Source organism: Streptomyces sp. NPDC002232, assembly GCF_042890295.1.
Classification (GTDB): domain Bacteria; phylum Actinomycetota; class Actinomycetes; order Streptomycetales; family Streptomycetaceae; genus Streptomyces.
This window is the reverse complement of the sequence record NZ_JBIARV010000001.1, coordinates 168,528-226,007: the sequence shown is the minus strand read 5'-3', so window position 1 is coordinate 226,007 and position 57,480 is coordinate 168,528. Positions and strand designations below refer to the sequence as shown.

The 57,480-nt window shown below is 71.9% G+C and carries 46 protein-coding genes and 4 tRNA genes (2 of these 50 running past the window's edge); 32 read left to right on the top strand and 18 right to left on the bottom strand.

The annotated features are described in order from the left end of the window. The 3 genes from ACFYXU_RS01010 to ACFYXU_RS01000 form a co-directional block, all read right to left on the bottom strand. Window positions 1–219 carry the 5' portion of a DUF6191 domain-containing protein gene (locus tag ACFYXU_RS01010; RefSeq protein ID WP_389456119.1) on the bottom strand. 126 nt of this gene lie to the left of the window's left edge, so 219 of the gene's 345 nt are visible here — the first part of the coding sequence; its start codon is at window positions 217–219; the stop codon falls past the left edge of the window. 8 nt (window positions 220–227) lie between these two features. Continuing rightward, a complete protein-coding gene (locus ACFYXU_RS01005; RefSeq protein WP_389456117.1) occupies window positions 228–1,361 on the bottom strand; it encodes a PQQ-dependent sugar dehydrogenase in 1,134 nt (377 codons plus the stop codon). 124 nt (window positions 1,362–1,485) lie between these two features. After that, the gene (locus ACFYXU_RS01000) at window positions 1,486–2,508 is read right to left on the bottom strand and encodes an aldo/keto reductase (protein ID WP_361396542.1); all 1,023 of its coding nucleotides are present in this window, start codon (window positions 2,506–2,508) and stop codon (window positions 1,486–1,488) included. Between the two features lie 75 nt (window positions 2,509–2,583). On the opposite strand from ACFYXU_RS01000, the gene ACFYXU_RS00995 reads away from it, so the two are divergent. The 7 genes from ACFYXU_RS00995 (at window position 2,584) to ACFYXU_RS00965 (ending at window position 13,095) form a co-directional block, all read left to right on the top strand. Further along, entirely contained in the window at window positions 2,584–3,549 is a 966-nt protein-coding gene (locus ACFYXU_RS00995; RefSeq protein WP_376513589.1) for a 2-hydroxyacid dehydrogenase, read from the top strand. 480 nt (window positions 3,550–4,029) lie between these two features. Further along, on the top strand, window positions 4,030–6,861 hold the full coding sequence (locus tag ACFYXU_RS00990; protein ID WP_376513591.1) for a putative bifunctional diguanylate cyclase/phosphodiesterase: 2,832 nt from the start codon (window positions 4,030–4,032) through the stop codon (window positions 6,859–6,861). Between the two features lie 228 nt (window positions 6,862–7,089). Beyond that, window positions 7,090–8,940 carry an acetolactate synthase large subunit gene (locus ACFYXU_RS00985; protein WP_376513593.1) on the top strand — a complete coding sequence of 617 codons (1,851 nt, stop codon included), beginning with the start codon at window positions 7,090–7,092 and terminating at the stop codon, window positions 8,938–8,940. 30 nt (window positions 8,941–8,970) lie between these two features. Continuing rightward, complete coding sequence (ilvN, locus tag ACFYXU_RS00980) at window positions 8,971–9,498, top strand: acetolactate synthase small subunit (protein WP_024756291.1); 528 nt, start codon at window positions 8,971–8,973, stop codon at window positions 9,496–9,498. A 117-nt stretch (window positions 9,499–9,615) separates the two neighbouring features. Continuing rightward, window positions 9,616–10,617: a ketol-acid reductoisomerase gene (gene ilvC / locus ACFYXU_RS00975; protein WP_329850352.1), complete on the top strand. Its 1,002-nt coding sequence runs from the start codon at window positions 9,616–9,618 to the stop codon at window positions 10,615–10,617. A gap of 236 nt (window positions 10,618–10,853) precedes the next feature. Further along, on the top strand, window positions 10,854–12,443 hold the full coding sequence (serA, locus tag ACFYXU_RS00970) for a phosphoglycerate dehydrogenase (protein ID WP_376513595.1): 1,590 nt from the start codon (window positions 10,854–10,856) through the stop codon (window positions 12,441–12,443). Window positions 12,444–12,519: 76 nt separating this feature from the next. After that, window positions 12,520–13,095 (top strand): TetR/AcrR family transcriptional regulator, encoded by a 576-nt coding sequence (locus ACFYXU_RS00965; RefSeq protein WP_389408105.1) that lies wholly within the window; start codon window positions 12,520–12,522, stop codon window positions 13,093–13,095. A 22-nt stretch (window positions 13,096–13,117) separates the two neighbouring features. Here the strand turns inward: ACFYXU_RS00965 and ACFYXU_RS00960 are convergent, their stop codons facing one another. Then, window positions 13,118–14,230, bottom strand: a complete 1,113-nt coding sequence (locus ACFYXU_RS00960) for a PucR family transcriptional regulator (protein WP_389456115.1) — start codon at window positions 14,228–14,230, stop codon at window positions 13,118–13,120. Window positions 14,231–14,412: 182 nt separating this feature from the next. Here ACFYXU_RS00960 and ACFYXU_RS00955 point away from each other — a divergent pair, with 182 nt between their 5' ends. The 3 genes from ACFYXU_RS00955 (at window position 14,413) to ACFYXU_RS00945 (ending at window position 17,362) form a co-directional block, all read left to right on the top strand. Continuing rightward, complete coding sequence (locus tag ACFYXU_RS00955; protein WP_329850344.1) at window positions 14,413–15,339, top strand: proline dehydrogenase family protein; 927 nt, start codon at window positions 14,413–14,415, stop codon at window positions 15,337–15,339. Window positions 15,340–15,369: 30 nt separating this feature from the next. Next, window positions 15,370–17,001 (top strand): L-glutamate gamma-semialdehyde dehydrogenase, encoded by a 1,632-nt coding sequence (gene pruA / locus ACFYXU_RS00950; protein WP_389456113.1) that lies wholly within the window; start codon window positions 15,370–15,372, stop codon window positions 16,999–17,001. A 124-nt stretch (window positions 17,002–17,125) separates the two neighbouring features. Continuing rightward, window positions 17,126–17,362, top strand: a complete 237-nt coding sequence (locus ACFYXU_RS00945) for a hypothetical protein (RefSeq protein ID WP_376515014.1) — start codon at window positions 17,126–17,128, stop codon at window positions 17,360–17,362. Here the strand turns inward: ACFYXU_RS00945 and ACFYXU_RS00940 are convergent. Beyond that, the gene (locus tag ACFYXU_RS00940) at window positions 17,352–18,233 is read right to left on the bottom strand and encodes an alpha/beta fold hydrolase (RefSeq protein WP_389456111.1); all 882 of its coding nucleotides are present in this window, start codon (window positions 18,231–18,233) and stop codon (window positions 17,352–17,354) included. The two genes, ACFYXU_RS00945 and ACFYXU_RS00940, sit on opposite strands and share 11 nt — an antisense overlap. Window positions 18,234–18,330: 97 nt before the next feature. Here ACFYXU_RS00940 and ACFYXU_RS00935 point away from each other — a divergent pair, with 97 nt between their 5' ends. Next, a complete protein-coding gene (locus ACFYXU_RS00935; protein ID WP_389456109.1) occupies window positions 18,331–18,867 on the top strand; it encodes a GNAT family N-acetyltransferase in 537 nt (178 codons plus the stop codon). Here ACFYXU_RS00935 and ACFYXU_RS00930 read toward each other — a convergent pair. Next, window positions 18,860–19,672, bottom strand: coding sequence for a hypothetical protein (locus ACFYXU_RS00930; protein WP_389456107.1), 813 nt, complete (start codon window positions 19,670–19,672; stop codon window positions 18,860–18,862). The genes ACFYXU_RS00935 and ACFYXU_RS00930 overlap by 8 nt on opposite strands. Next, on the bottom strand, window positions 19,669–20,010 hold the full coding sequence (locus ACFYXU_RS00925; RefSeq protein WP_329850333.1) for a helix-turn-helix transcriptional regulator: 342 nt from the start codon (window positions 20,008–20,010) through the stop codon (window positions 19,669–19,671). Before ACFYXU_RS00925 ends, ACFYXU_RS00930 begins: the two co-directional genes overlap by 4 nt. 368 nt (window positions 20,011–20,378) lie before the next feature. Here ACFYXU_RS00925 and ACFYXU_RS00920 point away from each other — a divergent pair, with 368 nt between their 5' ends. The 3 genes from ACFYXU_RS00920 to ACFYXU_RS00910 all read left to right on the top strand — a co-directional run bounded on the left by ACFYXU_RS00920 (window position 20,379) and on the right by ACFYXU_RS00910 (window position 22,986). Continuing rightward, entirely contained in the window at window positions 20,379–20,510 is a 132-nt protein-coding gene (locus ACFYXU_RS00920; protein WP_329850331.1) for a hypothetical protein, read from the top strand. Between the two features lie 89 nt (window positions 20,511–20,599). Continuing rightward, complete coding sequence (locus tag ACFYXU_RS00915; RefSeq protein ID WP_376515022.1) at window positions 20,600–21,640, top strand: 3-isopropylmalate dehydrogenase; 1,041 nt, start codon at window positions 20,600–20,602, stop codon at window positions 21,638–21,640. Window positions 21,641–21,894: 254 nt separating this feature from the next. Beyond that, window positions 21,895–22,986 (top strand): branched-chain amino acid aminotransferase, encoded by a 1,092-nt coding sequence (locus ACFYXU_RS00910; RefSeq protein ID WP_329850327.1) that lies wholly within the window; start codon window positions 21,895–21,897, stop codon window positions 22,984–22,986. Here the strand turns inward: ACFYXU_RS00910 and ACFYXU_RS00905 are convergent, their stop codons facing one another. Continuing rightward, on the bottom strand, window positions 22,987–24,411 hold the full coding sequence (locus ACFYXU_RS00905) for a cytosine permease (protein WP_329850326.1): 1,425 nt from the start codon (window positions 24,409–24,411) through the stop codon (window positions 22,987–22,989). Window positions 24,412–24,802: 391 nt separating this feature from the next. Between ACFYXU_RS00905 and ACFYXU_RS00900 the strand changes: the two genes are divergently transcribed. From ACFYXU_RS00900 to ACFYXU_RS00880, 5 genes are all read left to right on the top strand, one after another. Then, the gene (locus ACFYXU_RS00900; protein WP_376515027.1) at window positions 24,803–25,819 is read left to right on the top strand and encodes an agmatine/peptidylarginine deiminase; all 1,017 of its coding nucleotides are present in this window, start codon (window positions 24,803–24,805) and stop codon (window positions 25,817–25,819) included. A 173-nt stretch (window positions 25,820–25,992) separates the two neighbouring features. Continuing rightward, window positions 25,993–26,538 carry a TetR/AcrR family transcriptional regulator gene (locus ACFYXU_RS00895; RefSeq protein WP_329850436.1) on the top strand — a complete coding sequence of 182 codons (546 nt, stop codon included), beginning with the start codon at window positions 25,993–25,995 and terminating at the stop codon, window positions 26,536–26,538. Window positions 26,539–26,612: 74 nt separating this feature from the next. Continuing rightward, window positions 26,613–27,932, top strand: a complete 1,320-nt coding sequence (locus ACFYXU_RS00890) for an MFS transporter (protein ID WP_376515029.1) — start codon at window positions 26,613–26,615, stop codon at window positions 27,930–27,932. Between the two features lie 282 nt (window positions 27,933–28,214). Then, complete coding sequence (cimA, locus tag ACFYXU_RS00885) at window positions 28,215–29,831, top strand: citramalate synthase (RefSeq protein ID WP_389456104.1); 1,617 nt, start codon at window positions 28,215–28,217, stop codon at window positions 29,829–29,831. Between the two features lie 43 nt (window positions 29,832–29,874). Continuing rightward, window positions 29,875–31,212 carry a hypothetical protein gene (locus ACFYXU_RS00880; RefSeq protein ID WP_389456102.1) on the top strand — a complete coding sequence of 446 codons (1,338 nt, stop codon included), beginning with the start codon at window positions 29,875–29,877 and terminating at the stop codon, window positions 31,210–31,212. Window positions 31,213–31,232: 20 nt separating this feature from the next. On the opposite strand, the gene dnaN is transcribed toward ACFYXU_RS00880, so the two are convergent. Together dnaN and ACFYXU_RS00870 are read right to left on the bottom strand one after the other, a co-directional pair. Next, window positions 31,233–32,336 carry a DNA polymerase III subunit beta gene (gene dnaN / locus ACFYXU_RS00875; protein ID WP_389456100.1) on the bottom strand — a complete coding sequence of 368 codons (1,104 nt, stop codon included), beginning with the start codon at window positions 32,334–32,336 and terminating at the stop codon, window positions 31,233–31,235. A 267-nt stretch (window positions 32,337–32,603) separates the two neighbouring features. Then, window positions 32,604–33,215: a YceI family protein gene (locus tag ACFYXU_RS00870; protein WP_389456098.1), complete on the bottom strand. Its 612-nt coding sequence runs from the start codon at window positions 33,213–33,215 to the stop codon at window positions 32,604–32,606. Between the two features lie 224 nt (window positions 33,216–33,439). On the opposite strand from ACFYXU_RS00870, the gene ACFYXU_RS00865 reads away from it, so the two are divergent. The 5 genes from ACFYXU_RS00865 (at window position 33,440) to ACFYXU_RS00845 (ending at window position 42,335) form a co-directional block, all read left to right on the top strand. Beyond that, entirely contained in the window at window positions 33,440–33,949 is a 510-nt protein-coding gene (locus tag ACFYXU_RS00865) for a hypothetical protein (RefSeq protein ID WP_389408113.1), read from the top strand. Window positions 33,950–34,079: 130 nt separating this feature from the next. Beyond that, a complete protein-coding gene (locus tag ACFYXU_RS00860; RefSeq protein ID WP_389456096.1) occupies window positions 34,080–37,949 on the top strand; it encodes an endo-alpha-N-acetylgalactosaminidase family protein in 3,870 nt (1,289 codons plus the stop codon). Between the two features lie 112 nt (window positions 37,950–38,061). Next, window positions 38,062–40,383 (top strand): polysaccharide lyase 8 family protein, encoded by a 2,322-nt coding sequence (locus tag ACFYXU_RS00855; protein WP_389456722.1) that lies wholly within the window; start codon window positions 38,062–38,064, stop codon window positions 40,381–40,383. Between the two features lie 153 nt (window positions 40,384–40,536). Beyond that, a complete protein-coding gene (locus tag ACFYXU_RS00850) occupies window positions 40,537–42,120 on the top strand; it encodes an acyl-CoA carboxylase subunit beta (protein WP_389456094.1) in 1,584 nt (527 codons plus the stop codon). A 14-nt stretch (window positions 42,121–42,134) separates the two neighbouring features. After that, the gene (locus tag ACFYXU_RS00845; protein WP_329850308.1) at window positions 42,135–42,335 is read left to right on the top strand and encodes an acyl-CoA carboxylase subunit epsilon; all 201 of its coding nucleotides are present in this window, start codon (window positions 42,135–42,137) and stop codon (window positions 42,333–42,335) included. 137 nt (window positions 42,336–42,472) lie between these two features. Here the strand turns inward: ACFYXU_RS00845 and ACFYXU_RS00840 are convergent, their stop codons facing one another. The 8 genes from ACFYXU_RS00840 to ACFYXU_RS00805 form a co-directional block, all read right to left on the bottom strand. Further along, window positions 42,473–43,054 (bottom strand): ATP/GTP-binding protein, encoded by a 582-nt coding sequence (locus ACFYXU_RS00840; RefSeq protein ID WP_015036414.1) that lies wholly within the window; start codon window positions 43,052–43,054, stop codon window positions 42,473–42,475. Next, complete coding sequence (locus tag ACFYXU_RS00835) at window positions 43,035–43,583, bottom strand: DUF742 domain-containing protein (protein WP_329849266.1); 549 nt, start codon at window positions 43,581–43,583, stop codon at window positions 43,035–43,037. The genes ACFYXU_RS00840 and ACFYXU_RS00835 overlap by 20 nt, the downstream gene beginning before the upstream one ends. 91 nt (window positions 43,584–43,674) lie before the next feature. Beyond that, window positions 43,675–44,088 carry a roadblock/LC7 domain-containing protein gene (locus ACFYXU_RS00830; RefSeq protein WP_317877038.1) on the bottom strand — a complete coding sequence of 138 codons (414 nt, stop codon included), beginning with the start codon at window positions 44,086–44,088 and terminating at the stop codon, window positions 43,675–43,677. Window positions 44,089–44,095: 7 nt separating this feature from the next. Further along, window positions 44,096–47,332, bottom strand: a complete 3,237-nt coding sequence (locus ACFYXU_RS00825; RefSeq protein ID WP_389456092.1) for a nitrate- and nitrite sensing domain-containing protein — start codon at window positions 47,330–47,332, stop codon at window positions 44,096–44,098. A gap of 341 nt (window positions 47,333–47,673) precedes the next feature. Then, window positions 47,674–48,255 (bottom strand): ATP/GTP-binding protein, encoded by a 582-nt coding sequence (locus ACFYXU_RS00820; RefSeq protein ID WP_116158662.1) that lies wholly within the window; start codon window positions 48,253–48,255, stop codon window positions 47,674–47,676. Beyond that, on the bottom strand, window positions 48,236–48,640 hold the full coding sequence (locus ACFYXU_RS00815; RefSeq protein WP_017235980.1) for a DUF742 domain-containing protein: 405 nt from the start codon (window positions 48,638–48,640) through the stop codon (window positions 48,236–48,238). Before ACFYXU_RS00815 ends, ACFYXU_RS00820 begins: the two co-directional genes overlap by 20 nt. A gap of 160 nt (window positions 48,641–48,800) precedes the next feature. Next, window positions 48,801–49,214, bottom strand: coding sequence for a roadblock/LC7 domain-containing protein (locus ACFYXU_RS00810; RefSeq protein ID WP_030496942.1), 414 nt, complete (start codon window positions 49,212–49,214; stop codon window positions 48,801–48,803). A gap of 9 nt (window positions 49,215–49,223) precedes the next feature. Continuing rightward, window positions 49,224–53,033 (bottom strand): nitrate- and nitrite sensing domain-containing protein, encoded by a 3,810-nt coding sequence (locus ACFYXU_RS00805; protein ID WP_389456090.1) that lies wholly within the window; start codon window positions 53,031–53,033, stop codon window positions 49,224–49,226. Window positions 53,034–53,603: 570 nt separating this feature from the next. On the opposite strand from ACFYXU_RS00805, the gene ACFYXU_RS00800 reads away from it, so the two are divergent. The 8 genes from ACFYXU_RS00800 to ACFYXU_RS00765 form a co-directional block, all read left to right on the top strand. Then, on the top strand, window positions 53,604–53,807 hold the full coding sequence (locus tag ACFYXU_RS00800) for a hypothetical protein (protein ID WP_329850491.1): 204 nt from the start codon (window positions 53,604–53,606) through the stop codon (window positions 53,805–53,807). A 131-nt stretch (window positions 53,808–53,938) separates the two neighbouring features. Further along, on the top strand, window positions 53,939–54,733 hold the full coding sequence (locus ACFYXU_RS00795; RefSeq protein ID WP_389408117.1) for a fumarylacetoacetate hydrolase family protein: 795 nt from the start codon (window positions 53,939–53,941) through the stop codon (window positions 54,731–54,733). Further along, on the top strand, window positions 54,726–56,198 hold the full coding sequence (gltX, locus tag ACFYXU_RS00790; RefSeq protein ID WP_361396619.1) for a glutamate--tRNA ligase: 1,473 nt from the start codon (window positions 54,726–54,728) through the stop codon (window positions 56,196–56,198). The genes ACFYXU_RS00795 and gltX overlap by 8 nt, the downstream gene beginning before the upstream one ends. A gap of 61 nt (window positions 56,199–56,259) precedes the next feature. Next, the gene (locus ACFYXU_RS00785; RefSeq protein WP_376510615.1) at window positions 56,260–56,982 is read left to right on the top strand and encodes an HAD family hydrolase; all 723 of its coding nucleotides are present in this window, start codon (window positions 56,260–56,262) and stop codon (window positions 56,980–56,982) included. 95 nt (window positions 56,983–57,077) lie between these two features. Then, window positions 57,078–57,149: transfer RNA gene (locus ACFYXU_RS00780), tRNA-Gln, on the top strand. 42 nt (window positions 57,150–57,191) lie between these two features. Continuing rightward, a tRNA-Glu gene (locus ACFYXU_RS00775) sits at window positions 57,192–57,264 on the top strand. Between the two features lie 61 nt (window positions 57,265–57,325). Further along, window positions 57,326–57,398 (top strand) — tRNA-Glu (locus ACFYXU_RS00770). Between the two features lie 14 nt (window positions 57,399–57,412). After that, window positions 57,413–57,480, top strand: a tRNA-Gln gene (locus ACFYXU_RS00765) (it continues 4 nt past the right edge of the window).

The following is a 57,480-nucleotide window of genomic DNA, read 5'->3' as shown; positions in this document are numbered from 1 at the left end:
CTCGGCCGCCGGGTCGGGAGCCGTGTCCCCCGTCCGGCCGGAGCCGTCCGCCGGGCGGGGGAGCCGTATCGTCACCCGGCCCGAGGAGAGGTCCACCGGGCCGCGCGCCGGATCCGCGTCCCCGGGATCCACCCGGGTCAGGGCCTCCCGGCGGCGCTCCTCCTCGATGTGCCTGCGCCCCGGCGCGAAGAACTCGTCCAGTCCGCCGAACACGGTCACCGCCTCCCTCACCTCACCTCCAGCCGGAGGATCCGGTCGTCCCCGGGACCGGGCGTGCCCCGGGTGTCGGTCTCGCTGGTCACGAGCCGGAGCCCGTCGCCGCCCACCGCGAGAACCGTGCGCAGCCGTCCGTACTCACCTGTCAGGAACGCCTCGGGCTCCCCGGATCGTTCCGCGCCGGAGAGCGGTACGCGCCACAGCCGCTCGCCCCTGAGCCCGGCCATCCAGATCGCGCCCCGGGCGTACGCGATGCCGCTCGGCGACGCCTCCGAGGTCGGCCACTGGGCCACCGGGTCGACGAACCCGGGCTTTCCGGCCCGCCCCTCGACCCGCGGCCAGCCGTAGTTCCGCCCGGGCTCCACCCGGTTCAGCTCGTCCCAGGTGTTCTGCCCGAACTCGGCGGCCCAGAGGCGGCCCTCCGGGTCCCAGGCGAGCCCCTGCACGTTCCGATGGCCGTACGAGTAGACCACCGAGCCCGGGAAGGGATTGCCCGGCGCCGGCCGGCCCTCCGGCGTCATCCGCAGGATCTTCCCGCCCAGGGACTTCCGGTCCTGGGCCAGCCCGGTCCGGCCCGTCTCGCCGGTCCCCGCGTACAGCATGCCGTCCGGCCCGAAGGCGATCCGCCCGCCGTTGTGCACGAAGCCCTTCGGGATGCCGGTGAGCACCGGCTCCGGCGGGCCGAGCCGGTCGCCCTCCCCGCCGCCGTACCGCATGCGCACGATCCGGTTGTCCGAGGCGGCCGTGAGGTACGCGTACACCCGGCCGTCGCGCACGGCGATCCCCAGGAGCCCGCCCTCCCCGCCCGGCACCACCCCGGGCACCTCGCCGAGCACGGTCTTCGCGCCGGTCCGCCCGTCGATCCGGGTGATCGTCCGCTCGTCCCGGGAGGAGACGAGCAGATCCCCGCCCGGCAGCTCCGCGAGTCCCCAGGGCGACTTCAGCCCCTCGGTGAGCGTGCCCGCCACCGAGACCCGGCTGCCGGCGGAGGCCGACGACGAGGCGGACGGGGAGGACGGCGTGGCAGACACCGACGCGGACGGGGCGGCGCCGGGTCCCTCCCCGGTGGCGGTCCCCGAGGAACAGCCGGCGACGAGCACCAGCGCGGCGGCGCCCCACAGGGCCTTCACGACAGGACGGCTCATGATCAGGTCCCCTTCGACGAGTCGAGCGGCATCCCCACACCCTTGATACACCGCTCGCCCCGAAAGAGTTCCCGTCCACCCCGCCCGGGAGCGCCCGGACCGAGCTCCCGGGTGTCCGCGCCGCTCAGTCCCAGGAGCCGCGGGGTGCCGGCAGCGCCGCGATCTCCGCCAGGTCCGCCGCCGTGAGCCGCAGCGAGGCGGCCCCGGCGTTCTCGACCGCCCACCGCTCCCGCTTCGCCCCCGGCACCGGCACGACGTGCCGTCCGAGGCGGAGCACCCAGGCGAGCGCCACCTGCGCGGGCGTGACCTCGGCGCCGTGCCGCGCGGCGACCCGCCGCAGCCCCGCGACGATCGGCTGGTTCGCCGCCATCATCTCGGCCGTGAAGCGGGGGTGCCGGGCCCGCGGGTCGTCCGGCTCGAAGCCGCCGCCCGGGGTCAGCGTCCCGGTCAGGAAACCGCTGCCCAGCGGCATCGCCGCGAGGAAGCCGACCCCGCGCGCCGCGCACCAGGGCAGGAGCCGCGTCAGGGCCTCCCGCGACCAGACCGACAGCTCCGCCTCCACCGCCGCCACCGGGAAGACCTGCTGGATCCGGTCCAGCTGGCGGATCGTTCCCTCGTACCCGTCGCGTCCGGCGCCGACCGCGCCCCGGCGGGCCGTGCGGGCGCCGACGGCGCAGAGGCCGAGCGCCCGGACCTTGCCCGCGGAGACAAGCTCGGCCATCGCGCCCCAGGTCTCCTCGACCGGCACCTCGGGGTCCGCCCGGTGCAGCTGGTAGAGGTCGATCACATCGGTCTGGAGCCGCCGCAGCGAGGCGTCGCAGGCCCGGCGCACGTACCCGGGTCTGCCGTCGGCGACCACGTGCCGCCGCTCCCCGCCGTCGCCGACGAGCAGACCGCACTTCGTCGAGACGAAGGCCTCCGACCGCCGCTCCCTCAACACCCGTCCCAGCAGCAGCTCGTTGGTGAACGGTCCGTACATGTCGGCGGTGTCGAGCAGGCTCACCCCGGCGTCGAGCGCCGCGTGCACGGTCCGCAACGAGCGGTCCCCCCGCTGTTCCGAACGGGTGTACGCCCAGCTCATCGGCATGCACCCCAGGCCGATCGCCCCCACGTCGAGCGCCGTCGCCCCGATACTCCTGCGCTCCACCTGCCGGTACCCCTCCCTGTGCCGTCCCCCAAAGTAACCAATGGCGGCCGGGATTCTTCGCATAGCCTCCCGGTCATGAGATTCGAAGACACGACCGCTGACGTGTGGCTTCCCCTTCCCGCGGACGAGATCGAGGGGCTGCCCGCACCGGGCGGGTCGGGCCTGAACTACCGCTTCTGGGACGGCGGTCCCGAGTTCCCCGCCGACCCGGCCCGCTGCGCCTTCTACGTCGTCCCGTACATGAAGGGCTCGGAGATCGCCGTCCGGCCGCTGGCCGCCATGACCTCCGTCCGGGTCGTGCAGACGCTCTCCGCGGGCATCGACCACGTCACTCCGGGTATCGGCTCGCTGCCCCCGGGGGTCGCCCTGTGCAACGCCAAGGGCGTCCACGAGGCCAGCACCGCCGAGCTCACGCTCGCCCTGATCCTCGCCTCGCTGCGCGGCATCCCCGGATTCGTGCGGGGCCAGGACGCCGAGGAGTGGCGGGCGGGCTTCTACCCGGCCCTCGCCGACAAGTCGGTCCTGATCGTGGGGTACGGATCGATCGGCGCCGCCATCGAGGACCGGCTCGCGCCCTTCGAGTGCGCGCGGGTGGCGCGCGTCGCGCGCTCCGCGCGCGCCACAGAGCGCGGTCCGGTGCACGCCCTGACAGACCTCCCCGCGCTGCTTCCCGAGGCGGACGTGGTCGTGCTCTCCACCCCGCTCACGCCCGCGACCACCGGTCTCGCCGACGCCGGGTTCCTCGCGCGGATGAAGGACGGGGCGCTGCTGGTGAACGTCGCCCGGGGTCCGGTCGTCGACACGTCCGCGCTGCTCAAGGAGGTCGGCAGCGGAAGGATCACGGCGGCGCTCGACGTCACCGACCCGGAACCGCTGCCGGCCGGGCACCCGTTGTGGCACGCTCCCGGTGTCCTGATCAGTCCCCATGTGGGCGGTTCCACCTCGGCCTTCATGCCGAGGGCGAAGCGGCTGATCGCGGCACAGGTGCGGCGCTTCGCCGCGGGTGAGGAGCCGGCCAACGTCCTCCTCACCACCGGGTGACCGGAGGGTTACGTTCCGCCGGTCGTCCGGCGCGCTTCCGGCGCGCGCCGGGCACAAGCTCCCTGGTCGTCACGGAGAGTACTGCGACCCTGTCCCTGAGTGACGGTCCTGGTGTATCGTCCGGAGGCGGGGGACTGCGTCGAGAACGGGCTGACGCTGGGGAGCGAAGTGACGGGACATCAGATTCCGAGGGGGGCGACGGGTGAGGCACGGCCGGAGGACCGACGATCCGACGCGGCGACGCCGCCGGCGAACCTGCCACGCCTCGCCGCCGGCCTCGGGCGCTCGGTGCCGGACCAGTCGGCGCCGCACCGCGCACCACACACCGCCGCGCCACCACGTGCCGCCGCGCCGCCGGACACCGGCCGCGACGTCCGCGGCCACGAGGCCCACGACGGGCACACCGCCGGGCGCCCCGACGAACCGGCGGCGCGGCCGCACGACGCGGCCGGGTGCGGCGGCGCGGCACCGGAGGATCCGGTGAGCGCGCCCGGGGCGGTCCTCACGCGCCGTCCCGTCGGCGGCGGCTCCGGACACCCGGACCCCGACCGCCCCCGCCTCGGCGGGACCTTCGCGCAGGTCGCGCTCGCCCTCGTCTGCGCGGGCTACACCACCGGCGCCTCGCTCGGCTGGGGCTCCCCCCGACTCGCCCTCTTCATGGGCGACTTCGGACTCAGCGCCGCAGCCTTCACCGCCGCGGTCTCCTGCTTCCTCTACGGCCGGACCCACCGCGGCGACACCCGGCCGGCCTGGCTGCTCTTCGCCTTCTCCTCCTTCATGGCGGCCTCGGGGAACGCGGTGTGGGGCTGGTACGAGGTGGTGCTCCGCACCGAGGTGCCGGACTCCTCCGCCGCCGACCTCTTCTTCTTACTCTTCGCACCGCCCGCCATCGTGGGCCTCCTCGTCCTGGCCAAGAAGCCCGTCACCCGGGCCGGCTGGGTGTGCCTGGGGCTGGACGCCTGGCTCATCGGCGGCTCGCTGCTCACGCTCTCCTGGAGCCTCGCCCTCGCCCGCACCGCGCACTTCGAGGGCGAGCCCGTCGCCCAGGCCGCCCTGGCGCTCGCCTATCCGCTGCTCGACATCGTGCTCGTCAGCATGGTCCTCGTCCTGCACTTCCGCCGCTCGCAGGCCAACCGCTCGGCGACGAACACCGCGATCGCCGCGCTCGCCCTGACCGTGCTCTGCGACGCCCTGTTCACCTCGCCGCTGCTCCGCGAGAACTACGCCTCCGGACAGCTCCTCGACGCCGGCTGGTTCGCCGGCTCGCTGCTGCTCGCCTACGCCCCCTGGGGCGTCCGCAGGCCGCCCGACACCGCCGCCGCCCCGCGCGGCCCGTGGCTCCACAGCCGCCCCGTCGCCGGCTCGCTCGCCGCCCTCACCCCGTACCTCGCCGCCGCGGTCTGCACCCTCGGCATCCTGTACAACGTCGTCGAGGGCCGCAGGGTCGACCGCGTCGTCGTCCTCACCGGCTGCACCGTCGTGCTCGCCCTCGTCGTCCGCCAGGGCATCATGCTCCTCGACAACATCGCCCTCACCCACGAACTGGCCCAGAAGGAGAACCACTTCCGGTCGCTCGTGCAGGGCTCCAGCGACGTCATCATGATCGCCGCGCCCACCGGGACGCTCCGCTACGTCAGCCCGGCCGCCTCCGGTGTGTACGGACGGGACGCCGACGACCTCATCGGCTCCGAGCTCGCCTCCCTCATCCACCCCGACGACCTCGGCGCCGTCGTCCACGAGGTGCGCCGCTTCCTGGCCGTCTCGCCCGCCGACGAGCCCACCACCCGGATCGAGTGCCGGTTCCGCTCGGGGCGCGGGGACTGGCTCAACGTCGAGTCGACCGTCAACCGGCACCAGGGCGGCCTGATCTTCAACAGCCGCGACGTCACCGAGCGCGTCCGGCTCCAGGCCCAGCTCCAGCACAACGCCGAGCACGACCCGCTCACCGACCTGCCCAACCGCGCCCTCTTCACCCGGCGCGTCCGGCAGGCCCTCGCCGGCCGCCGCTCCTCGGACCAGGGCACCGCCGTGCTCTTCATCGACCTCGACGGCTTCAAGGGCGTCAACGACCGCCTGGGCCACCAGGCGGGGGACGACCTCCTCGTCCAGGCCGCCCGCCGCCTCCACGACTCCGTACGGGCCGGGGACACCGCCGCCCGGCTCGGCGGCGACGAGTTCGCCGCCCTCATCCTCGGCGACGGCGGCCGCGACCGGGCGGCACGCCGGAACCAGGTCCAGGAGATCGCCGACCGCCTCCGGCTCACCCTCTCCCAGCCCTACCGCGTCGACGGCGGCAACGAGGTCCGGGTCGCGGCCTCCATCGGCGTCGCCTTCGCCGAGCCCGGCATCGAGGCCGGCGCCCTGCTGCGCAACGCCGACCTGGCCATGTACCGGGCCAAGGCCGCCGGCAAGGACCGCGTCGAGCTCTACGCGCCGCAGATGCAGGCCGAGGTGGTCCGGCGGACCGAGCTCGCCGCCCGGCTGCGCACCGCCCTCCACGAGGGCGAGTTCGCCCTGCTCCACCAGCCGGTCGTCGACCTCGCCACCGGCCGGATCTCCGCCGTCAGCGCCCAGGCGCGCTGGCGCTCCTCCCAGGGCATCCTCTTCACCCCCGCCGAGTACCTCCGGGTCACCGACGACGGCGAGCGCACCGCCGAGCTCGGCCGCTGGCTCTTCGAGGAGGCCGTCGAGCAGGCCGCCGAGCGGGCGGGAATCGGCCACCGTACGCCGGTCTCCGTCCGGCTCTCCGCCCGGCGCCTCCTCGACCGCTCGCTGCCGCTGGGCTCGGTCGAGTCCCTGCTCACCCGGCACGGGCTGCCCTCCGGCTCGCTGATCGTCGAGCTCGCCGACAGCGACCCCCGCACCTCGCTCGACGAGCTGGAGCAGCGGCTGGTCGCCCTGCGCCGTCTCGGGGTGCGGATCGCGCTCGACGGCTTCGGCAGCGGACATGTGGCGATCAACGCCCTGCGCAGGCTCCCCGTCGACATACTGAAGCTGGACCGAGGGCTGGTCGAGGGCGTCGTCGAGTCGGCCCGGCTCCGCAAGATCACGCGCGGAGTGCTGCGCATCGCCGGAGAGCTCGGCATGCGGACCGTCGCCGAGGGCGTCGACGTCCCGGAGCAGGTCGTGGCCCTGCGCGCGATGGGATGCAGCCACGCCCAGGGCATGGCCTTCTCGGGCCCGCTCGACGAGTACCGCCTGCGCAGGGCCCTGGTCAGGGACGAGTACCCGCTCCCCGGAGCGGTCCCCGTGCGTGCCGGAAACCGTCCCTCGATCCGCTCAAATAATGAGACGCCTGTCCCACCCACTTGACAGTGGTGAGGGCGGAGAGGGAGGGTCAGTGCCATGCGCACCCGAATTCTCGTACTTGGAAAGCGCGTCGGCTGAGGCAGGGCCCCCGTAGGCCCCGCTGAGAACGCACCCGACGCGCTCCCCTCGCTTGCCTCACGGCACGAGGGGTTTTTTGTTGCACTGGCTCACCCCAAAAACGACGCAAACCCCTGCAAAACACCTCGCAAAAACCCTCTGCTTCGAGAAGAGATGCTGATGACCGAGCAGGCCAACGGGCACCATCCGCAGCCGCGGCCCCGTAACGGCGCGCAGACCGCCACCACCGTCGAGCACGTCACGGGTGCGCAGTCCCTCATCCGTTCTCTCGAGGAAGTGGGCGCCGACACCGTCTTCGGCATCCCCGGCGGCGCGATCCTCCCCGCCTACGACCCGATGATGGACTCGACGCGGGTGCGTCACATCCTCGTGCGCCACGAGCAGGGGGCGGGCCACGCCGCCACCGGTTACGCCCAGGCCACCGGCAAGGTCGGCGTCTGCATGGCGACCTCGGGCCCCGGTGCCACGAACCTGGTCACCCCGATCGCCGACGCGCACATGGACTCGGTCCCGCTCGTCGCGATCACCGGCCAGGTCGCCTCGAAGGCGATCGGCACGGACGCCTTCCAGGAGGCGGACATCTGCGGCATCACGATGCCGATCACCAAGCACAACTTCCTGGTGACCAAGGCCGAGGACATCCCGCGGACCATCGCCGAGGCCTTCCACATCGCCGCCACCGGCCGCCCGGGCCCGGTCCTGGTCGACATCGCCAAGGACGCCCTCCAGGCGAAGACCACCTTCAGCTGGCCGCCGCAGACCGACCTGCCCGGCTACCGCCCGGTGACCAAGCCGCACGCCAAGCAGATCCGCGAGGCCGCCAAGCTGATCAGCGCCGCCAAGCGGCCCGTCCTGTACGTCGGCGGCGGCGTCATCAAGTCCGGTGCCACCGCCGAGCTGAAGATCCTCGCCGAGCTCACCGGCGCCCCGGTCACCACCACGCTGATGGCGCTCGGCGCGTTCCCCGACAGCCACCCGCTGCACGTGGGCATGCCCGGCATGCACGGTGCCGTCACCGCCGTCACCGCGCTCCAGAAGGCCGACCTGATCGTCGCCCTCGGCGCCCGCTTCGACGACCGCGTCACCGGCAAGCTCGACAGCTTCGCCCCGTTCGCCAAGATCGTCCACGCGGACATCGACCCGGCCGAGATCGGCAAGAACCGCGTCGCCGACGTCCCGATCGTCGGTGACGCCCGCGAGGTCATCGCCGACCTGGTCCAGGCCGTCCAGGCCGAGCACAGCGAGGGCAACAAGGGCGACTACACCGCCTGGTGGAGCGACCTGAGCCGCTGGCGCGAGACCTACCCGCTCGGCTACGACCTGCCGGAGGACGGCAGCCTCTCGCCGCAGCAGGTCATCCAGCGCATCGGCAAGCTCGCCCCCGAGGGCACGATCTTCGCCGCGGGCGTCGGCCAGCACCAGATGTGGGCCGCCCACTTCATCGACTACGAGCAGCCCGCCACCTGGCTGAACTCCGGCGGCGCCGGGACGATGGGCTACGCGGTCCCCGCCGCGATGGGCGCCAAGGCCGGCATGCCGGACCGCACGGTCTGGGCGGTCGACGGCGACGGCTGCTTCCAGATGACCAACCAGGAGCTCACCACCTGCGCCCTGAACAACATCCCGATCAAGGTCGCCATCATCAACAACGGCGCCCTCGGCATGGTCCGGCAGTGGCAGACGCTCTTCTACAACCAGCGCTACTCGAACACCGTCCTGCACTCCGGCCCGGACGACGTCCAGGCGAACAAGGGCACCCGCGTCCCCGACTTCGTCAAGCTCTCCGAGGCCATGGGCTGTGTCGCCCTGCGCTGTGAGGACCCGGCCGACCTGGACAAGGTCATCGCCGAGGCCAACGCCATCAACGACCGCCCGGTCGTGATCGACTTCATCGTCCACGAGGACGCCCAGGTCTGGCCGATGGTCGCCGCCGGCACCTCCAACGACGAGGTCATGGCCGCGCGGGGCGTCCGTCCCGACTTCGGCGACGGCGAAGACGACTGAGGCGAAGAGCGAAAAGGAAGAGACCCAGACATGTCCACCAAGCACACGCTCTCCGTTCTCGTCGAGAACACGCCCGGCATCCTCGCCCGGATCGCCGCCCTGTTCTCCCGCCGCGGCTTCAACATCGACTCGCTCGCCGTGGGCGTCACCGAACACCCCGACATCTCCCGCATCACCATCGTGGTCAATGTCGAGGACCTGCCCCTGGAGCAGGTGACCAAGCAGCTCAACAAGCTGGTCAACGTCCTGAAGATCGTCGAACTCGAGCCCAGCGCCGCGATCCAGCGCGAGCTCGTCCTGGTGAAGGTCCGCGCCGACAACGAGACCCGCTCCCAGATCGTCGAGATCGTGCAGCTGTTCCGGGCCAAGACCGTGGACGTCTCGCCCGAGGCGGTCACCATCGAGGCCACCGGTTCGAGTGACAAGCTCGACGCCATGCTCAAGATGCTGGAGCAGTTCGGCGTCAAGGAGCTGGTCCAGTCCGGCACGATCGCCATAGGGCGTGGTTCCCGGTCCATCACGGACCGGTCCCTGCGGGCCCTCGACCGCAGCGCCTGAGTTCCCGGAGGCCGGCCGGCGGTCCACCCGCCGGTCCGACTGACGAGACCCGAAAACTTTCCTCCCGCTCCCCGCCGTACGGTGGGACGCAACACCAGCACCTCAAGGAGATACCCAGTGGCCGAGCTGTTCTACGACGACGATGCCGACCTGTCCATCATCCAGGGCCGCAAGGTCGCGGTGATCGGCTACGGCAGCCAGGGCCACGCCCACGCGCTGTCGCTCCGTGACTCCGGCGTCGACGTCCGCGTCGGTCTCCAGGAGGGCTCGAAGTCCAAGGCCAAGGCCGAGGAGCAGGGCCTGCGCGTCGTCTCCGTCGCCCAGGCGGCGGAAGAGGCCGACCTCATCATGATCCTGACGCCGGACCCGATCCAGGCCCAGGTCTACGAGGAGTCCATCAAGGACCACCTGAAGGAGGGCGACGCGCTCTTCTTCGGCCACGGTCTGAACGTCCGCTACGGCTTCATCAAGGTGCCCGAGGGCATCGACGTCGCCCTGGTCGCCCCGAAGGGCCCGGGTCACCTGGTCCGCCGTCAGTACGAGGAGGGCCGCGGCGTTCCGTGCATCGCGGCCGTCGAGCAGGACGCGACGGGCAAGGCCTTCGATCTGGCGCTCTCGTACGCCAAGGGCATCGGCGGCACCCGCGCCGGCGTCATCAAGACCACCTTCACCGAGGAGACCGAGACCGACCTGTTCGGTGAGCAGGCCGTCCTCTGCGGTGGCACCGCGGCTCTGGTCAAGGCGGGCTTCGAGACCCTGACCGAGGCCGGCTACCAGCCGGAGATCGCCTACTTCGAGTGCCTCCACGAGCTGAAGCTCATCGTCGACCTCATGTACGAGGGCGGCCTGGAGAAGATGCGCTGGTCGGTCTCCGAGACCGCCGAGTGGGGCGACTACGTCACCGGCCCGCGGATCATCACCGACGCCACCAAGGCCGAGATGAAGAAGGTCCTCGCGGAGATCCAGGACGGCACCTTCGCCAAGGAGTGGATGGCCGAGTACCACGGCGGCCTGAAGAAGTACAACGAGTACAAGAACCAGGACGCCAACCACCTCCTGGAGACCACCGGCAAGGAGCTCCGCAAGCTCATGAGCTGGGTGAATGACGAGGAGGCGTAAGCCTTCCGGGAAGGGGCCGGACAGCGTGTCCGGCCCCTTCCCGCATCGTTGGACACCCCGTCCAACCACGGACGGGTGATCCTTCCACCGAGGCGCATGAACTGTGCCGGTGCACCACTACACTTCTCAACAACATCGCGTCAGGCCCACAGCGTCGTGCGCTTTCACGCGGCAAGCCCCCTCCACCGCCTGCGGCCGTCGGGACGGCCGTCCGCACTGGACCTGTGAGGACTCACGTGAGCTCGAAACCTGTCGTACTCATCGCTGAAGAGCTGTCGCCCGCCACCGTCGACGCCCTGGGCCCGGACTTCGAGATCCGGCACTGCAACGGCGCCGACCGGGCCGAACTGCTCCCCGCCATCGCCGATGTGGACGCGATCCTGGTCCGCTCCGCGACCAAGGTCGACGCCGAGGCCCTCGCCGCGGCGAACAAGCTCCGGGTCGTCGCCCGTGCCGGCGTCGGTCTGGACAACGTCGACGTCTCCGCCGCCACCAAGGCCGGCGTCATGGTCGTGAACGCCCCGACCTCCAACATCGTCACCGCCGCCGAGCTCGCCTGCGGCCTGCTCGTCGCCACCGCGCGCAACATCCCGCAGGCCAACACCGCCCTGAAGAACGGCGAGTGGAAGCGCAGCAAGTACACCGGCGTCGAGCTGAGCGAGAAGGTCCTCGGCGTCGTCGGCCTCGGCCGCATCGGCGTCCTGGTCGCCCAGCGCATGTCCGCCTTCGGCATGAAGGTCGTCGCCTACGACCCCTACGTGCAGCCGGCCCGCGCCGCCCAGATGGGCGTGAAGCTCCTCGCCCTGGACGAGCTCCTCGAGGTCGCCGACTTCATCACCGTCCACCTGCCGAAGACCCCGGAGACCCTCGGTCTCATCGGCGACGAGGCGCTGCACAAGGTCAAGCCCTCGGTCCGCATCGTGAACGCCGCGCGCGGCGGGATCGTGGACGAGGCGGCGCTGTACTCGGCGCTGAAGGAGGGCCGGGTCGCCGGCGCGGGCCTCGACGTGTACGCGAAGGAGCCCTGCACGGACTCCCCGCTCTTCGAGCTCGACCAGGTCGTCTGCACCCCGCACCTCGGCGCCTCCACGGACGAGGCCCAGGAGAAGGCCGGCATCGCCGTCGCCAAGTCGGTGCGCCTGGCGCTCGCGGGCGAGCTGGTCCCGGACGCGGTCAACGTCCAGGGCGGCGTCATCGCCGAGGACGTGAAGCCGGGTCTGCCGCTCGCCGAGAAGCTCGGCCGGATCTTCACCGCGCTCGCGGGCGAGGTCGCGGCCCGTCTCGACGTCGAGGTCTACGGCGAGATCACCCAGCACGACGTGAAGGTGCTCGAACTCTCCGCGCTCAAGGGCGTGTTCGAGGACGTGGTCGACGAGACCGTGTCGTACGTCAACGCCCCGCTGTTCGCGCAGGAGCGCGGTGTCGAGGTCCGTCTGACGACGAGCTCCGAGTCGCCCGACCACCGCAACGTGGTGACCGTGCGCGGCACGCTGTCGAGCGGCGAGGAGGTCGCGGTCTCCGGCACGCTGGCCGGCCCCAAGCACCTCCAGAAGATCGTCGCCGTCGGCGACTACGACGTGGACGTGGCGCTCGCCGACCACATGGTCGTGCTGCGCTACGAGGACCGTCCGGGCGTCGTCGGCACGGTCGGCCGGATCCTCGGCGAGGCCGGTCTGAACATCGCCGGCATGCAGGTGGCGCGCGCGGAGGAGGGCGGCGAGGCGCTCGTCGTCCTCACCGTGGACGACACCGTCCCGGCGCCGGTGCTCGCGGAGATCGGCGAGGAGATCGGCGCGGCCTCGGCCCGCTCGGTCAACCTGATCTGACGCACCCCGCACGTCCGTACCCGGCAGCTAGACGCTCGTCTTACACGAGCGTCTAGGGGCCGGGTACAGTGCTGTCATGGGACACAAGGAAGACCTGCTCGAAGGCGCCAAGCGCTGCCTCCTGGAGAAGGGGTACGGGCGCACCACCGCGCGCGACATCGTCGCCGCCTCGGGTACGAACCTCGCCTCCATCGGCTACCACTACGGCTCCAAGGACGCCCTGCTCCAGCAGGCGTTCCTGGCGCTCACGGAGGAGTGGGGGAGCCGCGCCGGGGCGGCCGGCGCCGAGGGCGGCACGCCGCTGCCGGCCGACCCGTACGCGCGCTTCCACGCCGTCTGGGAGCAGGTCGTCGCGGCCGCCGGGGCCAGCCGGCAGGTCTGGAAGCTACAGACCGAGGTCGTCACCCGCATCGACGACGACGAGAAGCTCCGCGAGGCCATCAAGGAGCCGCAGCGCGAGGGTCGCCTGGGGATGGCGCAGGGCTTCCTCGGCATCGACCCGGAGCGGGACCCCGAGAAGGCCCGCGTCGCCGGCCTGCTCTGCCAGGCCCTCGCGACCGGCGTCATGATCCAGTGGTTGGTCGACCCGGAGACCGCCCCGACCGCCGACGACCTCACCGCGGGGCTCAGGGTGCTGATGGGGGAGAGCTGACACCGCCGGAGCCGAGCGCCTCCTACAGCCGCGCCGACTTCAGCGACATGTGCAGCAGCAGGCGGTCCTCGCCGTCGTCCAGGTCGAGGCCCGTGAGCTGTTCGACGCGGGACAGCCGGTAGTAGAGGGTCTGGCGGTGGATGCCCAGGGCCGCCGCCGTGCGGCCCGCCTGGCCCGCGTTGTCCAGGAACACCTCGGCGGTGCGGGCCAGCTCCGCGTGGGCGGGGGCGATCAGCGGGGCGACGGCGGGGTCGACCTCGGGGTGGTAGAGCGCCGCGAGCAGCCGGTACGGGCCGATCCCGGACCACTCCGCAACCGGGCCCAGCGTCGGTTGCGCCGTGGCGGCCCGGGAGGCCGTGTTGGCCTCGCGCCAGGCCGCCGGAAGTTCCGTGAGGCCCCGGCGGGGGTTCGCGATGCCGGCCGGGGCGGCGGCGCGCAGCCGGTCGGCGGCCGTGTGCGCGGGGGAGAGGTCCTCGGCCGTGCGCAGCCGGACGAGGACGGCGAGGGACTCGCCCTCGGGGAGCACGGTGACCGCGGCCGCCCCGGGGACCGCCCGGATCGACGGGGCCTCGCCCCGCCAGGGGGTCACGCAGACCAGGGTGTGCAGGCCGTCCGCGCTGGGCCCCAGCGCCACCCGGAGCGCCGCCACGGCCATGTCGCTCTGCCAGCCGCGCCCGGCGGTCAGGACCGCGGCGAACTCGCGCGAGAGGTCGGCGTCCGCGCGCTCCTCGTCGGCCAGGAGGCTCCCGATCCGGGTCGCGACCTCCATCGCCGCGGCGAGCTGGCCGGGCGTGGGTCCCGGCTCGGCGTCCAGCAGCCAGACGTACCCGAGGACCACCCCCCGATGGCGTACCGGCAGACAGAGCCGGTCGCGGAACACCCCGGCGTCCGGGGCGGCCGGGATGCGGACCGGTTCCGTCGCCCGGGTGATGCCGAAGCCCTCGAACCAGGCGCGGACCGCCGGGGTCGACTTCCGGGTCAGGATCGACCGCGTCCGGACGGGGTCCATGGCGGTGTCGTCGTCACTGTCGTGGGCACCGAAGGCGATCAGCCCGAAGTCGCGGTTCTCCAGCGTCGCCGGCGCCCCGAGCAGCGCGGAGATCTCGTCCACCAGTTCTTGGTAATCGCCCTTCACGGCGCCATTCTCGCACCCTCTCAGACATATGTATGAGAGGGCGTGCACGGATGCGTGACAGGTGTAGATGGCGGACGATCGGAGCGGTCCTTAGGTTTCACGGTGGTTCTTCGTGCTGTTCCCGCTTTCTTCGCGCAGAGCGGGTAGGGCACCTTTCGTCACCTGTCCTTCTGGAGGTCCCCGTGCTGGGTCCCGTGATCCTCGCCGCGTCGCGCAGCGACAAGATGCGCCGTCTCGTCTCGGCCGCGCCCGGGACCAAGCAGGTCGTCGCCCGCTTCATCGCCGGTGAGACGGTCGAGGACGTCGTCCCGATCGTCTCCGAGCTGAGCGACCGCGGCCTGGAGGTCACCCTCGACGTCGTCGGTGAGGACATCACCACCGTCGAGCAGTCGCACGCCGCCCGGGACGCGTACCTGGAGCTCATCGGCCGGCTCAAGGAGCTGGGCCTCGGCGAGCGCGCCGAGATGTCCGTCAAGCTGTCGATGTTCGGCCAGTCCCTGGAGAACGGCCACGAGCTGGCCCTGGCGAACGTCCGCCCGGTCGTCGCGGCCGCCGCCGAGATCGGCACCACCGTCACCCTGGACGCCGAGGACCACACCACCCTCGACTCGATGTTCGCCATCCACGAGGAGCTGCGGAAGGACTTCCCGCAGACCGGCTGCGTCATCCAGGCGTACCTCTTCCGCACCGAGGAGGACGCCCGCCGCCTCGCCGCGAACGGCTCCCGCGTCCGGATCGTGAAGGGCGCCTACAAGGAGCCCGCCGAGGTCGCCATCCAGGACAAGCCCGAGATCGACAAGGCGTACGTCCGGATCATGAAGATCCTCATGGACGGCGAGGGCTACCCGATGATCGGGTCGCACGACCCGCGCCTGATCTCCATCGGCCAGGAGCTGGCCCGCCGCGCCGGGCGCAAGCTGGACGAGTACGAGTTCCAGATGCTGTACGGCATCCGCAGCGAGGAGCAGAACCGGCTCGCGGCCGAGGGCCACCGCATGCGTGTCTACACCGCGTACGGCACCGACTGGTACGGCTACTTCATGCGACGCCTCGCGGAGAAGCCGGCCAACCTCCTCTTCTTCGTCCGCTCCATCCTCACCAAGGGCTGAGCCCACCTCTCACAAGGAGTTACGAGACTCATGGACGCTGTCACCCAGGTCCCCGCTCCGGTCAACGAGCCGGTGCACAGCTACGCCCCCGGTTCCCCGGAGCGCGCCCGCCTCGAGGTCAAGCTCAAGGAGCTGGCCGAGAACCCGCGCGAGCTGCCGATGACCATCGGCGGCGTGAAGCGCCTCGGCGGCGGCGAGGAGTTCAAGGTCGTCCAGCCGCACCACCACAAGGCCGTCATCGGCACCTTCTGCGGCGCCACCGAGCAGGACGCCCAGGACGCCATCGACGCCGCCCTGGCCGCGGCCCCGGCCTGGCGCGCGATGTCCTTCGACGACCGTGCCGCGATCATCCTGCGCGCCGCCGAGCTGCTCGCCGGCCCGTGGCGCGAGACGCTGGCCGCGTCCACCATGCTCGGCCAGTCGAAGACCGCCCAGCAGGCCGAGATCGACACCCCGTGCGAGCTCGTCGACTTCTGGCGCTTCAACGTGGCGTACGCCCGCCAGATCCTCGCCGAGCAGCCGCCGGCGAACTCCCCGGGTGTGTGGAACCGTCTGGACCACCGTCCGCTGGAGGGCTTCGTCTACGCGATCACGCCCTTCAACTTCACGGCCATCGCGGGCAACCTGCCCACCGCTCCCGCCCTCATGGGCAACGTGGTGGTCTGGAAGCCGTCCCCGACGCAGACCCACTCCGCCGTGCTCCTCATGGAGCTCCTGGAGGAGGCCGGCCTGCCGAAGGGCGTCATCAACCTGGTGACCGGCGACGGCATCGCCGTCTCCGAGGTGGCCCTGAACCACCGCGACCTGGCCGGCATCCACTTCACCGGCTCGACCAAGACCTTCCAGCACCTGTGGAAGACGGTCGGCAACAACATCGAGAAGTACCGCGCGTACCCGCGGATCGTCGGCGAGACCGGCGGCAAGGACTTCGTCGTCGCCCACCCCAGCGCCGACCGCGCGATCCTGAAGACCGCGCTGACCCGCGGCTCCTTCGAGTTCCAGGGCCAGAAGTGCTCCGCGTCCTCCCGCGCCTACGTCCCGGCCTCCATCTGGAACGACGGCTTCAAGGAGGAGTTCGCGGCCGAGGTCGACGGCATCACCATGGGTGACGTCACCGACCTGTCGAACTTCATCGGCGCCGTCATCGACGAGCGCTCGTTCGCCAAGAACAAGGCCGCGATCGACCGTGCCGCGGCCGACCCGAGCTGCACGATCGTCGCCGGCGGCACCTACGACGACTCGGTGGGCTACTTCGTCCGCCCGACCGTCATCGTGTGCACCGACCCGGAGAACGAGGTCTTCAAGGCCGAGTACTTCGGTCCGATCCTCGCCATCCACGTGTACGAGGACGACCAGTACGACGCGATGCTGACCCAGATGGAGTCGGCCTCGGACTACGCCCTCACGGGGTCGGTCATCTCCGGCGACCGCGCCGCGGCCGCGTACACGATGGAGAAGCTCCGCTTCGCCGCGGGCAACTTCTACATCAACGACAAGTCGACCGGCGCCGTCGTCGGCCAGCAGCCCTTCGGCGGCGGCCGTGCCTCGGGCACCAACGACAAGGCCGGTGCCCCGCAGAACCTGATGCGCTGGACGCTGACCCGCGCCATCAAGGAGACGCTGGTCCCGCCGACCGAGTACGGCTACCCGCACATGGGCTGACGCCCGCCCGCCTCGTAGAGGCCCCCTGACACCGCCCCCCTCCTCTTCCCCCAATCGAGGACGGGGGCGGTTCTCATGCGCCGGCCTTAGGCTGCTGGGAGGGGGCTCGGTGAGGAGGCACGACATGCCTGGTTCGACGACACTCCGCCCCGGCCACGGGGTCGACGCGATCGAGCACGGCGACGCGCTGCGGACGCTGTCCCTGCTCCAGGAGCTGCGGCGGCTGCTGACCGCGACGGGACCCGACCGGATCACGGACGCGCAGGCCGCGGCCCTGGGCGGAGGCGGGAGCGGCTCCCGTGAGGAGCTCGCCGCCTGGGTGGAGCGGGTCGCCCGCGACCTGGAGCGGGCTACGGCCTGACGCGCCGGGCCAGGAAGTCGCCGATCAGCTCCGCGATCGCCGGCGCGTGGGTCTCCAGGGCGAAGTGGCCCGTGGGCAGGAGGTGGACCTCGGCGTCCGGGCGGTCGCGGCGGAAGGCCTCGGCGCCCGCCGGCACGAACACCTGGTCGCCCGCTCCCCACACGGCGAGGATCGGCACCCCCGAGGTGCGGAAGTACTCCTGGAAGGCCGGGTAGAGGGCGATGTTGGAGCCGTAGTCGGCGATCAGGCCCAGCTGGATGTCGTCCTGGCCCTCGCGGGCCATCAGGGTGGCGTCGTGGTGCCAGGCGTCCGGGCTCAGGAGGTCGCGGTACTCGGCGGGGACACCCGTCTCGTACTGCCACCGGATGCCGTCCAGGGAGCGGAGGGCGCGGACCGGCTCCTCGGTCGCCGGGGTGCGCTTCTCGATCAGGGCGAGGACGGGGGCCCAGGCGTCGGCGCCGAGGCCCTCCTCGTAGGCGTTGCCGTTCTGGGTGACGATCGCGGTGATCCGCCCGGGGTGGGCGAGGGCCAGGCGCAGGCCGATGGGGGCGCCGTAGTCCTGGACGTAGAGCGCGAACCGGTCCAGGCCGACGGCCTCGGTGAACTCCGCGGTGAGTGCGGCCAGTTCGGCGAAGGTGTAGTCGAAGTCGGCCGCGGAGGGCGCGGCGCTGCGGCCGAAGCCCAGGTGGTCGGGGGCGATGAGCCGGTACCGGTCGGCGAGCCGCGGGATCAGGTCGCGGAACATGTGCGAGCTGGTCGGGAAGCCGTGCAGCAGGAGGAGCGCGGGTGCGTCGGCCGGGCCGGCCTCGCGGTAGGCGATCTCGTGGCCCCGGACGGTGACGGTGCGGTGGTGGGTCGGCAGCACGGACATCGTTCTAACCCCTTAACTGTCGCTCACTGGTTATGACTGCACTCAAGCAGCGAAAAATTAACCTGTCAAGGGTGCATGAAGGGTTAGAGTGGGGTGCATGACCCTGAGGATCGCGCCCACCCATGAACTGGGAGCCGCCCGGCTCCGCTCCGTACGGGAGATGCTCGACACCGCCTTCGCGGGCGACTTCTCCGACGACGACTGGGAGCACACGCTCGGCGGCGTCCACGCCTGGGTCGAGGACGAGCGGGGCATCGCCGCCCACGGCGCCGTGGTGCTGCGGCGGCCGCTCCACCGGGGGCGCTCGCTCCGGGCCGGCTATGTCGAAGGGGTCGCCGTCCGTGCGGACCTGCGACGGAGGGGGCTCGGCGGCACCGTGATGGCGGGCCTGGAGCGGGTGATCGACGGGGCCTACGCCCTCGGGGCGCTCAGTGCCTCCGCCGAGGGGGCCGCGCTCTACCGGTCGCGCGGCTGGCGGGTCTGGGAGGGGCGGATCGAGGTGCTCGGCCCCGAGGGGTTCGTCCGGCTCGCCGAGGAGGAGGGCTCCGTCTTCCTGCGCCCGGCGGACGGCCGGGCGCTGCCGGACCCCGCGGCCCCGCTGGTCCTCGACTGGCGGGACGGCGACATCACTTAGCCGGCTTGTGGTCCCGGTCCGCGCCACCGTCGAGGCTGTCGCTGTCGCTGTCGCTGCCTCCGGCGGTGGTGGCGGCGGCTGCGGCGGTCTGGCGGGCGTGGCCCCCGGCCGTCTCCAGGTGGGCGGTGTACAGGGCGAAGAACATGGAGGAGAGCGCGACCGTGATCGCGAGACCGGCCGTGCCGAGCACTCCGATGAAGAACGCCGCCATCGAGCCGCCGACCAGCACGCACCAGGCCGCGAGCACCGCCCGGCCCCGGCGGCTCAGGAACAGCCACCGCTGCGGGGCGGCCGGCGGGGCGCCCACGGTGCCGGCCGGACCCGCGGTCGCCGCGCGCGGCCGCTTGAAGTAGCCGTACACCAGCCACTCCCCGCACAGCTCCCAGCCCTCCGGCACGAGCTCGTCGAGGACCCGGCCCCGCCGCCGCCCGGCGATCACGTCGCGGCGGTACTCCCAGCGCAGCGCCGACCCGGGCGTCCGGCGGCAGACGAACCGGCCGATCGCGTCCAGCGACTCCACCTCCCAGCCCTGGTCGCCGTGGACGGCCAGCATCCGGCGGTCGTTGAAGAGGTCGGCGGTCCAGGTCCAGGACTCCGCGCGCTCGTCCGGCTCGCCGGGCGCGGGGACGAGGCCGCCGAGCTGCGCGGCGAAGGCCGCGGCGGGGCCGAACTCCTCCTGCGGGGCCGTCCCGGTCTCCGCGAGGTGGGCCCGCAGGTCCTCGACGGTCGCGGCGATCTGCTCCTCGGGCACCTGCGCGGCGCGCAGCGATCCGGAGAGCTCGGCGAAGTAGGCGTCGGTGGTCATGGTGTGGTTCCCCCTGGGTCGAGCATGGTCCGTACGGCGCTGTGGAAGGTCAGCCACGACCCGGTCTCGGCGGCGAGCCGCTCGCGGCCGAGGTCCGTGAGCCGGTAGTAGCGGCGTCCCGGTCCGCGCTCGGCGGCGCGGAACTCGGCCTCCACCAGACCGGCCTCCTCCAGGCGGTTCAGGACGGGGTAGAGCGTCCCGCCCTTGATCTCGCCGAGCCCCGCCTCGGCGAGGGCCTTGGCGATCTCGTACCCGTAGCTCTCCCCGTCGGTCAGGCGGGCGAGCACGAGCAGGTCGAGGACTCCCTTGAGCCAGCTGGATCTGCGGTCTGCGGCCATGGAACCATCACATCACTACCTAGGTAGGAATGCAATCTAGATAGGTCTACCGGATCGCCGGTCTCCTCTCCCGGGTTCTCGCCGCGCGGCGTCCCCGGGGGCGCGTCGACGAGGAGCTGAGGTCCACGCAGCGTTGCCCGCCGTCTCAGATAGTAGGAAGTCCGAGTAGTTGTGGAGACAGATGAGGAGGCCTGCCCTAGCTTTGTAGAAGCCGAACGTCTCGCTTCATCAAGCGATGGGCGGCCGAGAGCGCGATGCCCTGTGCAGGCAACCCCTGCGGCGGCGCTCCCCGCCCCTTCCGGCGCCTTCGATCACCAGCTGATCTCCGCACATCCGGATCACCAATGATCTCGAGGAGTCGATCCCCCATGGCCGCTCAGACCGCCCGCCGCGTCCGCCACTCCGCCACCCGTCCCAGCGACGAGGCCCGGCAGAACGCCGCCGCCGCCCTCCAGCGCGCCCTCGACCGCCGTGACAACGGCGGCTCGACCGGCCACTGACCACCGGTCCGACCCCGTTCCGGCCTGGCGCTTCGTCCACATGGCGGACGGAACGTGTCAGACGATGGGACGAAGAGTAGGGTGCCGACATGTCTCACAGCATCAATCTCGCAGTCATTCCCGGCGACGGCATCGGCCAGGAGGTCGTGGCCCAGGGCCTCAAGATCCTCGCGGCCGTCCTTCCCCAGGACGTGAAGCTGGAGACCGAGGAGTACGACTTCGGCGCCAAGCGCTACCACGCCACCGGTGAGACCCTCACCGACGCCGACCTCGACTCGCTCAAGAAGCACGACGCCATCCTGCTCGGCGCCATCGGCGACCCGTCGGTGCCGTCCGGGGTCCTGGAGCGCGGCTTCCTGCTGAAGCTCCGCTTCGCCTTCGACCACCACGTGAACCTGCGGCCGTCGAAGCTGCTGCCCGGCGTCGCCACCCCGCTCGCCGGACAGCCCGAGATCGACTTCGTCGTGGTCCGCGAGGGCACCGAGGGTCCGTACACGGGCAACGGCGGCACCATCCGCAAGGGCACCGAGCACGAGGTCGCCACCGAGGTCTCGGTCAACACCGCCTTCGGTGTCGAGCGCGTGGTCCGGGACGCCTTCGCCCGCGCCCAGGACCGCCCGCGCAAGAAGCTCACGCTGGTCCACAAGAACAACGTGCTGACCTTCGCCGGCCACCTGTGGACGAACATCTTCCAGAAGGTCGCGGCCGAGTTCCCCGAGGTCACGACCGACTACCTGCACGTCGACGCCGCGACGATCTTCCTCGTCACCGACCCGGCCCGCTTCGACGTGATCGTCACCGACAACCTCTTCGGCGACATCATCACCGACCTCGCGGCTGCCGTCTCCGGCGGCATCGGCGTCGCCGCCTCCGGCAACATCAACCCGAGCGGCGCCTTCCCGTCCATGTTCGAGCCGGTCCACGGCTCCGCGCCGGACATCGCGGGCCAGGGCAAGGCCGACCCCACGGCCACCGTCCTCTCCGTCGCCCTCCTGCTCCGTCACCTCGGCTACGAGACCGAGGCCGCCCGGGTCGAGGAGGCCGTCGCCGCCGACCTGACCGAGCGCGGCGACGCCGTCCGCTCCACGGACGAGATCGGCGACGCGCTCGCCGCGCGAGTAGCGAGCTGACCCGCGCCGACTGACATCAGCAGCCGCCGGGTCGCACCAGCGCCCGGCGGCTGTCCCATGCGCGGCCGCGGGGCGCCCCCCCCGAACTCCGGACCGCGCCCACCCGTTTTCCGCACGGCCTCCCACGGGCGATAATCGAACGTGGGGCCGCGGCATACGGGCATGCCCGGACGCCGCCTCGTCAGGGACAGCCGTCCCCGACAGCGACGTACGGGCGCGGTCCTCTCCACACAACCGGTGAAGGACACGCACTCATGACGACGCCCACGATCGAGCTCAAGCCCTCCTCCAGCCCGCTGTCCGCCGCGGAGCGCGAGGCGATCCTGGCCAACCCGGGATTCGGCCGCCACTTCACCGACCACATGGTCACCATCCGGTGGACCGAGGGCCGCGGCTGGCACGACGCCCAGCTCGTGCCGTACGGTCCGCTCTCCCTGGACCCGGCCACGAACGTCCTGCACTACGCGCAGGAGATCTTCGAGGGCCTGAAGGCCTACCGCCGCCCCGACGGCTCGGTCGCCACGTTCCGCCCCGACGCCAACGCGCGCCGCTTCCAGGCCTCCGCCCACCGGCTCGGCATGCCCGAGCTGCCGGTCGAGACCTTCGTCGAGGCCTGTGACGTCCTGGTCCGGCACGACGAGGCCTGGGTCCCGGCGCACGGCGGCGAGGACTCGCTCTACCTGCGTCCGTTCATGATCGCCACCGAGGTCGGCCTGGGCGTCCGCCCGGCCAACGAGTACCTCTTCGTCGTCATCGCCTCGCCGGCCGGCCCGTACTTCCCCGGCGGCGTGAAGCCGGTCTCCATCTGGGCGTCCGAGGACCGCGTCCGCGCCGTCCCCGGCGGCGTGGGCGACGCCAAGACCGGCGGCAACTACGCGGCCTCCCTGCTGGCGCAGGCCGAGGCGGCGGAGAAGGGCTGCGACCAGGTCTGCTACCTCGACGCGGTCGAGCACAAGTGGGTCGAGGAACTCGGCGGCATGAACCTGTACTTCGTGTACGGGAACAAGATCGTCACGCCGACCCTCACCGGCTCCCTGCTCGCCGGCATCACCCGCGACTCGCTCCTCAAGGTCGCGAAGGACCTCGGCTACGAGTCGGAGGAGGCGCGCGTCTCCATCGACCAGTGGCAGGCCGACACCGAGAACGGCACCCTCACCGAGGTCTTCGCCTGCGGCACCGCCGCCGTCATCACCCCGGTCGGCACGGTCAAGTCCGCCCGGGGCGAGTGGCGGCAGTCGGGCGGCGAGCCCGGCGAGGTCACGATGAAGCTGCGCGAGGCGCTGCTCGCGATCCAGACCGGCCGGTCCGAGGACGTCCACGGCTGGATGCACGAGCTGGGCGCGTAACTACTCCGCCGGCGTCAGGGCGTCCGGGGCCGTCGTCACGGTCTCGGGCGCCCTGTTCGGCGTCAGGACGGCGTACAGCGCGCCGCCCACGATCCCCGAGAGCACGAAGCTGCAGTCGATCCCGCCCGTGAGGCTCAGCAGCGGCCCCTCGTACAGCGGTGTCGACACCGCCGCCAGGCCGACGGCCGCGCCGACCGCCCAGGAGAAGGTGGCGCGCGGGTGCCAGCCCGCGGAGAACCAGTAGATCCCGCCGCGCGAGCGGTTGTTGAAGACCTGGAGTGCCTCCGGGTCGTACCGTCCGCCGCAGCGCGCGTGCCCGATGAGGGTGATCACCGCCCACGGGGTGCCGATCGCGGTCAGCAGCAGGACGAACGAGGTCATCGCCGTCTGGGCGTCCGAGGCGAAGTGGCCGACGAAGACGAAGGCCGTCGCCACCGCGGCGACGACGAGGGTGGCACGCGCGCGCGTGGCCTTCGGCAGGATCGCGTCGAGGTCCAGGCCCATCGAGTACAGCATCAGCCCGGCGTTGCCGACGGAGCCGGCCGTGGCAGCGATCAGCAGCGGTACGAGGTACCAGGCGGGCGACGCGTCGACGAGCGGTCCCGCGTACTCCAGGCCGCCCCGGGCCGCCAGCGCGGTGAACGTGCCGAAGAGCTGCGGCACGAGCAGGCCCACGGTCAGGCCCAGGACGGTGGCCCGCCAGACGGTCCGCGCGCTGTACCGCGCGGGGGAGACGTACCGGGTGTAGTCGCCGAGCAGGGTGATGAAGGCGACCGGCCCGCTGAGGCCCGCCGCGACGGCCGCGAGCAGCCAGGTCGGCCAGAAGGACCCGAGCAGGTACGGGGTGTCCGGCACCGCCGCCGTGGTGAAGTCCCCGGCGTAGGCGGCCAGACCGACGGCGAGCAGCACCGTCATGACGACCGCGAGCGCCTTGCTCAGCCGGAGCAGCAGCCGGTAGCCGTACACCGCGCCCACCACGGTGCAGGCGGCCAGGACCGCGTAGACGGCGGCGTGCGCGGCGCCCCCGGTCGGTAGGCCGATCAGACGGGCGAGCGCGCCCACCATCACGTCGCCGCCGATCCAGAGGGTGAGCGCGGTGTAGCCGAGCGAGAGCAGCAGCCCGACCACCGAGCCGACGAGCCGGCCCCGGACGCCGAAGAAGGCGCCGGAGGAGGTGGAGAGGTTGGTCGCGGTGCGGAGCGACACCAGCGCGAGCGGGGCGGTGACCGCGACGCCGACCAGGGTGCCGGTGACGACGGAGGTCACCGAGGCCCAGAAACCGAGCCCGAAGGACACCGGGAGCCAGCCGAAGACGATCACCCCCAGACAGAGGTTGGAGCCGAGCAGGATCGACATCAGATCGCGGGGGCCGCTGGTGCGTTCGGCCTCGGGAATGGTGTCGACGCCGCGCTGTTCGATGGGCATGAAGCCTCCCTGCGGGGGCGGACGGAAATATTTAGAGCGCCGCTCAATGTGACCTACACCTGTCGATGACGTCAATGCTTGGAAGAACACGTCACAACATTTAGAGTGTCACTCAAATGTGTCGGAGGTGAGGGAGGTGGGTGGGTGGTGCGAAGTCCCGCACGACCTGGACGCCCCCGGGACCCGTTCCTCCGGCGCGCAGGGGATGGGAAGGGCCGGCGAGACCGTACGCCGGGCCTTCGCCATGACCGGAAGGGCGAGGGCCGTGCAGCCGTCGCCCCCGGATCCGGCGGCCGCACGGGCCTCGTCCCGCCCGACGGCTCACCGATCAGCTCAGGGGCGGCCGAGTCCGTCTCCCTCCACCGCCGCTACTGCCACTAGGACCAGACTCATGACCTTCCGCATGCCCGCCGAATGGATGCCGCACGAGCGCACCTGGATGGCCTGGCCCAGCCCCAACCCCACCTTCACCAATGAGGAGGAGCTCGCCGAGGCCCGTGCCGCCTGGGCGTCGGTGGCCCGCGCCGTCCGCCGCTTCGAGCCGGTCACGATGGTCGTCGCGCCCGGTGACTCGGAGTCGGCCGCCGCGCTCCTCGGCCCGGACGTCGACCTGGTCGAGCGCGAGCTGGACGACGCCTGGATGCGGGACATCGGCCCGACCTTCGTCACGAACGGCACCGAGCTCGCCGCCGTGGACTGGGTCTTCAACGGCTGGGGCGCCCAGGACTGGGCCCGCTGGGAGCACGACTCCAAGATCGCCCGCCATGTCGCGGACGTGGCGGACGTCCCCGTGCACACCTCCCCCCTGGTGAACGAGGGCGGCGCGATCCACGTCGACGGCGAGGGCACGGTGCTGCTGACCGACACCGTCCAGCTCGGCGCCGGCCGCAACCCCGACTGGACCCGCGAGCAGGTCGAGAACGAGATCCACGCCAAGCTCGGCACCACGAAGGCGATCTGGCTCCCGAACGGCCTCAGCGGCGACTACGGCGTCTACGGCACCCAGGGCCACGTCGACATCGTCGCCGCCTTCGCCCGCCCCGGCACCGTCCTCGTCCACAGCCAGCAGGACCCGGCGCACCCCGACTACGAGCGCTCCAAGATGTACGTGAACATCCTGCGCGGCCAGACCGACGCCCAGGGCCGCCCCCTGGAGGTCGTCGAGGTCCCCGCCCCGACCGTCCTCAAGGACGAGGAGGGCGACTGGGTCGACTACTCGTACATCAACCACTACCTGTGCAACGGCGGCGTCGTCCTCTGCGCCTTCGACGACCCGCACGACGAGCTCGCCGCGGAGATCTTCCGCCGCCTCTTCCCGGAGCGCGAGGTCGTCCTGGTCGACGCCCGTCCGATCTTCGCGGGCGGCGGCGGCATCCACTGCATCACGCAGCAGCAGCCGAAGGTCTGAACCGGCCGGCGACGGCCGCACGCTCCGCGCGGGCGTGCGGCCGCGCCGCACACCGGGACCGGACGATCGGGTAGAACGTACGAGTGAGTCAGAGCAGCAGCCCCCTCCCCTCAGCCCACCCGCGCCGGCGCAACCAGGCCGCCCCGCCGCGGGAGGACGTGCTCGCCGCCGCCATGGACACCATCGCCGAGCGCGGCCTCGACGGGCTCACCATGGCCGGCCTCGGGCGGCAGGTGGGGATGAGCAGCGGGCACCTCCTCTACTACTTCCGCACCAAGGACGAACTGCTGCTGCGGACCCTGGAGTGGAGCGAGGGGCGCCTCGGGGCCGAGCGCAGCGCCCTGCTGTCCCGGCCGGGCACCGCCCGCGAGCGGCTCGCCGGGTACGTCGACGTGTACGTGCCCGACGGCCCGCGCGACCCGCACTGGACCCTCTGGCTGGAGGTCTGGAACCGGTCCCAGAACGCCGACGACGACGCCCGCGCCCGGCAGGCCGCCATCGAGGGCGCCTGGCACCGGGACCTGGTCGCGATCCTCGCCGAGGGCGTCTCGCGGGGCGAGTTCCGCCCGGTCGACCCGGACCGCCTCGCCACCCGGATGCGGGCCCTGCTCGACGGCTTCAGCGTGCACGTCGCCGTCGGCATCCCCGGCACGGGACGCGAGCAAGTCCTTGACCACGTAAGGGACTTCATCGCCGAAACGCTGATCCCGAGACCGTAAGGCACGCAAGTACTCCCGATCGTTGCCCCCGCCGCCTTGTGGCCCCCGCGGCGGCTGCGGCACGGTTCCTGCCCATGGGACGAGAGCACTGGAAGAAGATCTGGGTCGGCTCCGCGGGCAACATGGTCGAGTGGTTCGACTGGTTCGTGTACGCGAGCTTCGCCACCTACTTCGCGGGGGCCTTCTTCCCCGAGGGCGACGACACGGCCAAGCTCATGAACACCGCCGGCATCTTCGCCGTCGGCTTCTTCATGCGCCCCGTCGGCGGCTGGCTCCTCGGCCGGGTCGGCGACCGGAAGGGCCGCAAGGCGGCGCTCACCCTCACCGTGACCCTGATGTCCGCCTCCGCCGTGCTGATCGCCGTCGCGCCGACGTACGCCGTCGCCGGGTACGGCGGCGCCGCCGTCCTCCTCCTCGCCCGGCTCCTCCAGGGCCTCTCCGTCGGCGGCGAGTACGCGGCCAGCGCCACCTACCTCACCGAGGCCTCCGCGCCGGAGCACCGCGGCTTCGCCTCCAGCTTCCAGTACGTGTCGATGACCGCGGGCCAGATCCTCGGCCTCGCCCTGCTCCTCCTCCTCCAGCACACCCTCTCCGACCAGGCCCTGCACGCCTGGGGCTGGCGCGTCCCGTTCGTCGTCGGCGCCCTCGGCGCGGCCGTCGTCTTCTACCTGCGCCGCACCATGCTGGAGACCGAGGTGTACGAGGAGACCGCCGGCTCCGGGGTCGCGCAGGGGCAGCAGGGCACCCTCAAGGCCCTGTGGGCGCACAAGCGGGAGGCCTTCCTCGTCGTCGCGCTCACCATGGGCGGGACCGTGGCGTACTACACGTACACCACCTATCTCACCAAGTACCTGTCCAACTCCGCCGGACTGCCCAAGCGGACCGCCACCCTGGTCTCGCTCTGCGCCCTGGTCGTCTTCGCCTGTCTCCAGCCGCTCGCCGGACGGCTCTCCGACCGGATCGGCCGCCGCCCGCTCCTCATCGGCTTCGCGGTCGGCTCCACCCTCCTCACCGTCCCGATCCTGACGATGCTCCGGCACGCCGGCTCCTTCTGGCCCGCCCTCGGCCTCTCGCTCCTCGCGCTCGTCGTCGTCACGGGCTACACCTCCATCAACGCCTGCGTGAAGGCCGAGCTCTTCCCCACCGGCATCCGCGCCCTCGGCGTCGCCCTGCCGTACGCGATCGCCAACGCCCTCTTCGGCGGCACCGCCGAGTACGTGGCGCTCTGGTTCAAGGACGCCGGGTTCGAATCGGGCTTCTCCTGGTACGTGGCCGGCTGCGCGGCCGTCTCCCTGGTCGTCTACCTCACGATGCGGGAGACCCGCGACATCGACCTGGGCCGGGTCGGCGCCGCGCCCACCGGACGGGACCGAGATCGACTGCCCGTATCGTGAGACCGGCGTCCCGCTGGAACGCGAGCTGTGTCAGACTTCCGGCGTGCTTGCTACCACGATGATTATCGGCAGCGGCGCGCCGGTCCGCAGTGGCCACTGATCCGCGGCACGACCCCCGCGGCAGTGGACACCGTGCCCCAGACCCGCGCGCAGACCTCTCGCACCCGCGAGGGGTTTTTTCGTTTTCCGGCCCCACCCTCGCCGGAAGCGGACGACGCGTGAGAATGGGGGCAAGTGGATCCATACCTTCCGGAGCCACATCCGACAGGAGCCATCACAGCCATGACCACGGAGAACGCCGAGGGATCGCGCCTCGACGACAGCTTCCATGTCTTCGACACGACACTGCGCGACGGGGCGCAGCGTGAAGGCATCAACCTCACCGTCGCGGACAAGCTGACCATCGCCCGGCACCTCGACGAGTTCGGCGTGGGCTTCATCGAGGGCGGCTGGCCCGGCGCCAACCCGCGCGACACCGAGTTCTTCGCCCGCGCCCGGCAGGAGATCGCGTTCAAGAACGCGCAGCTCGTCGCCTTCGGCGCCACCCGCCGGGCCGGCGGCAAGGCCGCCGAGGACCCGCAGGTCAAGGCGCTCCTCGACTCCGGCGCTCCGGTGATCACCCTCGTCGCCAAGTCGCACGACCGGCACGTCGAGCTCGCCCTGCGCACCACGCTCGACGAGAACCTGGAGATGGTCCGCGACACCGTCACGCACCTGACCTCCCAGGGCCGCCGGGTCTTCGTCGACTGCGAGCACTTCTTCGACGGCTACAAGGCGAACCCCGACTACGCCAAGGCCGTCGTCCGCGCCGCGCACGAGGCCGGCGCCGACGTCGTCATCCTCTGCGACACCAACGGCGGGATGCTCCCCGCCCAGGTCCAGGCCGTCGTCGCCACCGTCATCGCCGACACCGGCGCCCGCCTCGGCATCCACGCCCAGGACGACACCGGCTGCGCCGTCGCCAACACCCTCGCCGCCGTGGACGCCGGCGCCACCCACGTCCAGTGCACCGCCAACGGCTACGGGGAGCGGGTCGGCAACGCCAACCTCTTCCCGGTCGTCGCGGCCCTGGAGCTCAAGTACGACAAGCGGGTCCTCCCCGAGGGCGCCCTCGCCGAGATGACCCGGATCTCGCACGCCATCGCCGAGGTCGTCAACCTCACCCCCTCCACCCACCAGCCGTACGTCGGCGTCTCCGCCTTCGCCCACAAGGCCGGACTGCACGCCTCCGCGATCAAGGTGGACCCCGACCTCTACCAGCACATCGACCCCGAGCGGGTCGGCAACACCATGCGGATGCTGGTCTCCGACATGGCCGGCCGCGCCTCCATCGAGCTCAAGGGCAAGGAGCTCGGCGTCGACCTCGGCGGCGACCGCGCCCTCGTCGCCCGCGTCGTCGAGCGGGTCAAGGAGCGCGAGCTCCAGGGCTACACGTACGAGGCCGCCGACGCCTCCTTCGAGCTGCTGCTCCGCGAGGAGGCCGAGGGCCGGGCCCGCCGCTACTTCCGTACGGAGTCCTGGCGCGCGATCGTCGAGGACCGGCCCGACGGCACCCACGCCAACGAGGCGACCGTGAAGCTCTGGGCCAAGGGCGAGCGGATCGTCGCCACCGCCGAGGGCAACGGCCCGGTCAACGCCCTCGACCGGGCGATGCGCGTGGGGCTGGAGCGGATCTACCCGAACCTCGCCAAGTTCGAGCTGGTCGACTACAAGGTCCGCATCCTGGAGGGCCGCCACGGCACCGAGTCCACGACCCGGGTCCTGGTCACCACCAGCGACGGCAACGGCGAGTGGTCCACCGTCGGCGTCGGCGAGAACGTCATCGCCGCGTCCTGGCAGGCCCTGGAGGACGCCTTCACCTACGGCCTCCTGAGGGCCGGCGTCGACCCCGCGGAATAGTCCAGCTATATCCCCCTTGGTCCCGTTCGGGTAGCGTCGAACCATGAGGACCAGGGCGATGTCCGTGTGGTCGGCCCTCGCCGGGCTGACGCTGCTGCCGCTCCTGGCCCTGGCGCCCTCCGCGGGCGCCCGGGCCACGGGCGTGCCCGACGCGGCCGCCGCCCTGAGACAGGGCCCGGTGTACGTGGACCCCGGCGCCGCCGGCCAGCTCTCCACGGCCGACGCGAAGGCCCTCGCGCAGAAGATCAAGGACGCGGACAAGCCGCTCTTCGTGGCGGTGCTCCCCGCGAACGCGCAGTTCCCGCCCAAGGGCCTCATCGACAACCTGCGCGCCCAGACCGGCGTCGCGGGCCTGTACGCGGTGCGCCTCGGCGACCGCTTCGACGCGGGCGTCGACCCGTCCGTGATGTCCCCGGCCGCCGTCGACAACCTCGTCACCTCCGTCCGCGCGCCCGGCGTCGGCGCCACCACCGAGCTGAACGACTTCGTCGACCAGGCCCTGCCCGCGATGCGCGGCCACGCCCCCTCCTCCTGGGGTGCCACCGGCAAGGACTCCGGGGTGCCCGTCGCCGGGCTCGTCACCCTCGGTGCGGTCGTCGTCGCGGGCGGCGCGGGCGCCTATGCCGTCGTCCGCCGCAACCGGCTCCGCAAGGAGGCCGAGGAGCGCGCCGCGCTCGACCGGCTCCGGGTCGTCGTCGACGAGGACATCACCGCCTTCGGCGAGGAACTCGAACGCCTCGACTTCCACCCCGCCGAGCGCGGTGCCGACGACGCCATGCGCGGTGACTACGAGCGCGCCCTCGACTCCTACGACCGGGCCAAGTCCCTCATGGGCGCGGTCAGCAGGCCCCACGAGGTCCGCGGGGTCACCGAGGCCCTGGAGGACGGCCGCTTCTCCCTCGCCGTCCTGGCCGCCCGCCGCGAGTCCCGGCCGCTCCCCGAGCGCCGCCCCCCGTGCTTCTTCGACCCGCGCCACGGCCCCGCCGCCGACGACCGGACCTGGACCCCGTCCGGCGGCGCGCCCCGGCAGGTCCCGGTCTGCGCGGCCGACGCGGCCCGCCTCGACGACGGCCTCGACCCGGCCGTCCGCACCGTCGACACCGACACCGGCCGCCGCCCCTACTGGGAGGCCGGCCCCGCCTACGGCCCCTGGGCCGGCGGCTACTTCGGCGGTGGCATGCTCCCCGGCCTCCTCGTGGGCACCATGCTCGGCTCCATGCTCGCCACCCCGGCGTACGCCGGGGAGTACGGCGGCGGCGACTTCTCCGGCGGCGACTTCAGCGCCGGTGACTTCGGCACGAGCGACTTCGGCGGCGGCGACTTCGGGGGCGGCGGCGACTTCGGCGGGGGTGGCGGGTTCGACGGGGGTGGCGGGTTCTAGGAATCGCACCTCGGCGAGCGTCAGACCAGCGGCTTCACCGACATCAGCAGGTGCCGGTGGGTCGGGTCCGGGGCGTCGGTGAGGAGGGCGCGCTGGCCGGGGCCCAGGAGGTGGAAGCGGACCTCGGGGGAGGCCAGTGAGCCCAGGGCGTCCAGGAGGTAGCCGGGGTTGAAGGCGACCGTCAGGGACTCCGCGCCCGTGAGGCCGGCGGGCAGGTGCTGGGAGGCCACGTCGTCCTCGTACCCCGCGCGCAGGTGCAGGCCGGTGGGGGAGAAGGTCAGCTGGACCGGGCTGTCGCCCTCCGCGACGACCGCGACCCGCTTGACGGCCTCGGCCAGCGGGGCCCGTGCGGTGACCGCGAGGGCGTGCTCGCCCAGGGCGAAGAGCTTGTCGTGGCGGGGCAGCCGGCCGTCGAGCAGCCGGGTGGTGGTGCGGGTGGCCGCGCTCTCGAAGCCGAGGGAGCCGGAGTCGAGGGCGAGGCGGGCCGGGCCCGTGCCGGCGAGCGAGCGGGCGATCTCGGTGAGCCGGCGGGCCGGGACGACGACGTCGGCGCCCTCCGCCGGGGCGTCGGCCTCCGGCTTCCACGGCAGGGTGCGGACCGCGTACCGGTAGCGGTCGGTGGCGGCCAGGGTCAGGGTGGCGCCGTCCAGGGCCAGCCGTATCCCGGTCAGGACGGGCAGCGCGTCGTCCCGTCCGGCGGCCACGGCGACCTGGCCCACCGCCGTCGCGAACGCGTCCCCGTCCACCAGTCCCCGCACCTCGGGCAGCGCGGGCGCGGTCGGGTAGTCGTCGATCGGCAGCAGGGAGAGACCGAAGCGGGCGTCGCCCGACGTCACCGAGAGACGGGCGCCCTCGACGACGAGCTCGGTGACGCCCCCCGGCAGCACCTTGCAGATGTCGAGCAGGCGCCGGCCGAGGACCAGCACCCGGCCCTCGACGGCGGTGTCGGCCTCGACCTCGACGCGGGCCGAGGCCTCGTGGTCGAGGCCCGAGACCCGCAGCCGGCCCGGGGCCGCGTCCAGGAGCAGACCGCCGAGGACGGGCATCGGGGAGCGGGCCGGGAGCACGCGCGCGGCCCAGGCCACGGCGTCGGTCAACACGGCGCTGTCGATACGGAATTCCATGCCGACGACGCTAGCGGCCGCCACTGACAGGGCCGTTCACCAGCGGGTTCGGGCCCCTCCGGACGCCCGCACGTTGGCCGTCCACACTCCGGCCGCCTGCACCTCGGGCAGCCGCCCGGACCCCTGGCCGTCCTGGAGATGCCGAGCGCCCGCCGCCCGCAGGCACCCCGTCCGCCCCGTACCCCGGCATCCCGGCAGACGCCGAGCGCCCGCCTTCCGCTGGTGCGGAGGGCGGGCGCGCTCGTGTGTCCGGGGGGCCGGAACGGGTCAGGCGGCGTTCTTGATCGCGGAGATGTCGAAGTTCAGCTTGACCTTGTCGCTGACCATGACGCCGCCCGTCTCCAGGGCCGCGTTCCAGGTCAGGCCCCAGGCGGAGCGCAGGATCTCGGCGGAGCCCTCGAAGCCGACGCGCTCGTTGCCGTAGACGTCCGTCGCGGCGCCGTTGAACTCCAGGTCGATGGCGAGCGGCTTGGTGACGTCCTTGATCGTCAGGTCGCCGTTGATCCGGTACTTGTCGCCGCCCAGCTGCTCCGCGCCGGTCGAGCGGAAGGTCATCAGGGGGAACTGCTCGGCGTCGAAGAAGTCACCGCTGCGCAGGTGGCCGTCGCGGTCGCCGATGCCGGTGTCGACGGACGCGATCCTGACGTCGATCGAGGCGGAGGAGGCGGCCGGGTTCGAGCCGTCGAGCTTCAGCGCGCCCTCGTGCTCGGCGAAGGTGCCGCGGACGTTGGTGACCATCGCGTGACGGACGGTGAAGCCGATGCTGCTGTGGGCCGGGTCGATGGTGTAGTCGCCGGTCAGGGCGGCCAGGGCCGGGTCGACCGGGAGGGTGGCGACGGCGGTGGCGGACTCGGTGTTCTTGCGGCCGAAGAGACCCATGACATGCTCCTTGTCGGTGTTTGTTGAACCTTCAACGAGAACGACTGTAACCCCATTCCGTTCAACATTCAACATCTACGGAATCCGTTCATCCGATCGGCGCCACACCGACACCGACGCCCTCTGGCGGACGCGCGTAGAACTGCGGCACCATCTCCCTGCGCGACGAGCACCACCTGCACACCGTCCCCACCCGTCACGGTCACCAGCAGGAGGCAACCCCCGTGAAGCTCCGCTCCGTCCTCACCGCAGTCGCCCTCGTCTCGGGCGCCCTCTTCGCCCCCGGATTCGGCGCCCTCTCCGGCGCCACCGACGCCCAGGCCGTCTCCAAGATCAGCCACGCCACCGCGACCTCGATGTTCCGCTCCTCCGGGATCACCTGGTCGTCCTCCGGCGGCTGCTCCGACCGCTCCAACTCCACCTGCACGTCCTTCGACCAGCTCAACCTCGCCACCGCGCAGGGGGCCCAGACCCTCAAGAGCGCCAGCGGCTGCGCCCTCAACATCACCGGCGGCACCGAGACCGGCCACGCGAGCGGCACGTACTCGCACTGGAACGGCTACAAGCTCGACTTCGCCAAGGCCACCTGCCTCACCAACTACGTGAAGAACACGTTCGCTTACATCGGCGTGCGCGGCGACGGAGCCCCGCAGTGGAAGTCCGGCGCGGGCAACGTCTACGCCGACGAGGGCAACCACTGGGACGTGACCTTCTACAACTGCGGCGGCTGCTGACCCGCACCGCGCCCCGAGAACCCCCCCTCGGCGGTCCACTTGGACTATCCGAAGGGGGTTCTTGGACTGGAGGGGCCCGCCCGGCGCGATCTCGTTGACGGTGCCGCCGGGGCGCGGCTGACTGGTCCGCATGTCCTTCCCCCTCTCCCCAAGACTGCGTGCGGCCTGCGCGCTCGCGGCCGCCTCGGCCACGGTGTCCGCGCTGTCCGGGCCCGCCCTCGCCGCCCCCGAACCGCCCGCCGCGGCGGCCGCCACGGCCCCCGGCGCCACGGCCAACGGCCCCGTCATCGGCTCGGGCCGGCTCTCCGTCGCCGTGGCCGAGGACTTCCCCCGCGTCCTGTCGTACACCGACCGCGCGAGCGGAGCCCGCCTCCTCGGCAGTACGGCCCCGGTCACCCAGGTCGTGCTCAACGGCACCGCCCACGCCGTCCGGACCCTCGCCGCCCCCGTGCTGACCGCCCGCTCCGCCGCGTACACCCTCGTCTTCCCCGACCTGCCCGGCGTCGAGATCGACGCCCGGCTGAGCGTCGACGACCGGACCACCACCTTCCGGGTGACCGCCGTCCGCGACACCGAGGCCTTCCGCGTCGGCACCCTCGACATACCCGGCCACGACCTGGTCTCCGTCGGCTCGTCGGACACCGGCGCCGCGACCGCCTTCACCCGGCTCGACCCGGACTCCACCCGCACCGCCGACGTCTTCGGCCGGGTCACCGACACCACCGCCGCCGAGGCCGCCCCGGTCGGCGCGAGCTACGCGATCGTCAACACCGGGCGGCTCGCCGCCGCCGTCGAGTCCAACTCCAGCTACGACAAGCCCTCCGGCGCCTCCGCCCGCGACGGCGCCCGCTTCTGGCACCAGGCCCGCAGGAACGGCGCGGAGACCCGCGTCGGCGTCTGGTCCGGCCAGTGGACCTACCGCGGCGAAGGGGCCCCGAAGCCCGAGAGCGGCGACGACCTGCCCTGGGCCAAGGTCGTCGTCACCCCCGACGCCAACGCCGACGGCGCCACCGACTGGCAGGACGGCGCCGTCGCCTTCCGCACCATCGGGATCAAGGCCCCCGGCAGCGAGCGGACGCCCGACCGGGTCGTCGCCCACATCCCGTTCAACTTCGCCTCCCAGGCCACCCATCCCTTCCTGCGCACCCTGGACGACGTCAAGAGGATCTCGCTCGCCACCGACGGGCTGGGCCAGTTCGCCCTGCTCAAGGGGTACGGCTCCGAGGGCCACGACTCCGCCCACCCCGACTACGGCGGCAACTACAACAAGCGGGCCGGCGGCCTCGCCGACCTCAACACCCTGCTCCGCGAGGGCCGGAAGTGGGGCGCCGGCTTCGGCGTCCACGTGAACGCCACCGAGGCGTACCCCGAGGCGAAGAACTTCAGCGAGACCCTCGTCGACCCGGCCAAGCCCGGCTGGAACTGGCTCAACCAGAGCTACTACGTCGACCAGCGCAGGGACGTGAACAGCGGCGACCTCGCCCGCCGCTTCCAGCAGCTCCGCGACGAGACCGACCCCAACCTGTCGACGCTCTACATCGACGTCTACTACACGCACGGCTGGATCGCCGACAAGACGATGCAGGCCGTCCGGGCACAGGGCTGGAACGTCGCCACCGAGTGGTCCGAGAAGTTCGAGCGGTCCTCCCTCTGGTCCCACTGGGCCAACGACCTCGACTACGGCGGCGCCACCAACAAGGGCCTCAACTCGCAGATCGTCCGCTTCATCCGCAACGGCGAGAAGGACGTCTGGAACGACCACCCGGTCCTCGGCCAGACCGCCCTGGTCGACTTCGAGGGCTGGACCGGCGAGACCGACTGGAACGCCTTCACCGCCAACATCTGGCAGCGGAACCTGCCCGCCAAGTACCTCCAGCGGCAGAGGATCACCCGCTGGAACGGCGACGACATCACCTTCACCGGCGGCGTCCGCGGCACCGTCGAGAACGGCCGCCGCACCTTCTACGAGAACGGCCGCAAGGTCCTCGACGGCGAGAGCTACCTGCTCCCCTGGGACGGCGGGAAGAAGCTCTACCACTACAACAGGTCCGGCGGGACGACCAGCTGGGCCGTGCCCGGCGGCACGCGCGCGTACACCGTGTACCGGCTGACCGACAACGGCCGGGTGAGGACCGCGACCGTGCGGCCCTCCGGCGGACGGATCACCCTCGACGCCGAAGCCGGACAGCCCTACGTCCTCTTCCCCGACCGGGCGCCCGACCGGCCCGACCCCCGCTGGGGCCAGGGCACTCCGGTGAAGGACCCCGGCTTCAACGACGCGCGGCTCGGCGCCTGGACCAAGGCCGGCACCGTCGCCCGTGACACCGACGGCCGGGGCCGCAACAGCGCGAAGCTCGGCGGCACCGCCCCCGCCTCGGTCCGGCAGCGGATCACCGGACTCACCCCCGGCGCGCGGTACACCGCCTCCGCGCTCGTCGAGGTCGAGCCCGGCAGGACCCGCCCGACCACCCTCTCGGCGGGCGACGCCTCCGTCACCGTCGAGCGCTCCTCCCTGGAGGACCGGGTCGCCGCCTCCGACTGGAACGGCACCCGCTTCCAGCGCGCCAAGGTCACCTTCACCGCACCCCGCGGCGGCACCGTGCCGCTGCGGATCGAGGCCGCGGGCGGCAGCCCGGCGACCGTCCGGATCGACGACGTGCGGATCGTCGCGAACGCCCCCGCGACGAAGCCCGGGACGGTCGTGCACGAGGACTTCGAGGCCGTCGACCAGGGCTGGGGCCCCTTCCTCAAGGGCGACGCCGGCGGCACCACCGACCCGCGCACCCACATCGCCCAGCTGCACGCCCCGTTCACCCAGGCCGGCTGGAACGGAAAGGCGATCGACGACGTCATCGGCGGCGCCGAGACCCTCAAGTCGCACGACGAGAACAGCGGACTCGTCTACCGGACCGCGCCCTGGACCGTCCCGATGAAGGACGGCCACGACTACCGCGTGGAGTACGACTACCAGTCCAGCCACGCGGACGCGTACGAGTGGGTCACCGGCTACGACCGGGTGACCGGCACCGGGGCGGCCGTCGAGACCCGCCGCACCCCGATCGGACGGCAGCGCACCACCGGGCACTTCGCCGAGACCGTCACCGCCGGCTGCGGCGACACCTGGACCGGCCTGCGCAAGCGCGCCGACGCCCCCGAGGGCGCCGACTTCGTCCTCGACGGCTTCACCGTCACCGACCTCGGCCCGTCCGCCGAGCGCGCCGCCTGCGGCACGCTCACCGTCACCGCCCCCGAGACGCTGGAGCCCGGCCGCCCGAACCGGGTCACGGCCACCTTCGGCAACGACGACGCCGCCGACGCCACCGGCGCGCGGGCCGTCCTCGCGCTCCCCGAGGGCTGGACCGCCGAACCCGCCGCACCCGTCGTCCTCGGGACGGTCGCACCCGGCACCCGGGCCACCGCCACCTGGCAGGTGACGCCGCCGGCCGACGCGGCCTACCGGTCGTACCCGCTGGGCGCCACCGTCACGTACGGCGTCGGGGGAGGGGAGCGGAAGCTCACCGCCGCCACCTCCGTCCGCACCCTCCCGCCGCCGCCCACCGCCGACAGCTGGATCAGCGACCTCGACTGGACCTCGGCCGAGAACGGCTGGGGCCCCGTGGAGCGCGACCTCTCGAACGGCGAGACCGGCACCGGGGACGGCTCCCCGCTGCGGATCGGCGGAGTGACCCACGCCAAGGGCCTGGGCACCCACGCCCCTGCCTCGGTCCGCTACCACCTCGGCGGCCGGTGCGCCTCGCTCACCGCCGAGGTCGGCGTGGACGACCTCCAGACCAGCCGGGGCAGCGTCCGGTTCACCGTCCTCGCGGACGGCACGGAGAAGGTGAAGTCCCCGGTCCTCAAGGCCGCCGACCCCGCCTGGTCGCTCACCGCCGACGTCACCGGCGCCGACTACGTGGACCTGGTGGTCGACGACGGCGGCGACGGGAACGGCAACGACCACGCGGACTGGGGCAGCGCCCGCCTCCACTGCGGCGGCTGACGGGGGTCACCGACAGCAAGCGCTTGCCGTGCTCATTGATTGCGTCGGAAACGGGGTGTTACACCGGGCGCCGACCGGTCTCCACCACTTCCCCCGGGAGGCTCCCGTGTCCCTGTCCCCCTGGTCCCGCCGCACCTTCCTGAGCACGACGGCCGCCGCCGCGGCGGCCCTCGCCCTCGCCCCCGAGGCCCACGCGGCCGACGCGGCCGACGAGTTCGAGACGCTGCGGCTCCGCTGGCTCGACCTCCAGCTCGGCTCCGGCTTCGACGCCGGGGCCGAGCCCTACGCCGGCCGGCTGGCCGAGACGGGCACGCTCGCGCGCGCCTTCCGCGCGAGCATGGCCGCCACCACCGGCTCGCTCTGGCCCGACGCCCCCTTCGACCCGCCCGCCGGCATCACCCAGAGCTACAGCCGTCTGTGGACCATGACCCAGGCGTACGCGCAGCCCGGCACCGGCCTCACCGGCGACGAGGGCCTGCTCGCCGACGTACTGCGCGGCCTCGACCACCTCTCCGCCACGGTCTACCGCGCGGGCGCCCCGCGCTACGGCAACTGGTGGGAGTGGCAGATCGGCAGCCCCCGCCTCCTCATGGACGTCGTGGCCGCCCTCCGCCCCCGCCTCGGCCCCGAGCGCGTCGCCGCCGCCTGCGCGGCCGTCGACCACTTCGTGCCCGACTCGGTCCTCACGGACTACTCCGGCACCTCCACCGGCGCCAACCGCGTCGACCTCTGCCGCTCGGTCGCCCTGCGCGGGATCCTCGGCGCGGCCCCCGCCAAGATCGCCCTCGCCCGGGACGCCCTCTCGCCCGTCTTCCCGTACGTCTCCCGGGGCGACGGCCTCTACGCCGACGGCTCCTTCGTCCAGCACACCTGGGTCGCCTACTCCGGCACCTACGGCCAGGTCATGCTGGACGGCCTCGGCCGGCTCTTCTCCCTGCTCGCCGGCTCCACCTGGGCCGTGACCGACCCGAACCGGCAGATCGTCCTCGACAGCGTCGAGAAGGCCTACGCGCCCCTCGTCTACGACGGCCTCATGATGGACAGCGTCAACGGGCGCGCCCTCAGCCGCGGCTACCTCAAGAACGACGACCGCCGGATCATGCGCTCCGACCACTTCCACGGCCAAGGCGTCATCGCCGCCATCGCCCTCCTCGCCGGCGGGGCGTCCGCCGCCGAGCGGGACCGGTGGCACGCGCGCGTGAAGGGCTGGATCGAGCGCGACACCGTCTCCCCGGTCCTCGCCGCGCGCCAGTTCGGCGTCGCCGACCTCGCCCGGCTCCACGCCGTCGCCGCCGCCCCCGTCCCCGCCGCCCCCGAACCCACCGGACACCGGCTCTTCGCCGCCATGGACCGGGCCGTCCACCGCCGCCCCGGCTGGGCCGCGAACATCGCGATGGCCTCGGACCGGATCGCGTACTACGAGTGCGGCAACGGCGAGAACCCGCGCGGCTGGCACACCGGCGCCGGCATGCTCTCCTGGTGGACCCCGGACCTCGGGGACCAGTACACCGACTGGTTCTGGCCGACCGTCGACCCGTACCGCCTCCCCGGCACCACCGTCTCCACCCGGCGCCTCGCCGACCGGGCCGGCGGCGAGTGGGGCGCGGCCCGGCCGGCCGTCCGCTGGGTCGGCGGCTCCACCGACGGCGAGTACGCGGCCGTCGGCCAGCACCTCAAGGGCCTCGGCTCCACCTTGGAGGCCCGCCTCTCCTGGTTCTGCGCCGCCGACGCCGTCGTCTGCCTCGGCGCGGGGATCACCGCGAGCGACGGCGTGCCCGTGGAGACCGTCGTCGACAACCGGCTCCTGGGGGAGTCCGGCACCCAGGCCTTCCGCACCGGCGCGCGCTGGGCGCACCTGGAGGGGCACGGCGGCTGGGTCTTCCCGCGGGGGACGGGGAACCTGCGCACCCTGCGCGAGGACCGCACCGGCGCCTGGAGCGACATCAACACCACCAGCTCCACCGAGCGGCGCACCCGCCGCTACCAGACCCTCTGGCTGGACCACGGCACCGACCCGGTGGGCGCCTCGTACGCCTACCTGCTGATGCCGGGCGCCTCCCGGCGCGCGCTCGCCGCCCGGGCCGCCGACCCGGGCTGGCTGCACGTTCTCGACAACACCGCCGAGCGGCAGGCGATCGCCGTCCCGTCCCTCGGGCTGACCGCCGCGAACCTCTGGCGGGCCGGTACGGTGGGACCCCTCACGGTCACCGCGCCGGCGAGCGTCCTGCTCCGCCGCCGCCGGTCCGTCCTCGACCTGAGGGTCTCCGAGCCGCTCCGCACGGGGCAGCCGCTGGAGCTGGTGTGGAACCGTCCCGTCCGCCGGGTGGTCCGCCACGACCCCTCGGTGGAGGTCCTCGCCACCGGGTCCGCGCTGCGGCTGCGCGTCACCCCGGGTACCGGCGGCGCGACGCACGGTTGCGAGGTCCTGGTGTAGGTCACTGTGGGCACCCTACAAACACAAGGGGTGTCTGGCTGTTGACTCGGGCTGGACGGGGCAGGGTTCTGTCCAGCCCCACCAGGATTCGACACGCGAGACTGTACGGAGTCGACGGCGGGGTTTTCTTGTGTGACTTCGTAGGGTCGGTACATGACCGTTGTGGACCAGATCCCGAGCGAGCCCGCCGACGCCCGTGGCCGCGTGGCCGAGCTGCACGTCCTGCGCGAGCAGGCGCTGCGTGGCCCCAGTGACCGTGCGACCGAGGCGCAGCACGCGAAGGGCAAGCTGACGGCGCGCGAGCGCATCGAGCTGCTCGTCGACCCGGGTTCCTTCAACGAGGTCGAGCAGCTGCGCAGGCACCGCGCCCAGGGCTTCGGCCTGGAGACCAAGAAGCCGTACACCGACGGTGTCATCACCGGCTGGGGCACGGTCGAGGGCCGCACGGTCTTCGTCTACGCGCACGACTTCCGGATCTTCGGCGGCGCGCTGGGCGAGGCCCACGCCACGAAGATCCACAAGATCATGGACATGGCCATCGCGTCCGGTGCCCCGCTGGTCTCCCTGAACGACGGCGCCGGCGCCCGCATCCAGGAGGGCGTCTCCGCGCTCGCCGGATACGGCGGCATCTTCCAGCGCAACACCCGGGCCTCCGGCGTCATCCCGCAGATCTCGGTGATGCTCGGCCCGTGCGCCGGCGGCGCGGCCTACAGCCCCGCCCTGACGGACTTCGTGTTCATGGTCCGCGAGACCTCGCAGATGTTCATCACCGGCCCGGACGTCGTCAAGGCGGTCACCGGCGAGGAGATCACCCAGAACGGCCTCGGCGGCGCCGACGTGCACGCCGAGACCTCGGGCGTCGCGCACTTCGCGTACGACGACGAGGAGACCTGCATCGCCGAGGTCCGCTACCTCCTCTCGATGCTCCCGCAGAACAACCGCGAGAACCCGCCGACCGTCGCCTCCGAGGACCCGGCCGACCGCCGCTCCGACGTCCTCCTCGACCTCGTGCCCGCCGACGGCAACCGCCCGTACGACATGCACAAGGTCATCGAGGAGCTCGTCGACGAGGGCGACTACCTGGAGGTCCACGAGCGCTGGGCCCGCAACATCATCTGCGCCCTGGCCCGGCTCGACGGCCAGGTCGTCGGCATCGTCGCCAACCAGCCCCAGTCGCTCGCCGGCGTCCTCGACATCGAGGCCTCCGAGAAGGCCGCGCGCTTCGTGCAGATGTGCGACGCCTTCAACATCCCGATCGTCACCCTTCTGGACGTACCCGGCTTCCTTCCGGGCGTCGACCAGGAGCACGGTGGAATCATCAGGCACGGCGCGAAGCTCCTGTACGCGTACTGCAACGCGACCGTGCCCCGGATCTCCCTGATCCTGCGCAAGGCCTACGGCGGCGCCTACATCGTGATGGACTCCCAGTCCATCGGCGCCGACCTGACGTACGCCTGGCCCACCAACGAAATCGCGGTCATGGGCGCCGAAGGCGCCGCCAACGTCATCTTCCGCAAGCAGATCGCGGAGGCCGAGGACCCCGACGCCATGCGGGCCCGCATGGTCAAGGAGTACAAGGCGGAACTGATGCACCCGTACTACGCGGCGGAGCGCGGCCTGGTCGACGACGTCATCGACCCCGCCGACACCCGCCAGGTGCTCATCAGGTCCCTCGCGATGCTCCGCACCAAGCACGCCGACCTGCCGTCCCGCAAGCACGGCAACCCGCCTCAGTAAGAGGAGTCATCCACGTGACCAGCCCCGCCAACCTTCTCCGCGTCGAGAAGGGCACCGCAGACCCCGAGGAGCTCGCCGCCATCACCGCGGTGCTGCTCGCCCGCGCGGCCTCCCAGCCCACCGAGACCGCCGCGCACCACGGCCGCACCGCGGCCGGCTGGCGCCGCCTGGAGCGCCAGGCGGGCTTCCGCCCGTCGCACTCCTGGCAGGGCTGACCCCCTCGCTCCCCTCGCTGCACGAAGGGCCCCGCACCGACCGGTGCGGGGCCCTTCGGCGTCCGTGCGGGGCACTCCACGCACGAAGGCCCCGCACCCTGGGGGTGCGGGGCCGTCTCCCGTGCGACCGCCGGGACTTACCGCAGGCGTGCCATGAGGGCGTGTTCGACGAGCGTGATGAGGGCGCTCTTGGCGTCGGCGCGGTGGCGGGCGTCGGTGGTGATGATGGGGGTGTCGGGGCCGATCTGGAGGGCCTCGCGGACTTCTTCGGGCTGGTAGGGCTGGTTTCCGTCGAAGCCGTTGAGGGCGATGACGAAGGGGAGGCCGCTGTTCTCGAAGTAGTCGACGGCGGGGAAGCAGTCGGCGAGGCGGCGGGTGTCGACGAGGACGACGGCGCCGATGGCGCCGCGGACCAGGTCGTCCCACATGAACCAGAAGCGGTCCTGTCCGGGGGTGCCGAACAGGTACAGGATCAGGTCCTGGTCGAGGGTGATGCGGCCGAAGTCCATGGCGACGGTCGTCGTCGTCTTGTCGCCGGTGTGGGTGAGGTCGTCGATGCCCGCGGACGCGGAGGTCATGACGGCTTCGGTACGCAGCGGGTTGATCTCCGAGACGGCGCCGACGAACGTGGTCTTGCCCACGCCGAAGCCGCCCGCCACCACGATCTTCGCGCTGGTGGTTGAACGGGCCGCGCCGCCGCTAGAGCTTGCGAAGTCCACTGAGCACCCTTTCGAGCAGTGTCACGTCTGGCTGACCGCCGGCGGCCTCGTCGCCGCCGGGCTGGTGGATGGCGACGAGGCCGGCCTCGGCCAGGTCGGCCACGAGGATTCGGGCGACGCCGAGGGGGATGGAGAGGAGGGCCGAGATCTCCGCGACCGACTTGATCTCGAAGCAGAGCCGGCAGATCCGCTGGTGCTCGGGCAACTGCCCCTGCAGCCGGGCCGGATCGGCCGTGGTGCTGACCAGCGCCTCGATGGCGAGCTGGTAACGCGGCCGGGTCCGGCCACCGGTCATCGCGTACGGACGCACCAGCGGGTTGTGCCCACCGGAACCGCCCGAGGAGGACGGACCGCGCGAGGTGGACGGGGAACCCGCGGCCGACGGGACCTGAGGCTGCGCGTAGGGCTGCGACACGCCCTGTCTGCTCGGGGTGGAGGGAAAGTTGAATCGGTTCTGCGCGGTGTCGCCCAGTGGCGCCTGGTGCGCGTCATAACCGTTGTAAGGGCTCGCGCCCGGGGGTGTACCCACGTCTCCTCCTCCTACTGCCTCGCGGTCCATGTCCCTTGAACCGCGCCACCGCACCTTACGGTGCGGTGGCACGAAACGCACTGTCCGTCTGTTAGTTGAGCAGACTTCCCTGGAGTTCGGCCCGGAGGTCGGGCGTCAGGACGGTTCCCGCGCGGTCCACCAGCAGCGCCATCTCGTAGCCCACGAGACCGATGTCGGCCTCGGGGTGCGCGAGCGCGGCCAGCGAGGAGCCGTCCGAGATCGACATGAGGAAGAGGAAGCCGCGCTCCATCTCCACCACGGTCTGGTTGACCGCACCGCCCTCGAAGATCCGGGACGCGCCCGCGGTCAGCGAGGTCAGTCCGGAGGCGACGGCCGCCAGCTGGTCGGCGCGGTCCCGGGGGAACCCCTCGGACATCGCCAGCAGGAGTCCGTCGGCGGAGACCACCACCGTGTGGGACACCCCGGGGGTGTTGTCCACGAAGTTGGTGATCAACCAGTTCAGATTCTGCGCCGCCTGGCTCATGCTCACACTAACGCTCCTGGTTGTAGGTACTGCCCGGGCCGAGGCCCGATCCGTTCGTGTCCGTTCCCGCGCTGCGTCCCTGCTGGACACCGCGGCGCAGGTTGCTCAACCTGCCCCGGACGTCCTCGGGTGCGCGGGAGACCTGGGGGCCGCCCTGCGGGGTCTGCTCTGCCGTGCCCTCGACCAGGTTGGCCTTCGGGACCCGCCGGGGAAGACCGGACGAGGTGACCCCGCCCGCCTTGGGGTCCTTGAGCTTTCCGGCCCGCTGCCAGCGCTCGTCGTTGGTCGAGCGCCACGCGTCGTTGCCGTCGGCCTGGTCCTGCTGCTCTGCCGGCTGCGCGGGTTTCGGCTGCTGCGGAGCCTGCTGCGGCACCTGCTGCGTCGGCGGGGCGACGCTGCCGCGGCGCGGCAGACCGGCGTCGGTCAGCGCGTGTCCGGCGTCCGGAGAAGGACTGGCGGTCGGACCCGGACGGTCGAAGCCTACGCGGTCGGGGGCCTGTTCGGGAGCGCTCGGAGCAGATTCCGATTCCGCTCCGAAATCCTGTCCGTAGCCGCCCTGGTAAGCGCTCTGATCCGGCCACTGTGCCTGGTGGGACTGGGGATCGAACGCATTGTCGTACTGCTGGTGTTCGGTCGCCGGGGCCTCGTACGAGGCTTCCGCATAACCCTGCTGCGGGTACGCCTCGTAGCCCTGCTGCGGATAGGCGTAACCGTCCTGCTGCGGGTAGCCGGCCGGGTACTCCTGGCCGTACTCCTGCGCCGGGTACGGCTCGGCACGGTACTGCTCCGCCGGGTACTCCTGGGCCTGCGGCTGCCCGTACTCCTGGGCCTGGCCGAACTCCTGGGCCCGGCCGTACTGCTCCGCCTGCTCCGGCTGGGCCGCGAACTGCGGATGGTCGCCGCCCTGCGTCTGGGCCTCCAGGGCGGCACGCCGCCCCTCGCGCTGGAGCGAGCGGTTGACCGGGTCGAGCTCGCGCTCCTCCTCGGCCGGCTGCTCGTAGCGCGAGTCGTCGAAGCCGAGGTCGGCCGCGGTGAGCATCTGCTGCTGCGGAGCGGCCTCGAAGGCGTTCGTCTGCTGCTGCGGCATGATCTGCGAGACGGTGAAGTCGTCCTGGAGCGGCTGCTCGCCACCGCCACCGTGCGTGATCGCGTCCGGCAGCATGACCAGCGAGGTCGTCCCGGCCTGCTCGCCCGAGGGGCGGAGCTGGACGCGGATCCCGTGCCGGTCGGCGAGCCGGCCGACCACGAAGAGGCCCATGCGCTGGGAGACGGCGGCGTCCACGGTCGGCGGGTTCGCCAGCTTGTGGTTGATGTCCGCGAAGTCCTCGGCGGTGAGGCCGATGCCCTTGTCGTGGATCTCGACCATCACGCGGCCGTCGGGCAGGCGGGTCGCGGTGACGCGGACCTTGGTCTGCGGGGAGGAGAACGTGGTGGCGTTCTCCAGGAGCTCGGCGAGCAGGTGCACGAGGTCGGTCACGGCCTGGCCGTGGATCTCGGCCTCCGGCACGCCGGCCAGTTCGATGCGCTCGTACTGCTCCACCTCGGAGGAGGCGGCGCGCATGACGTCGACCAGCGGGACCGGCTGGTCCCAGCGGCGGCCCGGCTCCTCGCCGGCGAGGACGAGGAGGTTCTCGCCGTTGCGGCGCATACGGGTGGCCAGGTGGTCCAGGCGGAAGAGATTCTCCAGCTGGTCCGGGTCGGCCTCGTTGTTCTCCAGGTCGGTGATGAGGGTCAGCTGGCCCTCGATCAGCGACTGGTTGCGGCGCGAGAGGTTGGTGAAGATCGCGTTGACGTTGCCGCGGAGCATGGCCTGCTCGGCGGCGAGCCGGACGGCCTCGCGGTGGACCTGGTCGAAGGCGCGGGCGACCTCGCCGATCTCGTCCTGCGAGTCGATCGGGATGGGCTGGACCCGGGTGTCGACCCGGCCCGGCTCCGTGCGGGAGAGCTGGTCGACCAGCATCGGCAGGCGCTGCTCGGCGATGCCGAAGGCGGCGGTCCGCAGCTGGCGCATCGAGCGGCTCATCTGCCGGGCCATCATCCCGGCCAGGACGAAGGCGGCGAGCAGCGCGACGACGACGACTGCGCCGTTGACCCAGGCGTCGGTCTTGGCCGCGTCGGAGATGTCCGCGGCCTCGGTCACGGCCTTGTCGACGAGGGTCTTCTCGACCTCGCTGTAGCCGTCGAACTTGGCGGTGGCCACGGCCATCCAGGCCTCGGGCGTGATGCCCTTGTCCTTCAGGTCCGCGATGCCGTCGGCGCTCTTGGCACTGCCGATCCGGGAGGCGACGCCGGAGTAGACGGAGCCGTCCTTGCCCTTGGGGAGCTCGACGCCGGCCGCGGCCATCTTCTTCTCGCCGTCGGCGGCCTTGCCGGCCATCACCTTCTTGAGCAGCTCGACGTCCTCGGGCAGACCGCCGGAGCTGAACTCGCCGAGGGCGATCTGCTCCAGGTAGTTGTACGAGTTGAACGCCACGGACTGCTGGGCGAAGACGCCCTCGTCCTGACTGGGCCGGACCAGGAGCTGGGTGCCGATGGAGCGCTGGAGGGACTCCGCGCCCTTCGAGAGCTGGATGGCGTAGACGGTCCGGCCGTAGCTGGTGATGTTGCCGGTGCCCAGGCCGAGCTCGTTGGAGAACTCCATCAGGTAGTGCTGCACGCCGGTGTAGCCGAGCTGGGTGTTCACCGGGTCGAGGGAGCGGGTGTACGCGGCCTTGCGCAGCGTCTCCAGCTTCGGCTCCTCGTCCTGGAACAGCCGCAGACGGCGCTCCAGGCCCTGGCCCGACGGCATGTCCTTGACGGCCTCGTCGAACCTCGCCTTGGCGGCGTCGGTCGCGGCGTACGCCCGGGTGACCTCGTCGGCCTTGCGGCCCTCGGGGGTCTTCGCGACGAGCAGGGGGCCGGCGGTCAGGTCGCGCTCGTTGAGCAGCGCGGTGCTGTACTCCGAGGCGGCGCGCACGATGAGCGCCGTCTTCTCGGCGTCCTGCGCCTCCTGCCAGGTGTCGATCGCCGACTTGACCTGGAAGGTGCCCATGACGAGGCCGACGAGCACGGGTATGCAGAGGATCGCGTTCAGACGGGTGGGCACCCGCCAGTTGCGGGGCGACAGCTTGCTGGAGCTTCCCTTGGGCGCCTCGGTGGGGGGCGGCGTCACGGGAACGTCCGCGGGCGACACCGCCGTGCGCGACGGCGGCGTGAAGTTGCCCCGCGTCTCCTGCTCCGCGGAGCTTTCCTTGCTTCGCCTCACTCGACCAACAACCTCTCGGCGTCGGCACCTACGTTGTGCCGGTGTTTCGTTCAGGGCCGTACTACTCGGGAGTTCATGAATTGCAGCACGTGAAGGGGGTCCGTTCCAAACAGTGGGAAGCGGCCTCTTTCAGTGGTCCAGGCCTCACATAAAACGGGCATAAAGAGCGAGCCCCGCCAAATGGCGGGGCTCAGGTGAGCGCAGCGACACCGATCGGATGCGTCGGGTGTCCGAGGCGCCCCAATTCTCTGTCGAAATGTTATGAACGCGAGGGCGGCCGTGTCGAATGACACAGACCGCCCCCCGCCAGAGGCATAGGACAACTGCCGTGGCCCGCTCCGTTACTTGAGCCGTGCCATGAGGGCGTGTTCGACGAGCGTGATGAGGGCGCTCTTGGCGTCGGCGCGGTGGCGGGCGTCGGTGGTGATGATGGGGGTGTCGGGGCCGATCTGGAGGGCCTCGCGGACTTCTTCGGGCTGGTAGGGCTGGTTTCCGTCGAAGCCGTTGAGGGCGATGACGAAGGGGAGGCCGCTGTTCTCGAAGTAGTCGACGGCGGGGAAGCAGTCGGCGAGGCGGCGGGTGTCGACGAGGACGACGGCGCCGATGGCGCCGCGGACCAGGTCGTCCCACATGAACCAGAAGCGGTCCTGTCCGGGGGTGCCGAACAGGTACAGGATCAGGTCCTGGTCGAGGGTGATGCGGCCGAAGTCCATGGCGACGGTCGTCGTCGTCTTGCCGCCGGTGTGCGTCAGATCGTCGATGCCGGCCGACGCGGAGGTCATGACGGCTTCGGTACGCAGCGGGTTGATCTCCGAGACGGCGCCGACGAACGTGGTCTTGCCCACGCCGAAGCCGCCCGCCACCACGATCTTCGCGCTGGTGGTCGATCTGGCCGCGCCGCCGCTAGAGCTTGCGAAGTCCACTGAGCACCCTTTCGAGCAGTGTCACGTCCGGCGTGCCGCCGGTCTCTCCGTTGCCCGGCTGGTGGATCGCCACCATGCCGGCCTCCGCCAGGTCGGCCACGAGGATCCGGGCGACGCCGAGCGGCATCGACAGGAGGGCCGACACCTCGGCCACCGACTTGACCTCGCGGCAGAGGTGGCAGATCCGCTGGTGCTCCGGGAGGAGCGTGGCGAGGTGCGCCGGGTCGGCCGTGGTGCTGACCAGTGCCTCGATGGCGAGCTGGTAGCGCGGCCGGGTCCGGCCGCCGGTCATCGCGTACGGACGCACCAGCGGCTGGTCGCCCTCATGTCCGTACTCGTCGACTGAGGCGCCGTACGGATCGTGAGAGGCGGGGGGCGGGGTCATGAATCCTCCGGGCGTGACAGCAAGACTTCTGCCGTCTGATGGGGCCGGTGGGGGGCCGGGTGGGGCGGCCGGACGGTGAACGGTGCCCAGGGCGGTACGGAGGGGCGTACCGCCCTGTCGGTGTCGGTCGGTCGGTCGGGTGTCCGGTGAAACGTGACCGTCAGTGGAGCAGGCTGCCCTGGAGCTCCGCGCGGAGATCCGGGGTGAGCACACTGCCGGCCCGGTCGACCAGCAGCGCCATCTCGTAGCCCACGAGGCCGATGTCGCACTCGGGGTGGGCGAGCACGGCCAGCGAGGAGCCGTCGGAGACGGACATCAGGAAGAGGAAGCCGCGCTCCATCTCCACCACGGTCTGCGCGACGGGTCCGCCCTCGAAGATCCGGGACGCGCCCGCGGTCAGCGAGGTCAGTCCGGATGCGACCGCCGCCAGCTGGTCGGCGCGGTCGCGGGGGAATCCTTCGGACATGGCCAGCAGGAGTCCGTCGGCGGAGACCACCACCGTGTGGGACACCCCGGGGGTGTTGTCCACGAAGTTGGTGATCAACCAGTTCAGATTCTGCGCCGCCTGGCTCATCGCGTTCAACTAACGCTCCTGCTGATGGTTCGGACCGAGGTGGTGGCTACCCGTGGTCGAGTTGCCGGCCTGACGGCCCTGCTGAATGCCGCGGCGCAGATTGGTGAGCCGGCCGCGGACGTCGTCGGGTGCACGCGAGACCTGGGGGCCGGCCGAGTGGGCCTGCTCCTGTGCGGTCCCGGGTACGAGGTTGGCCTTCGGCACACGGCGCGGAAGACCGGAGGTGGTGACGCCGCCGGCAGCGGGCTTGCGCACCCGCTCCGCCTGGCGCACCAGCTCGTCGTTGGGCGAGGTCCGCCAGGCGGCCCCACCGTTCTGGCGGCCGTCGGCGGCCGGGTCACCGGCCGGACGGGGCGCCGGGGCGGACGGCTGCGGCACGACCGGGGTCTGCGTCGTCTGCGCCGCGTCCGCCTGCTGGGCCTGCTGCTGGGCCTGCTCCTGGTGGAACCAGTTGGTCTCCAGCGTGTCGTACAGCGGCGTGCGGCCGTCGCCCGCGCCACCGGCCGGGGGCAGGGCCTCCGGACGGCGCGGCTGCTGGAGCTGCGGCTGCTGCGGCTGCTGCCGCACCGGCTCGGCCGGACGCGGGGCGCCGAAGTCCTCGCCGGCGCGCTGACGCGGCGCCGGTGCCGGCGCCTGGGACGGCGTCTGCTGCTGCGCCTGCGGTACGTAGGGCTGGCGGCCGAACTGCTGCTGCTGGCCCTGGTACGCCTGCGGCCGGGGGGCCTGCGGCTGCTGCGGCTGCTGCGGGGCGCCGAAGTCCGGGCGCGGGAACTGGCCCGTGGAACCGGGACCCTGCGGGGCGCCGAAGTCGGGGCGCGGGAACTGCGCCGTCGACGCCGGGTCCTGCGCACCGCCCTGGTACGCCTGCGGAGCCTGCTGCTGCGGGGCCTGCGGCTGCTGCGGGGCGCCGAAGTCCGGACGCGGGAACTGGCCCGTGGAACCGGGACCCTGCGGAGCCGCCGGCCCGCCGAACGGGTTCGCGGCCTCCGGCTCCTCGTGGCCGCGCGGGGCGTCCAGCGGGGACATCTCCTGCTGCGGGCGCCGGACCGGCTGCTGCGGGTCGTTGCCCCAGCTCGCGGCCTGCGGGCGCTGCGGCTGCGGGTTGCCGCCGGGCAGCTCGGCGCGCGGGAAGTCGTACCCGCCCTGCTGGTTGCCCGGCTGCTGCTGCTGCTGCGGCTGCTGGCGGCCGGGTCCCTGCTGCGGGCCGGACTGGTTGCCCCACACGTCCGTGCGGGACGGGATGGCGCTCGCGGCGCCGCCGATGAGGCCGCCCCCGCCGGGGCCCGGACGCATGGTGTCCGGCTGCTGGGGAGCCTGCGGGGCCGCCGGGATCTGCGGCAGCCGGCCGGTCTGCTCCAGCTGGGCGTTCTGCGGCTGCGGGGTGCCCTGCGGGCCGCCGGTGAGCGGGGCGCCGTCACGGGCGGGCAGCGCGGCCCGCGGACCGCCCGTACCGACCTGGCCGCGGGCGGGAGCGGCGCCGATGCGGCCGGCCGCAGAGGCCGGGGCACCGCCCTGGCCCGGACGTCCGCCGCCGGGGCCGCCGGCCGCGCCGGGACCGGCGGGGAGCCGGCCGCCGGGGGCGGAGGCGCCCTGCGGCATCTGGCCCTGGCCGCCCGCGCCCGGCTTGGGCATGGGCTTCTTGCCGCCCTGGGCGACGTCGACCGGGAGCATGACGAGCGCGGTGGTGCCGCCCGAGTCGGACGGGCGCAGCTGGATCCGGATGCCGTGTCGCAGGGACAGGCGGCCGACCACGAACAGACCCATGCGGCGGGAGACGGAGACGTCCACGGTGGGCGGCGAGGCGAGCCGCTCGTTGATCGCGGCGAGGTCCTCGGGGGAGAGGCCGATGCCGGTGTCGTGGATCTCGACGAGCACGCGGCCGTCGGGCAGCGCGTGACCGGTGACCCGGACCTTGGTCTGCGGGGAGGAGAAGGAGGTGGCGTTCTCCAGCAGCTCGGCGAGGAGGTGCACGAGGTCGTTGACGACGCGGCCGGCGACCTCGGTCGCCGGGACCGCGGCCAGCTCGATGCGCTCGTACTGCTCCACCTCGGAGGCGGCGGCGCGCAGGACGTCGACCAGCGGGACCGGGCGGGTCCAGCGGCGGCCCGGCTCCTCGCCGGCGAGGACGAGGAGGTTCTCGCCGTTCCGGCGCATACGGGTCGCGAGGTGGTCGAGCTTGAACAGCGAGGAGAGCTGGTCCGGGTCGGCCTCGCGGGACTCCAGCTCGGAGATGAGCGAGAGCTGACGCTGGATGAGGCCCTGGGAACGGCGCGAGAGGTTGGTGAACATCGCGTTGACGTTGCCCCGGAGGAGGGCCTGCTCGGCGGCGAGGCGGACGGCCTCGCGGTGCACGTCGTCGAAGGCCGCGGCCACCTGGCCGATCTCGTCCCGGGAGTGCACACCGACGGACTCGACGGAGGTGTCGACGTCCTGCGGGTCGGACTCGGAGAGCTGCTTGACGAGCTCGGGCAGACGGTCCTGGGCGACCTTGGTCGCGGTGTCCTGGAGCCGGCGCAGCGAGCGGATCATGGACCGGGCCACGACGAAGGCGCCGATGAGCGAGACGCCGAGGACGAGGAGGATCAGCGCACCGTTGATGATGGCGTCGCGCTGCGACTCCTGCTTCAGCTCACGGGCCATGGTCTCCATGTCACCGAGCAGACCTCGCTCGATGCGGTTCATGGCGGTGATCTTGGTGCTGTACTCGTCGGTGAAGTTGAGGTGACCGCGGCGCGGGCCGTCGGGCATCGCGTTGTCCGCGTTCAGCACGCGCTCGGCGTACTTGTTGGCCGCGTTGATGGACGGGTCGCCGTTGTTCAGCGACTCGGTGCGCTCGGCGGCGTCACCGCCGGTCGACTCGTAGATCGCCTGGAAGGACTTGAGCTCGACGCCCTCACTGTTGAGGGCGGCCTCGCCGTAGAGGCGGTCACCCTGCTGGAGCTTGCCGGAGGTCCGGTCGCTCGGCGGGAGCGCCGCCGCGATGATCGCCTGCTGGATGGAGGCGTACTCCTTGGCGGACGAGAACGCGGCGAGCGCGCGGGTCCGCTTGATCATCTCGGGGTTGCTGGTCGCCTGCGCCATGTCCTGGGACAGGCTGAGCAGCGAGCGGATGAGGCGGCTGTAGGCCTCGACCGTCACCGAGTGGGACACGCCCTTCTCGTAGGCGCTGCCCCGGATGGAGTGGAGCTCGGTGACCTGGGAGGCGATCTGGCTGACGTTCTGGCGGATGCTGCGCAGCGCCTCGTCGCCGTCGGTGGCCGGGATGTCCTCGGTGGCGTCGAGGAAGGCCTTGTACTCGCGGTCGGTCTTCCGGCGCGGGTTGGCGACCTGGTAGTCGCTGACCGGGCGGCCGTTGGCCAGCGGGCCGGCGGAGAGGTCGCGCTCGGCCTGGAGGGCCTGGGCGAGGTCGGTCGCCTCACGGGTCAGCTTGGTGAGCAGCTGCATGTGGTCGAGCTGCTCCATGTCCTGGAGCGAGTCGCTGATGCGGATGCCGCCCAGGGTGGTCGCGGCGACCACGGGGAGGGTGAGGAGCGCGACGAGGCGCGTGGAGATGCGCCAGTTGCGCAGGGCTATTCGAGGTCCGACCTCGTTCTCGGCCCGGGCCTTGGGGGGTGCGGCGGCGGGCTCGGCGGACTTGGCGGCGCTCCCGCGCCTGCCGGTGTCACCGCTGTCGCCGGACGGACCCTGACCCTGGTTCGGGGTGTGCGGGGCCGAGGGACCGCGGTCGGTCCCGGCACGCGGTTCCTGCTCCGGAGCATCCGCTCGGCCCTGACGGGCCTGGGGAGACCCCGAGCCATCCCTCTTGAAACGTCCCTGCACTAGCGTCGCAACCTCTGGACCAGGCGTCCCTCCGGGTGAGCGGAGAGGACGGTGTCGGCGTCATTCGGGGCGCGTGGAGCGCCCCAGGTGGTCGTCGGTGACCGGCGCAGTTCCCCCTTCCCCGCCACTCGGCCGGCGCTGTCGCGCCTCCTGCGCGCCGGCTTGAAACCCGCGGCGGTGCGTGGAATTCCAGCACAGTGCCGGATCTCCAACAAGGGCCGCGTGTCGCGGCGCGAGGGGTATGACAACGTGTGCACGAGATGTCACCCCATGTAGAAGATGATCACGGAGGATTCGGACTTTTCCATCCCAATGGCTGGGCATCCCCGTGTGTCCCAGTCGCCATGATCAGGAGCGGAATAGCTCATTCAGTGGCGGAATGTCCCTTTCCGTGGCGACCGGCGACAGTCCGTAATGCCCGGAATCTACCGCGTGTGGTGAGCAAACTCACACGCGAATCGATGTCTCAGCCATGCATTCGAAGGGAATCGCATGTTTAGCCTGACGCTTTACACCCCTTCGCGCCCGCCCATGCGGGCGCCCGTCCCGGAACAAGGTCTGATCACCGCGATGAAGACGACGACGCTCCGCACCACGGCCAACCCCCGCCGCTCCACCCTCGTCCACCTGGCGGACGCCGCAGATCTCGGCCGGGGTGCCCAGCCGGAGTACGCGGTCGAGCTCCCGGGCAACACGGCCAACCCGCGCCGCACCGTCCTGATGCAGGCCCCGGCGCCGTACCAGCCCCAGCCGTACGCCACCGCGTCCCGCTGACCGTGACGCGGGACACCTCCCGCGTCACGCCCGTCACCACCCCCGGTGACATCGCAGGTCGGCCGTCCCCCCGCCGCGTTAGCCTGGAGCGTCAGACTCCAGCCAGCACCAAGTGAGGGGCGACAGCACTCGTGCGCATCGCCAGATTCTCCATCGACGGCAATGTGGCCTTCGGTGCCGTCGAGGGCGAGGGACCTGCCGAGTCCGGCGGCCTCGTCCTCGACATCATCAAGGGCATCCCGTACACCGACTTCGAGCTCAGCGGCACCAAGGTCCCGCTGAGCAAGGTGCGGCTCCTGCCGCCCGTGCTCCCCAACAAGGTCGTGGCCATCGGCCGCAACTACGCCGAGCACGCCGCCGAACTCGGCAACGAGGTCCCCGACGTCCCCGTCGCCTTCTTCAAGCCCACCACCTCCGTGATCGGCCCCGGCGACGCCATCGAGTACCCCTCCTTCTCCGACGAGCTGCACCACGAGGCCGAACTGGCCGTGGTCATCGGCCGCATGTGCCGCGAGGTGCCCCGCGAGCGCGTGAAGGACGTCGTCTTCGGCTACACCTGCGCCAACGACGTCACCGCCCGCGACGCCCAGCGGCGCGAGAAGCAGTGGGCGCGCGCCAAGGGCTTCGACACCTCCTGCCCCCTGGGCCCCTGGGTGGAGACGGGCCTGAGCATCGCCGCCGCGAGCGACCTGGCCATCCAGGCCACGGTCAACGGCGAGCAGCGCCAGCTGGGTCGCACGAGCGACATGATCCGCTCCATCGAGGACCTGGTCGTCCACATCACCGAGGCCATGACGCTGCTCCCCGGAGACGTCATCCTCACCGGCACCCCCGCCGGGGTCGGCCCCCTCAACGTCGGCGACGAGGTCGCCGTCACCATCGAAGGCATCGGCACTCTCACCAATAAGGTGATCAAGCGTGGCTAACGCGATCCGCGTCCGTTTCTGTCCCTCGCCGACCGGCAACCCCCACGTGGGCCTGGTCCGCACCGCTCTCTTCAACTGGGCCTTCGCCCGGCACAACGAGGGCACCATGGTCTTCCGCATCGAGGACACCGACGCCGCCCGCGACTCCGAGGAGTCGTACGAGCAGCTGCTCGACTCCCTGAAGTGGCTCGGCCTCGACTGGGACGAGGGTCCCGAGGTCGGCGGCCCGCACGAGCCGTACCGCCAGTCCCAGCGGATGGACATCTACAAGGACGTCGCGGACAAGCTGCTCGCCGGCGGATACGCGTACCCCTGCTACTGCACCACCGAGGAGCTCGACGAGCGCCGCGAGGCCGCCCGCGCCGCCGGCCGCCCCTCCGGCTACGACGGCCACTGCCGCGACCTCACCGACGAGCAGAAGGCCGCGTACGAGGCCGAGGGCCGCGCGTCGATCGTCCGCTTCCGGATGCCCGACGAGCCGATCACCTTCACCGACCTGGTCCGCGGCGAGCTCACCTTCACCCCGGAGAACGTGCCGGACTACGGCATCCTCCGGGCCAACGGCGCCCCGCTGTACACCCTGGTCAACCCGGTCGACGACGCCCTGATGGAGATCACCCACGTCCTGCGCGGCGAGGACCTGCTCTCCTCCACCCCGCGCCAGGTCGCCCTCTACAAGGCGCTCATCGAGCTGGGCGTCGCCAAGGAGATCCCCTCCTTCGGCCACCTCCCCTACGTCATGGGCGAGGGCAACAAGAAGCTCTCCAAGCGCGACCCGCAGGCCTCCCTCAACCTCTACCGGGAGCGCGGCTTCCTCCCCGAGGGCCTGCTGAACTACCTGTCGCTCCTCGGCTGGTCCTTCTCGGCCGACCAGGACATCTTCACCATCCCGGAGATGGTGGCGAAGTTCGACATCGCCGACGTCAACGCCAACCCGGCGCGCTTCGACCTCAAGAAGGCCGAGTCGATCAACGCCGACCACATCCGCATGCTGGACGTGAAGGCCTTCGCCACGGCCTGCGAGCCCTGGCTGCGCGCCCCGCACGCCCCCTGGGCGCCGGAGGACTTCGACCAGGCCGCCTGGGAGGCCATCGCGCCGCACGCCCAGACCCGCGTCACCGTCCTCTCGGACATCACGGCCAACGTGGACTTCCTCTTCCTGGCCGAGCCGGTCTTCGACCAGCCCTCGTGGGACAAGGCGATGAAGGGCGAGCCCGCGGCCCTGCTCACCACCGCCCGCGAGAAGCTGGACGCGGCCGACTGGAGCGACCCCGAGTCCCTGAAGAACGCGGTCCTGGCCGCCGGCGAGGCCCACGGCCTCAAGCTCGGCAAGGCCCAGGCCCCGGTCCGCGTCGCCGTCACCGGCCGCACGGTCGGCCTGCCGCTCTTCGAGTCCCTGGAGATCCTGGGCAAGGAGAAGACCCTGGCCCGCGTCGACGCGGCCCTGGCGAAGCTCGCCGCCTGATCCACGACGGACCCACCGGTACCCCCGCCCCGACGTACGGGACGGGGGTACCGTCGTCTCCATGACCATCCGCGCGGTGCTCTGGGACATCGACGACACGCTCTTCGACTACGCGAGCGCCGACCGTGCCGGGATGCGGGCGCACCTCGCCGCCGAGGGGCTGCTCGACGCCTGGGGCTCCGCCGAGGAGGCCCTGCGGCGCTGGAAGGAGCTCACGGAGCTGCACTGGCGCAGGTTCGAGGCGGAGGGCGGGGACTTCCAGGACCAGCGACGCGCGCGCGTGCGGGACTTCCTGGGCCGGCCGGAGCTCACCACCGCCGAGGCCGACGGCTGGTTCGACCGGTACGTGATCCACTACGAGGCCGCCTGGGAGCTCTTCCCCGACACCGTGCCCGTCCTCGACCTGCTGGCCCGTGACTACCGTCACGGAGTGCTCTCGAACTCCAGCATCCGCAACCAGGAGCACAAGCTGCGCTCCCTGGGCGTGTGGGACCGGTTCGAGGCCGTGCTGTGCGCCGCCGAGCTCGGCGTGGCCAAGCCCCGCCCGGAGGCCTTCCACGCCGCCTGCACCGCCCTCGACCTGCGCCCCCACGAGGTGGCCTACGTGGGGGACCAGCCGGACATCGACGCCCGGGGAGCCGTGGAGGCGGGGCTCCGGGGGATCTGGCTGGACCGCGCGGACACCGGCGGCAGGCCCGAGCTGTCCCGGATCACCGACCTGAGCCTGCTGCCCGCGCTGCTGCGTGCGGATACGCGTTTTGGAGCACCGTCCACCTTCGGGTAATGTTCTTCCTGCGCCGAGGGAAACGGGCCGAAAGGCCGGAAAGTCCCGGAAGCGCAAGCCGAGCAGGATCGCTTCTCGAAGTGATCAAGTTCCGGTGGCCTATGGTGTAATTGGCAGCACGACGGTTTCTGGTTCCGTTAGTCTTGGTTCGAGTCCAGGTAGGCCAGCTCGCAGAGCTTTATCTGCAACCTGTGGATGGCATCCACGAAGCCCCCGTTGTGTAGCGGCCTAGCACGCCGCCCTCTCAAGGCGGTAGCGCCGGTTCGAATCCGGTCGGGGGTACAGATCCTTCCCGCGGGATCACCTGGGTCGCACCCGGTGAACCCGATGCAGGATCGCTAGGGCCCCCGTTGTGTAGCGGCCTAGCACGCCGCCCTCTCAAGGCGGTAGCGCCGGTTCGAATCCGGTCGGGGGTACGGTGTAACCACCATGGCCTATGGTGTAATTGGCAACACTACGGTTTCTGGTACCGTCATTCTTGGTTCGAGTCCAGGTAGG

Excerpts from the sequence above, each read along its gene's own strand:
- pruA (WP_389456113.1), top strand. The coding sequence starts at position 15,370 with ATGGACGCTGTCACCCAGGTCCCCGCTCCGGTCAACGAGCCGGTGCAC.
- ilvN (WP_024756291.1), top strand. The coding sequence starts at position 8,971 with ATGTCCACCAAGCACACGCTCTCCGTTCTCGTCGAGAACACGCCCGGC.
- ACFYXU_RS01005 (WP_389456117.1), bottom strand. The coding sequence starts at position 1,361 with ATGAGCCGTCCTGTCGTGAAGGCCCTGTGGGGCGCCGCCGCGCTGGTG.
- ACFYXU_RS00785 (WP_376510615.1), top strand. The coding sequence starts at position 56,260 with ATGACCATCCGCGCGGTGCTCTGGGACATCGACGACACGCTCTTCGAC.
- ACFYXU_RS00940 (WP_389456111.1), bottom strand. The coding sequence starts at position 18,233 with ATGTCCGTGCTGCCGACCCACCACCGCACCGTCACCGTCCGGGGCCAC.
- ACFYXU_RS00925 (WP_329850333.1), bottom strand. The coding sequence starts at position 20,010 with ATGGCCGCAGACCGCAGATCCAGCTGGCTCAAGGGAGTCCTCGACCTG.
- ACFYXU_RS00850 (WP_389456094.1), top strand. The coding sequence starts at position 40,537 with ATGACCGTTGTGGACCAGATCCCGAGCGAGCCCGCCGACGCCCGTGGC.
- ACFYXU_RS00800 (WP_329850491.1), top strand. The coding sequence starts at position 53,604 with ATGAAGACGACGACGCTCCGCACCACGGCCAACCCCCGCCGCTCCACC.
- ACFYXU_RS00985 (WP_376513593.1), top strand. The coding sequence starts at position 7,090 with ATGCTGATGACCGAGCAGGCCAACGGGCACCATCCGCAGCCGCGGCCC.
- ACFYXU_RS00995 (WP_376513589.1), top strand. The coding sequence starts at position 2,584 with ATGAGATTCGAAGACACGACCGCTGACGTGTGGCTTCCCCTTCCCGCG.
- ACFYXU_RS00815 (WP_017235980.1), bottom strand. The coding sequence starts at position 48,640 with ATGACCCCGCCCCCCGCCTCTCACGATCCGTACGGCGCCTCAGTCGAC.
- ACFYXU_RS00880 (WP_389456102.1), top strand. The coding sequence starts at position 29,875 with ATGAGGACCAGGGCGATGTCCGTGTGGTCGGCCCTCGCCGGGCTGACG.
- cimA (WP_389456104.1), top strand. The coding sequence starts at position 28,215 with ATGACCACGGAGAACGCCGAGGGATCGCGCCTCGACGACAGCTTCCAT.
- ACFYXU_RS00870 (WP_389456098.1), bottom strand. The coding sequence starts at position 33,215 with ATGGGTCTCTTCGGCCGCAAGAACACCGAGTCCGCCACCGCCGTCGCC.
- ACFYXU_RS00920 (WP_329850331.1), top strand. The coding sequence starts at position 20,379 with ATGGCCGCTCAGACCGCCCGCCGCGTCCGCCACTCCGCCACCCGTCCC.
- ACFYXU_RS00965 (WP_389408105.1), top strand. The coding sequence starts at position 12,520 with ATGGGACACAAGGAAGACCTGCTCGAAGGCGCCAAGCGCTGCCTCCTG.
- ACFYXU_RS00935 (WP_389456109.1), top strand. The coding sequence starts at position 18,331 with ATGACCCTGAGGATCGCGCCCACCCATGAACTGGGAGCCGCCCGGCTC.
- ACFYXU_RS00915 (WP_376515022.1), top strand. The coding sequence starts at position 20,600 with ATGTCTCACAGCATCAATCTCGCAGTCATTCCCGGCGACGGCATCGGC.
- ACFYXU_RS00830 (WP_317877038.1), bottom strand. The coding sequence starts at position 44,088 with ATGAGCCAGGCGGCGCAGAATCTGAACTGGTTGATCACCAACTTCGTG.
- ACFYXU_RS00905 (WP_329850326.1), bottom strand. The coding sequence starts at position 24,411 with ATGCCCATCGAACAGCGCGGCGTCGACACCATTCCCGAGGCCGAACGC.
- ACFYXU_RS00860 (WP_389456096.1), top strand. The coding sequence starts at position 34,080 with ATGTCCTTCCCCCTCTCCCCAAGACTGCGTGCGGCCTGCGCGCTCGCG.
- ACFYXU_RS00930 (WP_389456107.1), bottom strand. The coding sequence starts at position 19,672 with ATGACCACCGACGCCTACTTCGCCGAGCTCTCCGGATCGCTGCGCGCC.
- ACFYXU_RS00895 (WP_329850436.1), top strand. The coding sequence starts at position 25,993 with ATGGACACCATCGCCGAGCGCGGCCTCGACGGGCTCACCATGGCCGGC.
- ACFYXU_RS00900 (WP_376515027.1), top strand. The coding sequence starts at position 24,803 with ATGACCTTCCGCATGCCCGCCGAATGGATGCCGCACGAGCGCACCTGG.
- ACFYXU_RS00810 (WP_030496942.1), bottom strand. The coding sequence starts at position 49,214 with ATGAGCCAGGCGGCGCAGAATCTGAACTGGTTGATCACCAACTTCGTG.
- ACFYXU_RS00910 (WP_329850327.1), top strand. The coding sequence starts at position 21,895 with ATGACGACGCCCACGATCGAGCTCAAGCCCTCCTCCAGCCCGCTGTCC.
- dnaN (WP_389456100.1), bottom strand. The coding sequence starts at position 32,336 with ATGGAATTCCGTATCGACAGCGCCGTGTTGACCGACGCCGTGGCCTGG.
- ACFYXU_RS00945 (WP_376515014.1), top strand. The coding sequence starts at position 17,126 with ATGCCTGGTTCGACGACACTCCGCCCCGGCCACGGGGTCGACGCGATC.
- ACFYXU_RS00890 (WP_376515029.1), top strand. The coding sequence starts at position 26,613 with ATGGGACGAGAGCACTGGAAGAAGATCTGGGTCGGCTCCGCGGGCAAC.